This is a genomic window from Pelagicoccus sp. SDUM812005 (assembly GCF_031127875.1).
Taxonomy (GTDB): domain Bacteria; phylum Verrucomicrobiota; class Verrucomicrobiia; order Opitutales; family Opitutaceae; genus Pelagicoccus.
The window spans coordinates 1-57,671 of record NZ_JARXIA010000029.1 but is presented as its reverse complement, the minus strand read 5'-3'; the positions used below and the strand labels follow the sequence as shown (position 1 = coordinate 57,671).

Here is a 57,671-nt window from a genome sequence, read left to right as displayed (position 1 = left end):
AACAACAAGGGCGCGAACCGAAACTGGCCGGACGGAGTAGGGAACTTGGAGAAGGACAACCTCAAGCTGAAAGTCATCGGTCCGAAATGGCAGAGCTGCACGACCTTTGGCACTTCGTTCGGATATTTGGAGAACGATACCTACAAGTCGGTCGAGAGCGTAATCCACGAGATGATCGAGGTGATTAGCCGTAACGGAAATTTCCTGATTAACATTGGACCGCGGGCGGACGGAACGATTCCGGAACCTCAGGTGGAGCGCCTGCAGGCTATGGGCGATTGGCTCCGGACCAATGCCGACGCGATCTACGGCAGTCGCTATTGGAAAGAGAGCGAGCAGCTCGACGAGCGCTTGGCCTTTACGACCAATGGCAAGAAGCTCTACGCGATCAAGCTGGAGAAGCCGGAGGCTGAGTTTACGATAAAGGGAACGGCTGGCTGGAAGCCGCAGCAGGTCAAAGGCGTGCGCTTGCTAGGCTCCAAGGCCAAGGTGAAGTGGAAGATGACCGACGAGGGTCTGCGAATCACGCCGCCTTCGAAACTTGGAGAAAGCCAGTATGCCTGGTCCTTCGAAATCTTAACCGATGCCGAACAGCACCACCCCGCCGTGATCGAAACGGACGCGGAGAAGGCCCTGAAGGGAACGCGCAAGGTTCATTTGGACGGGAAGCTTTAGTAAGTTCCTAAGGCGTAGAAAGCGTATCGTTTGTATTATGTTGAAACCGCGACCTCTCTTATTGGGCATTTTGTTAGGCGGCGTCTTGGCTACAGGGCAGGCGGCCGATATATACGTCAGTCCCGATGGGGCGGACTCCTATAGCGGACAAAGTGGAGAGCCGCTCGCCTCCTTGGCGGCGGCCCAGCAAAAGGCGCGAAGCTATGCGGGGAAGGAAGCGGTAACGGTTCATTTGGCCGATGGTACCTACTACTTGTCGGAAACCTTGGTTTTTACTCCGGACGATTCCGGCTCTTCGCGCTATCCGGTCGTGTACAAGGCTCAGAATCGAGGCAAGGCGGTCCTGAGCGGGGGGCTTCGCCTGGAATTGCAATGGCGTCCGTATCGGGATGGCATCTTTCAGGCGGAGACGCCGGCGGGGCTGGAGATCGACCAGCTGTTCGTCGATGGCTCGAATCAGCGCATGGCCCGTTACCCGAACTATGACGCCAACAAGAAGACGGACGCCTATCAGGGCTACGCTGCGGACGCCTTTTCTAGGGAGCGGGCAGCGAATTGGAGCGAACCTGCGGGCGGCTATATTCATGCGATGCACCGATCCCGTTGGGGCGGTTACCATTATCAGATTACGGGGAAGGATGCCGAGGGCGAGGTGCGCTATGAAGGCGGTTGGCAGAACAATCGTCAAATGGGGATGCACGCGAGCCAGCGCATGGTGGAGAATATCTTCGAAGAGCTGGATGCGCCGGGGGAGTGGTTTCATGATGCCGATGCGGGCACCCTTTATTATATGCCTGAAGCTTCGACGGACTTATCCAAGGCGGTGGTCGAAGTCGTGCGCTTGCGGCACTTGGTGGAGATTTATGGGGATCTGAAGCAGCCCGTAGCTTCGATGACGATTCTAGATCCGGGCAACGAAATTGCCGGTTTGACTTTGGAAACGCCGGAAACGGCGAAGCCGGTACGCTGGATTCAGTTCAAGGGAATTCGCTTCGCCGGCGCGCGTCGCACCTTTATGGATACGCGAGAGCCTTTGCTGCAGAGCGATTGGGCGATTTATCGCGGCGGTGCGGTTCATTTGCGCGGGACGGAGCATATCCTTATTGAAGATTGCGATTTCGTGGAGCTAGGCGGGAATGCGGTCTTTGTGGATGCATACAACCGAAACGCTGTCATTCGCGGCAACTTGTTTAAGGACAACGGCGCCAGCGACGTGAATTTCGTGGGTTCGTTCGCTGCCGTGCGTTCGCCGCGCTTCGGTTATCTCACGATGCCGCATCCACTGGAAAGCGTGGATCGGGAGATCGGTCCGAAGACGGAGGAGTATCCGGCGGACTGTCTGGTGGAAGACAATCTCATGACGCGTTGCGGACGGGTTGAAAAGCAGAGTTCCGGAGTGAATATTTCGATGTCTTCCCGCATTACGGTGCGGCATAATACCATTTTCGATACGCCGCGGGCGGCCATTAATATTTGCGACGGCACTTGGGGTGGTCATTTGATCGAGTGGAACGATTGCTTTGAGACCGTGTTGGAGACCCACGATCATGGAGCTTTCAATTCCTGGGGCCGCGATCGCTATTGGCACCGGGCCGGTCCATCTGGGCCGAAGGACAAGGACGATGACGGGAAGCCTTTGATCAGCTATTGGATCGAGGAGGCCCCGTACGCGCCGTTCTGGGACGCCTATCAAACGACTACGCTGCGCCACAACCGCATGCAGTGCGATCATGGTTGGGATATCGATTTGGACGACGGGTCGACCAACTACGAAATCTATAATAACCTTTGCTTGTCCGGTGGCTTGAAGACCCGGGAAGGCTACAAGCGGATCGTACGCAATAATATTGTTCTGAGAGAAGGGTACACTTGCAACGTGCCGTACCCCAAGCCCACCCAGGACGTCTTCGAGTCCAATATAATGTGGGGAGGCGGGTATTCGGCTTCTAAGCCCCGACTTTGGGGCGGGGCGCGAAATAGGAATTTCATGCACAATCCTTCCAGCGAAGGCGCGGAGCCCTGGGTTGCTGGGCAAGCGAAAACGGGGGACGATGCGGATAGCCTATACGGGAACGCAGGCTTCATGGATCCCAGTGCGGGAGACTTTACGGTGGCCGATGATTCGCCGACTCTTTTGGTCGGCTTCAAGAATTTCCCGATGGAGGGATTCGGTGTGGTCTCCGAGCGGTTGAAGGCGTTGGCGGAAGAGCCGCCGCTACTTCTGCCGATCTATGTGGAGCCCAATACGGTTACCAAAGTGAAGCATGCCAAGGTGCTAGGCGCCCAGTTCAAGGCTTTGGATACGGAGGCGGAGCTGACCGCGACAGGCATGGATTCTCTCAGGGGAGTCTTGCTTCTCGCAGTGCCCAAGTTCTCTCCCATGGCTAATTACGGCTTTGAGAGCGACGATGTCGTGCTGGAAGTCGACGGGGCGAACGTCGATTCGAAGAGCTTTATTAAGGTGATGAACGGATTGAATCCAGGCCACCATCGAGCATCCGTCTGGCGGGGGCAGCAGTTGCATCGCTTTGAATTCGAAACCGGAAAATAGAAAATATGAAAATGAATTTGTTTCTATACGCAGCGATAACGCTGGCAGCGACGCTGGTATCAGCGGAGACGAAAACGCGTCCCAACGTCATCCTGGTCATGACCGATGACCAAGGGTACGGAGATCTGGGGTGTCATGGGAATCCGATTCTTAAGACGCCTGAATTGGATAAGCTGCACTCCGAATCGGTGCGGTTTACCGATTTCCATGTGAGCCCATTCTGCACGCCTACGCGGGCGGCCTTGATGACCGGGAACCATCCCGCCTATACCGGAGCGTTTCGCACCAGCTCGGGTCGGACCCTGATGCATCCGGACGAGAAGACCGTTGCGCACCTGTTTTCAGAAAATGGATACGCGACTGGGATGGTCGGCAAGTGGCATCTTGGCGATAACGCTCCTCACCGCCCGCAGGACCGCGGTTTTCAGGAGGTGCTTTGGCACCGCGCGGGCGGAGTCGGCCAAGCTCCGGATTACTGGGGCAACGACTATTTCGACGATACCTATGAACGCGCTTCGACTGATAACAAGAAGGGGACTTTCGAGAAATTCGAGGGGTACTGCACGGATGTCTGGTTTCGGGAGGGAATCCGCTTCATCGAACGAAACCGGGAACAGCCTTTCTTTCTCTACTTGGCTCTGAACGCTCCGCACGGCCCTTACCATGTTCCGCCGGAATGGGCGAAGCCTTACGAGGGGAATAAGGCAGTAGCGAATCCTAACTTTTACGGGATGATCGCCAATATCGATCATAACATGGGAATCCTGCGCGGGCGCTTGGAAGTGCTGGGACTGGCGGACGACACGATCTTGATTTTTATGACGGATAACGGAACCTCTGCCGGCGGGAAGTTCCGTGGCTTGGATTCCGAGCCTTTGGTGGGCTATAATGCAGGGATGCGCGGCAAGAAGTCGTCGGTCTTCGAGGGCGGACACAGAGTTCCCTTCTTCATCTATTGGCCGGAGGGCGGTTTGACCGGCGGAAAGGATGTGGACACCTTGGCTGCCCACATCGACGTGCTTCCGACCTTGGCGGAGTTGTGCGGTATCCAAGTACCGGATGCGTTCGATCTGGATGGCGTTTCCATTAAGCCGTTGCTCTACGGAGAGGATGACTCCTGGGAGCGGACTCACCATGTAATCCAGTATCATGGCGGCGCCTACGGTAAAGCCATGCCGCCGGGGCCTTTGGCTTACTCGGTCGTATTGAAGGATCGCTGGCGTTTGGTGAATTCCGACGGAGAGTATCTCTTCGACATGGAGTCGGATCCCGCGCAGCAGCGCAATCTGGCTGCGGAGCGACCGGAACAGGTGGAGAGCCTGCGCGCTTTATATTATCCGTTCTGGGAAAGAGTGTCGCCGCGAATGACGCCGGTGCGCATCGATATCGGCAACCCTGCGGAGAATCCGGTTTCGCTAAGCTCTCAGGATTGGCGTATGGAAAGCGGCAATCCGCCGTGGAATTTCGGTTCTATCAGGAAACTTCCCAAAGTGACGGGCCCCTGGATGGTCGATGTTAAGAGCTCGGGTCGCTATCGGATCACCCTGCGGCAATGGCCAGCCGAAGCGAATAAACCAGTAGTGGCGGTAAGGGCGAAGGTGAAGGTTTCAGGCAAGGAAATGGAGCTTCCGGTAAGCCCCGGCAGTAAGGGAGTTGTATTCGAATTAAACCTACCCTCAGGACCGACGGAACTGTGGACCTACCTCTACGACGAGAATGGCGAAGCGGGCGGGGCCTACTTTACGGAAGTGGAAGCACTTTAGCCTAAATTATTCATGACAATTCTGCTGCGCGACCACGAATCCCGCCCGGAAGTGGGGTTGCCTTGTTTCGCGACCGAAGCGGGTTTCAACCCAGCCTAGCCCGCGAACCAGCGTCAAACCCACTTCCGTACTGGGCTCGCGAACGCTCGCTACGAATCTCATGAATAATCCAGGCTAGCCCCTTATCGAAACGATTGATTTATCTATTAGTGTGTTATGAAGAAACCCAAGTCTCTCTTGTTGAGTGTTTTAATCGGTGCCGTCTTTTCTACGGGGCAGGCGGCCGATATCTACGTGAGTCCCGACGGGGCTGACTCCAATAGCGGACAGCGCGGCAAGCCTTTGGCTTCCTTGGCTGCTGCTCAGCAAAAGGCGCGGAGCTATGCGGGAGAAGAATCGGTGACGGTTCACGTGGCCGATGGGATCTACTACTTGCCGGAAACGTTGGTTTTCACTCCGGAGGATTCCGGAACCAAGATGTATCCGGTAACTTATCGAGCGGTGAACGAAGGGGGCGCTATCCTGAGTGGCGGTTCCGAGCTGGAGCTAAGCTGGAAGCCGTATCGAGATGGAATCTACCAGGCGGATACGCCTGCAGGTTTGCGAGTCGATCAACTGTTCGTAGACGGAGTTAACCAAAGGATGGCCCGGTATCCGAACTATGATCCGGTGAAGAAAGCCGAACCTTACCAAGGCTACGCAGCCGATGCGTTTTCGAAGGAACGGGCCGCTAATTGGGCGAACCCAGAAGGTGGATACATTCATGCGATGCATACCAAGCGCTGGGGCGGGTACCACTACCTGATTACTGGCAAGGACGAATCCGGAGAAGTGATCTACGAAGGCGGTTGGCAGAACAACCGAAAGATGGGGATGCATAAGGATTTTCGCATGGTGGAAAACATCTTCGAAGAGCTGGATGCTGAGGGAGAATGGTATCACAACTCTAGGAGCAATACGCTCTACTACAAGCCAGCGTCCGGCGTGGACTTGAAGTACGCGAAGTTTGAAGTGGTACGGCTTCGACATCTGGTAGAGTTCCAGGGTTCGGAGATGCATCCCGTCAAGCACATCACCCTGCAGGGTTTCGTGGTGCGGCATGCGGCCCGTACCTTCATGGATAGCAAGGAACCGCTCTTGCGTTCGGACTGGGCTATCTATCGTGGCGGTGCGTTCTTTCTAACGGGAACCGAGGATATCCAAATCCTCGATACGGAGTTCGACCAGGTGGGTGGAAACGCGATCTTCGTGAACAACTACAACCGAAACGTTTTGGTCAAGGGTTGCCACATCCATGATGCAGGCGCGAGCGGCGTGTGTTTCGTAGGCGATCCCAATGCGGTGCGAGACCCGCTTTTCGAGTATCACGAGACCAACGACTTGATGAAGGTTTCCCGGGAGCCCGGACCGAAGACGAACAATTATCCGGCGAACTCTGCAGTAGAGGATTGCTTGATCCATGGCATTGGTCGCGTGGAGCGTCAGCCTGCCGGAGTGCAGATCTCCATGGCGAAGGGCATTACGGTGCGGGACGTTTCCATTTACGACACGGCCCGGGCGGGCATCAATATTAGCGAGGGCACTTGGGGCGGTCACTTGATCGAGCGCTGCGACGTGTTCGATACGGTATTGGAAACGCATGACCACGGTTCTTTCAACTCGTGGGGTCGGGACCGTTTCTGGCACAAGGATCGCGACTATTCCCAGTCCGTGATCGACGAAGAGCCGAATTTTCCGTTTTTGGACGCGGGGGATACTACGGTGATACGCGACAGTCGCTGGCGTTGTGACCACGGTTGGGATATCGACCTCGACGACGGTTCTACAAACTACGAGATCTATAATAACTTGATGTTGAACAATGGCCTTAAGCTTCGCGAAGGCTTCCGTCGCTACGCTTGGAATAACATTACGGTAAACAATGGCCTGCATCCGCACGTTTGGTATCACGCCAGCGGCGACCAAGTTTTTTCCAATATATTTATGACTCCCCACAAGCCTGCTCGTATGGCGGAGGATTTCACGAAGGGCGGAACCCAGGTGGACCGCAACCTCTATGCTGCGAGCGAAGCGCAGGTGATGAAGGTGTCCAAGGTCCGAAACTGGGATAAGAATTCTATCTACGGGGACCCGATGTTCGTCGATCCGGCGGCTGGGGACTTCCGCGTGAAGGACGGTTCGCCCGCCTTGGCAATTGGCTTCAAGAATTTCCCAATGGATCAGTTCGGCGTGAAGAAGCCCTCCCTCAAGGCCATCGCTCGCACCCCGGTCATCCCGCAGATTCGGAAGTCCCAGGGTGAAATGGCAGGCGCCAGCACGGCTTGGATGGGGGCGGTCTTAACGGAACTCACCGGCGAGGAATTTTCCGCCTATGGGGTGAGCAAAGCCGATGGCGGCTTGGCCGTTTCGGGAATTGGTCCCATCGGTCCTGCGAAGAACGCGGGCTTGCGCAACGGCGACCTGATCCAGGCGGTCGACGGGCGCAAGACCAAGAACGTAAATCAGTTCAAGCGGGCTATCGCCGGTGCCAAGGGCGAGGTGGTGTTCAAGGTGGTGCGCAACCAGGAGTTGATAGAGTTGTCGATTAACTTATAGCGCGACGAGAAGGGCAACGCGATGCGTTGCCCTTTTTTTTGGTTCATCGCCAAAAGCATTGGGATAACAGTTTACCTGCAGGGCCGTCGCTGTGGGAGACGAAGCTTAAAGAGCGAAGGTTGCTTGCGACGTGCCGCAGATCCCTGCACTAATATCCTGCATTGCGGCGTGGCGCGAGCGCCAGCCCTACGCGCGAGAGCGTCTCCCCGCAAAAGGGTGATGAACTTTTTTTATAGATATCGAGGAATCTCCGAAACGAGTTCGAATGGAGGTTGCCGGTGAGCGGGGAACCGCTATGGTTGGCGACACGATTATGAAACGAATTTACGCCTTTTTGCTTTCTCTCCTTTTTTGCTTTGCGGCACTGCACCTGCAAGCCGATCCGGAAACCAAGAATGTTTTATTGCTCTCCGGGAAAAAGACCCATGGGTACGGGCACCACGAGTGCAATTCCGATATTTCCGTACTCGAGAATTTGCTACAGCGGCAGAGCAAGGCGCGCTTCGATACCCAGTTGTTTCTCGACGGGGCGTGGCCGGAGCCGTCGCAATTGGAGGAGGCGGATGCGATTGTTATCATATGCGATGGCGACGCGAATCACCTCTTGAAGGATCGCATGGATGAGTTTGACGCTCTCCAGGAAAGGAACAGCGATTTAGGTCTGCTTTTCGTGCATTATGCGACGGTGCCTTTCGGTCGGAAGGAGCCTGATTTCAAGGGAACCTACTTCAATAAATGGATCGGAGGTTTTTATGCGGGCGACAGCAAAAGCAAGACGCTTACCAAGTATAGCCATATCGAAGGCAAGCTTGCCGCGCATCCGGTCAACCGAGGCGTGGAGCCGTATCGAATCTTTGACGAAATCTATTATCGCATGGAGTTCGTAAAGGATATCGTACCGGTGGTCGTGGCCGAGCCTTTGGACGAGGTGCCGACGTTTCATAATCTGATCGAGCAAAAGCGCTTCGAGAAGGACCATTCGCTGGTAGCAAGCTTCGAGAGCGAGCGGGAGCGAACGATTTTCTGGAGCTACGAACGGGCAGGCGGCGGCAGGAGCCTGGGGACGACGCTCGGGCACATCCATCGGAACTTTTGGACGAACGAAGACATTCGCAAGCAGATGGTAAACAGCGTGGCTTGGATCTCGGGATTGGACGTCCCGGAGGAAGGCTTCGATGCGCTTGAGCTTACGGAAGAGCAGTTGAACTTGAACCACTCCGCGCCGAAGGCGAAGTAGGCATCGATGGTCGCGAAGAACAATGGGAGTTGCCCGAATCCGTATGGGGGCAACTCCGGTTGCATTCCAGTAGAGCGTTTTTCGTTTTGTGTGATGAGGGAAACGCGGCGTGCCCGGCGGTCCCGCCCTACCTTATGCGAATGATCAAACGATAAATGCTCTAGACTCCGGGGTCCGACTCGGCCGCTTGGTCGGCTGCTTGCAGGGTGATGGGCTTGTATCCACCTTTGGAACGGAAATAGAGCCCGATCAAGGCGAAGGCCACCAGCATGAGGAGGGGGAAGCTAAGGGCGGTGGTTCGGAGGGATTGGCGAGAGGCAGTGTTGATTGCTTCGCTGTATTCGCTGCCTAGGTTTGCAGTTTCCGCGGCCGCTTTCGCTTTTCCGCGGTCGATGGAATCGTAGGCCACGCCGAAGAAGGATGCTTCCGTCTTCGACGCTTCGTAGACGGAGGTCGATATTTCGCGTACGTTGTTGACGGTATGGTTGTCGCTGAACGCTCCCATGATAGGGGTGCCGATGATGCCGACCGACAGTAGTCCGATTGCGGATACGGTATTGAGGCTCAAGGCGCCGCCGCGTGGGTATTGTTCGGAAGCGAGGCCCAGCACTGTTGGCCAGTAGAAGGTTTGTCCCACGGCGTAGAGGATGAAGGCGAACCAGACCAGAGCTCCGGTGGATACGGACAGGGCCATCAGCCCGGCGAAGGAGAAGATGCTGCTGATCACGAGGATGGTAGGCGGCGAGAAGCGGGTGGTGAGATGGCCTGCCTGGAAGCGTAGGACCATCATGATGAATGCCGAAGCTACGATTGCCCAGCCGGCGGCGGCGCCCATGGTAGGCGTCATCAGTTCCTTGATCCACGCATCGGTTCCGAGTTCGGTGGTGGCGAGGGGGATCATCAGGACGCAGAGGATGAAGTAGAGCACCTTGCCCATGGATTTTGTGAAGATTCCGAAGACGGCGCCGATAAGGGCTCCGATTCCCAGGCTGATATAGATCAGGTTTTCTGGAGGCGGAACCTTGAGCAGGTAGTCGCAGATCACGCGGTAGATCTCGTAGGTGAGCAGGAAGGAGGCGATGAAGGCGCCGAGGAATCCGACTTCCTTGAGCATGTCGGCGTAGGGCACGTTCGCTTTTACCCGTTCGTCTACTGGAAACTTCGGTTTGATGAAGAGGTATCCATAAATCAAGGTCGGCACCAAGATCCAGAGGCCTTGGATGTGCCAGCCTAGGTCGGATAGGCCGGGAGTGAGCATTACGACTCCGCCCGCCACCAGTCCAGCCGGCCAGGCGGCGTGCAGGAAGTTCAGCATCTTGCTTTTCTGGTCGCTGTAGATGCTGGCGCAGACCGGGTTGATAACGGCTTCGATGATGCCGTGTCCGAGGCCGGCGCAGAAGGCGGCCCAGAAGAGGGCGTTGGGGCTGTCGGCGAGAAAGCTCAGGATTCCGGATACGGCTTGCAGGACGAAGGCGCAGTAGATGGAGGGCTTGTGTCCGACCTTGTCCACGATGAGACTGAAAAGAATCATGGTAACGGCGATCGGCCAGAGGGAGGCTCCGAAGATGCGTCCAACCTCGGCTCCGGTCAGGTTGAACTCGCTTTGCCACTGTCCGAGCACCATGACCCGGTAGGCGAATCCGACGCCGGCGGCTAAAAGGGCTAGGAAACTGGCCCAGAAGAGGACCTTTTTGTCGTGCTCGCTAATCATATCGTGTATTTAGGCATCCACTACGTGGGGTTCAGGGAAGCGGCGGCGTCGAGTCCCTTGGTAGGCGGGATTTTTCGCGGCCGCGGGGGCATGGGGGTAGCTACTGTCTGGACGGTGGCGGGGCAATGCGAATTGTCCAACCTACGTTTATCGGAAATCCACATGGAGGTATTGTCCGCTGGCTGTGGGAGAGCGGTTGAGGAGCGGGAAAGAAAAGCGAAACGTTGCCATTTTGTGACTCGCCATGTTGGGCTCTAGCCAAAAGGATTCGCGTCCCCCCACAAATGAAAGACTTGATTGAAAATGCTTGTTCGAAACTGGACGAAGTGAGGCGTTGCCTCTCCGAGGTCGTGGTTGGCCAAGAGGCCTTGGTTGACCGGCTGCTGCTGGCGTTCCTGTGCAATGGGCACGTGCTGATGGAAGGCGTGCCGGGCGTGGCCAAGACCTTGGTGGCGACCACCTTGGCGAAATCGCTGAAGGCGGACTTCAACCGCGTGCAGTTCACTCCGGACCTGTTGCCCAGCGACTTGGTTGGCAGTTTGGTCTATGATCCGAAGCAGCACGAGTTTTCGGCGGAGAAAGGGCCGGTATTCGCGAATATCGTGCTGGCCGACGAAATCAACCGCGCTCCGGCCAAGGTGCAGAGCGCTTTGCTGGAAGCGATGCAGGAGAAGCAAGTGACGCTGGGCAAGGAAACCTTTAAGCTGCCGTATCCGTTCTTGGTGCTGGCGACCCAGAATCCGATCGAGCAAGAGGGGACCTATGCGCTTCCCGAGGCCCAGGTGGACCGCTTCATGTTCAAGCTGAAGGTCGGGTATCCAAGTATGGAGGACGAGCACTTGGTGATGAAGCGTATGGCTCGAGCGGCGCCTAAGACTTCGGTCGAGCCGGTGATGTCGCTGCAGGAGATCGTGGAGATGCGCGGCCTGCTGGACGAGCTGTATATCGACGACAAGGTGGAACGCTATATTTTGAGATTGGTGGACGCGACTCGCAATCCGAGCCGTTACGGGCTGAAGCTCGACCGCTACTTGCGATTTGGGGCTTCGCCGCGGGCGACCATTAACCTCTCCTTGGCGGCACGCGGGGTGGCGATGCTCAAGCATCGGGATTTCGCCACTCCGGAAGACGTAAAGGAAATCGCTCACGACGTGCTGCGCCACCGCATGGCCATTTCCTACCGAGCGGAAGCGGAAGGGCTTAGCTCCGACGACTTGATCGATCGCATTTTAGCTGAAGTACCGATCGTCGAAGCATGACGCCCGATAGCGACAGTCGGCTCAACTTGCTGGAGCTGAAATGCCGTCGCCCGGTCGAGCACTTGCTCGCGGGCGAGTACCGCAGCGTGTTCAAGGGACGGGGGATCGAGTTCGAGGACGTGCGTCCTTACGCTCCGGGCGACGACGTGCGGGCTATGGACTGGAAGGTCACGGCTCGCACGGGCGTGCCGCACGTTAAGCGCTATGTCGAGGAGCGAGAGCAGTACTTTTTCTTGCTGGTGGACCTGTCGGCTTCCGCACTGAGCGATAGCGGAGGAACGAAGCGCAACACCTTGGTCGAACTCTGTTCCTTGCTGACCTTGGCGGCGCTTAAGAACAACGATCGCGTTGGACTTATCCTGTTTAGCGAGGAAGTGGAGCTCGTCGTGCCTCCCGGCAAAGGGCGACTGCATGGTATCCGAATCATGGATGCGGTGGCGACCTTTCAACCGAAGGGCAAGGGAACGAATTTGAGCGCTGCTCTGAACGCGTTGGGGCACTTGGCCCGCAAGCGCTCGGTGGCATTTCTGATGTCGGATTTTCTGGGAGACGGCTTCGAGGACGAGCTGCGCTCGGTTGCGTATTTACACGACTTGATTGCGGTTAGCTTGCTGGAGCCTCAGGAATTGAAGGTGCCGGATTGCGGTTTGGTACGTATCGAAGATGCGGAGACAGAGGAGGTTCGGGTGCTGGACTTTTCGAGCGGAGAGGCAGGCAGTTCCCGGTCGGAGGCGCTTCGGAGGCTGATGCTCGATTGCTCGGTAGATTTGGTGGAAATCGTGGCAGGGGAAGATTGCGTTGCAGCACTGTCCCAGTTTTTCCGTTCGCGGCAACGTCTGGTCGCAGATGAGACGGGAGGTTAGCGAATCGTAATGAATTGGCTGCTTCGAATCCTTTGCCTTGCGGCGCTGTTGTCGGCGGGTGTTCGCTCGAACTCCCAAGAGCTCGAGCGAGTGCGGATGGAATCCGAGAGGGAGGGAGCGCTGCACCCCGGCGACGTTTTCCAGCTGAGGCTTGGCCTGGAGATGCAAGCCTTCCAGCGCTGGGAACTGGAGCCGCCGCAGCATCCCCATCTCCGCTTGCTCTCCTCGCAGGCCTTTCCCGTGCAACGGGGAGCAGAAGGTGGCTACCTCGTGTATTGGGATTTGTCCTACCAAGCAATCGAGCCAGGGCGCGCCGCTCTCGAAGGTGGCTCTTTCTTTACGGGGCCCGAAGGTGCGAGACGAGAAGTGGCGATCGAGGCGAGGGAGGTCCAGGTCCTTGGTTTCGAGGAGCTCGCGGATGCGGATCGTCTGGAGCCGCTGCCGCAAACCGAGGATACGAAAGATGCGAAGAGCGGTTGGCTGATCGCAGGGCTTTTGGCAGGTTTCGTTGTCCTGGTGGGCTTGATTGTCGGATGGAAGGTGTATTCACGGAGATTGGGTAAACGGGAAACGCTTTCGGTGGATGCCGAGAGTGAGCTTGCTCTCTGTCTGAAGCAGGTTTTGGCGGAAGGGAGCCTGAGCAAGCGGAAGGCCGGAGTCTTGTATTCCGAATATGGAGACCAGTTCTCGGAGGAGTCGCGTGCGGCTCTTGAGCGTTATGCGTATTCAAAAAGCGAGGATACGTCCGAGCTTTTGGCCGCCATGCGGAAGGAGGTCGAGCGATGAGCTTTTTGTATCCGTGGGTCTTTCTCTTTTTGGCGCTAGCGGTTGTTCCCTTCCTGCGAGCAGGGGCCCGGCGCGGAGTGAAGGTGGCGTCGCTGCGGCAGTGGAGTTCCTTGGGGAAGGGCAGGGCCGGTTACCTTTGGATGCTGCGGGCCCTTGAGTTGGGCTTTTTCGTTTTGCTGCTTGGCGCTCTGGCGCGTCCACAACGCGTTTCGGAGGAGTTCGTAGACGAAGCGGAGGGGATCGCCATCGAGATGCTGGTAGACGTATCGAGCAGCATGGACCAGACTTTGATCGTGCCCGGCGAGGGAAAGCGATCGCGCATGGACGTTGCCAAGGTTTTGGTCGAGCAGTTCATCGCGGGCGATGGGGAGCTGCTGAATGGGCGGCCGAACGACTTGATTGGCTTGATCAGCTTTGCTCGCTATGCGGATACGCGCAGTCCCTTGACCTTCGGGCATAAGGCCTTGGTTCAGATTGTAAGGGATCTGGAAATACAAGACCGGCCCAATGAAGACGGCACGGCTTATGGCGATGCCCTGGCTTTGGCCTGCGCTCGATTGAAGCATTTGGACGAGTTGAAGGCAGCGAGTTCCTCTCGCAAATTGGCCGATATCGAGAGCCGGGTGGTGGTGTTGCTGACGGATGGCGAAAACAATTCCGGCAACCACTTGCCGCTGGAGGCAGCCGGTTTGGCCAAGGAATGGGGCTGCCGCATCTACGCGATCAGTCTCGGGGAGCCGGATGGCGGATTTGCGGGAGATCGCCTGCCGCATGAGTTGCCCTTGAGCAATGCGGAGCAGGTGCTTTCGCGGATCAGCGAGGAGACGGGCGGGCTGTTTCGGCGGGCCAGCGACTTTGAATCGTTGAAATCGGTGTACGCGGAGATCGACGAGCTGGAACGAACTACAATCGAGACTAAGAGTTTCGCTGTGGTGAGCGAAGTGTTCTGGTTTCCCCTGTCGCTGGCTTTGGTCTGCTTGATCCTGCGCCTGATCCTGTCGACAACGTGGTTGAGGGTCACGTCATGAGCGAATTCACGTTTCAATGGCCGGGTATGTTGGGGCTCCTCCTGGGAGTGCCGGCACTGTTTTGGCTGCTCCGCAGGGCGCGGATCAAGCGTCGCCTCGCGCGCCAGCAGTGGGGGCAAGCGGAGTCGCGACCTGTTGGAGAAAAGCGGGAGTTCCTGTGGATCGCGAGCTTTGCGATTCTCGTAATCGCTTTGGCTCGTCCCAGCTACGATCCGGTTCGTCATTCCATTTCGAATACAGGAAGGGATGTCGTTTTCGTTTTGGACGTTTCGCGGAGCATGTTGGCTCAGGACGCTTATCCGTCGCGGCTCGAGTCGGCGAAGCAGGGAATCGCGGATTGCCTCGATCGGTTCGAGAGCGAGCAGGTCGGCTTGGTGATCTATGCCGGTAGCGCCTCCATCTCCTGTCCCTTGACGGCGGACTATGACTTTGTTCGCTATATGCTTTCCCAAGTGCAGCCGCGCAGCGTCGAGTTCGGAGGGAGCTTTTTGCTATCGGCCGTCGAAAAGGTGACGGATCAAGTTCTCGCTGCGGAGCGGGCGGGCTTTCAGGACGTGGTGGTTTTGACGGATGGCGAGGACCATGCTCCTAGCTTGGACCAGGTGGTGGAGCGGGTGCGCGAGAGCGGCGTAGAGCTATTGGTGGTCGGGATCGGCGATCCTCAGCTTGGGGCGACGATCCCGGTCGAAAGCGAAGACGGAAGCCCGGCGTCGCTTCGCCACGAGGGAGAAACGGTTTACACCACCCAGGAGCAAGAGGCGCTGCAAGGCTTGGCGAAAGCGTGTCCAGGAGGTGAATACGTCAATGTCGGCACCGATCCGTACCAGTTGGGAGAGATCTACCAAGATTTTGCCCAAGGGAAAGCCAGTTCCGCCTTGGATGGAGATGCCGGTTATACCGTTTACCGGGAGGGAGCCTTTTTTCTCATGCCTTTGGCTTTCGTTTTAGTCGTTCTCGCTCACCCGACCTTTGGGAGGGGAGCGTTCCGCAATCTCGGTCTGGCCTTGCTTTTCGGGCTCGGGAGCGCGGGGAACGATTTGTCGGGGGAGGATCAGGAGTTCAGCTACGAGGCGGCCGCGGCGAGCTACGCGGAAGGACGCTACGAGGACGCGGCGATGGCCTTTGCGGGCTTGCTTCCCGCAGAGAGCAAGCTTCCGGCGCGGGCGGCGCTGTCCTTCAATCTTGGCTTGAGCCAGCTGAAGTATGCGGAAGGCCTGAGGGACGCGGCGCCGCGGGATGCGTTGGCGTACGCGTTGGAGGCTCGCGAGTCCTTTTTGCAAGCGGCTCGCGAGAATCCGCAGCTGTTGCGCGCGAAGCAGCGACTCGGGCAGCTGGTGGAGGTCATCGGAGAGCTGGAGGCAATCGTGGCCGAGGAAGCGGAAAAGGAGCGACAGGAAAACGATGCTCTCGAAGCGCTGCTGGAGCGGATCGAGGCGCTGTTGGTTGCCCAGCAGGAGTTGCGTTCCGCCAATGCGGCGGAAGACCCTTTGCGGGGGGCGGGAGCCCGGAGCCGCAAGGGAGCGTCAGCGGAGGCCGCTATGGAGCCGGCCAATGGGAAGCAGCGGTCGAGGGAACTTTCCGAAGCGCAGGGGGCCTCGCGGGAGGAGGGAGAGCGTATCCAAAAACTGATGCGCGAGCTCAATGCGCTGTTGCTCGAGCGAGCGAACTCCGACCCAACCGCGACCGCAGCGGAAACACTCTTGTCGCGACCGCTCGTGTTGATGCAACAAGCCATCGATGGACAGGAAACGGCGGAGGCGCTGTTTGCAGAGTGGAAGAACTGGCCGGAGGCAAGGGAGCGTCAAGTCACGGTGGAGCAGCGCTTGCAGGAGATTCTGGATCTTTTTGCTTCGTCCGAATCGGAAGAGGGCGAAGACGGGGATTGGGAGGACTACGAGGATTTCGAGATGGGCGAAGAAGGCGAAGGCATGCCTTCTTCCATGGGAATGGAAGGCGAGTTTCGGGCGGATGCCCATATGCAAGCCTTGCCGTTGCCGAACTATTCGCCGGAAGAAATCCTTTCCGAAGAAATGGGCAGCCAGCAGTTCCGGCAGGAGCAGCGAGCGAAGGCGAATGCCGGGGAGGTCGAGAAAGATTGGTGATGCGTATGTTTTGTATCCGAAAAAGTATCACACTGGTTTGGGCAATCGCTTGCATGAGCCTTTTGGCCGGCGAGGACTTGGAGGTCCAGTTCAAGGAAGCGAGTTGGTTTGTCGACGAACTGGGGACAGCGTTTGTCTTCCTGGAGAGCGAGGAGGAGCCCGTTTTGGAGCTGCCGGACGCGAGCGAGGAAGTTCGCTTTTACAGTAGTCAGGTCATCGAGTTGAAGGACGACGAGCGGGGCTCCCACCTTGCGGTGATCGAATTCGTACCGCGTCGAGTGGGAATCCGTACCTTCCCTTCGCTTCGTTTTCAGGTGGGCGAGTCGGTGTGGAAAACCCGTCCGAAACAGTTTCAAGCGAGTGAAACTGTGACTAGCGATCGGATGGAACTAGCGGTCGATGTGCAGCGTCGGCAGGTTTATGCGGGAGAACCGCTGCGGATCGATTTCGTTTGGAAAAGCGATTTGCCGGTGTCCCGCTTGCGAGCGTTTCGCTTGGTCCCCAGCTTTTTTAGCGATCCCAGCGTAAAGGTCTTCGTGCCGCGAAGCCAAGTGCCGCCAGAGGCTCAGTTTGGCTTGCCGGTGGGAGGCAGACGTGTGATTGCCCATCGAATACAGAATCAAGGGGAGTCGGAAGGTAGCCTTGGAGAGGTTCGGTTTTCGATTTGGGTACGCTTCGAAGCGGCAGGTCGCTATGAAATTCCGGAGATGGAGCTTGCCTGTTCGCTCTTGGAGGAGGGCGGTTATGGCGCCCACCAATACGCGTCCTATTTCAATAACAGCCTCTTCGAGCCGGTTGATCGCAGCAAGGCTTACCAAAAGCTGCGCGCTACTTCTGGAGCCCTGTCGCTGGAGGTGCTTCCGCTTCCGGAGAGCGGACGCAAGGAGTCGTTCAGCGGTTTGTTTTCGCCAGAATCGATCGAGGTTTCGGTATCGCCTACGGAGTTGGAGCTCGGCCAGTTGTTCGATATCGAAGTCTTCGTTCGATCGGAGGTTTGTTCGGAGATGCTGGAAATGTCGCCGCTTACCTTGCAGCGCAACTTACGCCATCGCTTCTGGGTGGCGGAAGAGATGGGGGAGCGCTGGCAGGCGGATGGACGGCTTTTCACGGTTCGGGGACGGCCTTTGGTTGGGAGCCTCGCCTACTTCCCCAGTTTGACCTTCCAGGTTTTCGACATTGAGAATGGGGAGTATCGGACGATAGAGACCGCTTCGATACCCATGGAAGTGCAGGCCAAGGACGGGGAGACGCACTTCCCGCTGACGGGCTTGCCCGGAGCGATGCGTCCGGTGGAGAAGTCCGCTGCAGGAATTTGGCATAACGAAAAAGGGAATACGATGAGTGATCTGACGCATGTAGTGGTTTCCGTCCTAGCGGACGGGTTTTGGTTTTTCCTTTTGCTGGGGCCCTTGCTCTTTTTTGTATTGAGGCCTTGGGTACGCGAAAGACGGCGTCGCCTAGTGGATGCCCTGTATGGAAAAAGGAGGGCTGCGGTCTTGGCTTTTCGGGCTCGGGTATCGCAGGAAGGTCCGACCGCCTTGCGGCGCTTGATTGCTGAATGCTTCGAGCGTTCGGGGCCTGCCTTGACGGCTAGCGAGATGGGCGAGCTTTTGCGGAAAGCTGGTTGCGAGCGGGAGCTCGTGGAGGAAGCGGTGACCTTGCTGAGGACGCCGGAGGACTTGATGTATTCGAAGCAAAGCAAGTCGGGCGCTGTCGCGGAAGCGAGCGGCGAACGCAGTCGAGCGGTGGGAGAGCGGATTTATCGTTCCTTGGTCAGGGTCGCCGGCGTGGGGCTGTTGCTGGTCGGCTTGGGGATGGGGCCGCAGTTGGACGCGGCGGATTGGTCCGAGGCGGAAGCCGTGTTTGAGGCGGCATTGCAGAAAGCCGGTTCCGGAGCGGCGTCCAGCGAGATCGAGGCCGCTTTCGTGGAGGCGGCGCTGGCGTTCGAGTCCTGCGCTCGGGAGGGGATTCGCCCGGGGGCCTCGTGGTACAATTCAGGCAACGCTTGGTTCGAAGCCGGGGAGATTGGCCGTTCGATCGTCGCCTACCGGAAAGCGCGCGCTTTTCAGCCCTGGGATGAACGGATCGAGCAAGCTCTGGCGTCGGCGCGGGCCTTGCGCTTGGACGAATTGTCGGCGGAAACGGATACGCGTTGGCCGACGCGCTGGATCCTCGCGTTCCTTTCCGTGCTTTGGTTGGCGAGCTGGGCATTGCTGCTCTGCTGGCAGCGCTACCGGGTTCGCGGCGTCTTCATGATGGCAGCCTTGGGGCTGGCTTTGTCCGGCGGACTCGCCCTAGGGGAGCTCAGGCATCGCTATGGGGGAGAGGATGAAGCCGTGCTGATCGCGGCGGAAGCCTACGGCCGCAAAGGACCGAGTTATGCGTACCAATCGGCCTTCAACGGTCCCTTGCACAGCGGCTTGGAGCTGCGGGTGAAGGAGGTCCGAGGCGATTGGTTGCGGGTGTCCTTCGGTGCGGGTGAGGAGTGCTGGCTGCCGCGGGCAAGCGTAGAAACGCTTTAGGGCTATTTGAAATAGCGTCGTTTTAGGACGTCGTAGACTTGCTGCATTTCGTCTTGGCTGAGGTCTCGTTCGTACATCAGGAGACGGGCGAGCTCTCCGTCGAAGGATTCCTTGCCCTGGTGGTTGATGGCATTGCGTTCGGTGCCGATCGCCATGCGGCTTGGCTCTACGTTGCCGACGGGAAAGTCGCTCGAGTTGGCGGGAGTCACAGGGTCGTTGACGAAAAGATCTAATTTGACTGTGCCTTGGCCGGAGCCTTGTCGACCCATGATGATGTGCCACTGGCCCACGGCGGGCGGCGGAGCGGCGACTTCGGGCGTATTGATTGCGTCGCGGACCTTTTCGCTGAGTCCATTGCGGGAGCCCATGTAGACGCGTCCGTCGGGGTAGAAGGAGCCCCAAAAGCCGGCGTATTGTCCGCCTTCCAGCTGAGGTTTAGCGGTGTTGCGAAGGTTTCCGAAGAAGGCGTTGGGATACTTGGAGTTCAGCTTGCCGGGACCGGCCTGTTCGTAGGGTTTTATGACGGCGAACCACGTGTAGCCGCTGCCGGTCATCATGCCGTGGAAGGCTTCGTCGTTGTCGTTGATCAATTCGTCCTCCCGGAAGACGAGGCTGTTGTGTCCCTTGATCTCGCTCGAACTTTTCACGAGGGTTGGACGACCGGTGCCCGGCTCTTCTTGGGTGATGATTGTTAGGGTCCGACCTTCTTCGGTGTTTTTGAAGTCGATGGCCCGAGGATTCGGAGCTTGGTTGGTCCAGATGGCAACCTTGTCGCCATCCTCGAGCGTGAGGCCTTTGTCGGCGTCGAGGTCCAAAACGAGTCCGTCTTGGATGAGGCTAGGAGCGCATCCTGAAAGCGAATACAGGGCTATTCCAGCGAGGAGGGCCTTCGCGCGTTTGTGGCTTTGTATCGTTTTGGCCATGACAGCTGGACCGTTATTTGAGGGTTCGGATATAGGCGAGCAGGTTGGCCACTTGTTCGTGGGGGAGATTGTCGATCAAGCCTTCGAGCATGGCGGATTGGGGGAGGACTTGCGGCGTTCCTTCGATCTCGGCTGCGGGAATGAACAAGGAAGCGCCGCCCATGAAGCGAAGGGTGACGCCGCGAGCGGTCTGTTTTTCGAGGAAGCCCTCGATCATGCTGCCGTCGGTCTTGCGAATGCGGCGGAGTCGATAGGCACCCTCCGCGGCGGCATTGGGGTCGAGGATGGCGGTGAGCAAGGCCTCGTTGTCGCGGTAGGCGGAACCGTCTAGGGACGGTGCCCAGCCGACTCCTTCGGAGCCGACGCTGTGGCAGGAAAGGCAGAGGCCTTTGAAGAGCGGCTCGCCCAGGCTGGCGTTACCGGCGCCCGATTCGGCTATCTCTAGGAAGGCATGGTAGGTTTTTTGGAAGGCTTCCGCCTTTTTCGTTTCGCGTTGAGCGATAAGGGAGGCGAAGCGGTCTTGTTTTTCGGTGTTCCTAGCGATGCGGCTCAGCTCTGGGGTGGCGATCTGCTCTGCGGAGAGGAGGTTCTTACCCAGTAGGTCCAGGACGACTTGGGAACCGGGCTTGGACATGGATAGGGCGCGGATGAACTCGTCGCGTTGACTGTTGCCGAGCGAGTCGAGGAAGGCCTTGAGGGCGGCGCGCGGCACGCTCTGTTGGGCTTTCACCAAGGTTTCGAAGGCGGCGAGTCGTGCGTTGAAGTTTAAGCTTCCGTTCGCGAAGGCGTTCTGGAGAGCGGAGTGAGCGCTTGCGGTCCCTGCGTATTGCAGAGCGGATACGGCTTTGGTTTTGAGAGTTTGGCTGGCATTGGACTCATGCAGGAGCTTGATGCTCGTTTTCTCGAATCCGGGTAGCCGGTATCCAATAATCGCTTGCAGACCAGTTTCCCAGAGGGCGGGATCGGAGGATTCGAGGAGCTGCGTCACGGCTGGAACGAGGAGCGGCTTGAGGGATCGGGAATCGACTTGTCCGAGGACCTCGTTCGCTAGGGATAGCAGATTGCTCGCGTGCTGCGGCTGGGAAAAGTAGGGGGCGACGGCCTTCTTGATGCTTGGATCGTCGAGGCTGTTGGCGACTTCGATGAAGGTGGATACGTCCCACGTCTTCTTGCTGATGGAGTCGTAGAGGGCGAGGAAGTACTTTTGGTGGTTTTCTTTGGACAAGGCTTGGATGGCCCAGAAACGATTTTCGGCGGGCTGCTTTGCGGCGAGCGGCGAGTCGAGGTAGCTTACGAGTTCCGCTTCGTATTGCTCGAGCGCCATGCGGGCGAGGTAGCGTTCGAATTTGCGTTCGTAGGGGCCGCCCATTTCGTCGCCCGGCAGCAGCGGACGGCAGAGGCTGACGACGATGTCTATGATTTCTTGGTTGGCTTTGCCGGCGTCGATTACGGTTCGCAGGGCTTGGGAGCGCACCATGGCGTTGGGGTCCTGGACGGCGCCGGTGAGGTAGCGAGCGAGCTGGGAGGCTGTTAGGTCGAAGCTGGCGAGGGAGCGGATGGCTTCGCGGCGCAGGTCTCCGTCTTCGGTGCCGACCAGGGCGTCCATGAGCTTCGTATCGAAATATTGGAGACTTTCGAGCGACCAGAGGGCGTGGATGCGGGTGATGGGATCTTGTTTGTCGTCTGCGGCGAGGGCAACCAGTTGCGGCGCGAGTTCGAGGGCTTTTCGGTCTGCGATCTGATGCCATGCGGCACGTTTTTCCCAGAGGGTGGGAGCCTTGAGGTGGGTCGCGAGTTGGGCGGTGGGCGCTTCGTAGAGGTTGGGGATGGGACGGGGCGTTTGGCTTTCGTGGCGTATGCGCCAAATGCGGCCGTGGGACTTGTCGCGATCCGGGTGGCTGCGGGAGACTTCGTTGTGGGATACGATCTTGTTGTACCAATCCGCTACGTAGAGGCAGCCATCCGGGCCAAACTCCAAGTTGACGGGACGGAACCAGTCGTCTTGGGACTCGAGAAAGTCCGGTAGGTGTTCAGCGGATACGCTACCATCGGGATTGCGTACGATGCGGACGCTGTTGATGGTATTGGTAATCGGATTGGCGAGGAAGGCGACGTCCTTCCATTCCGCCGGAAATCCGCTGTTTCCATCTTCGGAAAATTCCAGTCCCGAGATGCCGGTGCCTCCGACGCGAAAGTCGTGCAGCTGCGGGATCCAGGGCTGGTAGGGGCGGATTCGGTCGTCGCCGATTCCCTTGAGGCCGGTGCCCGGTTCCATGGGGACGACGGACCAGCTCATGTCGTTGGCTTCGGTGCCGTACCATTGGCCGTTGGCTCGCAGTTGGAATCCCCAAATGTTGTTGAGGCCGGCGGAGACGACGTTGAAGCGGGCTCCGTCCATGGACATGCGAACGATCTTGCTGTATTCGATAGGAGCGGTGGCCCCGCTTACCATGGATTTGACGAGCCCTTTGTTAAGGGCGCCATGGCTGAAGTGTATCCAATTTCCGGGGGCGCGCACTAGGAGGTGGGACATGGTGTGGGTATCCACGAAGCCGAATCCGGTGAGCAAGGTTGAGCGCTTATCGGCGGTTCCGTCGCCGTCGCTGTCCTCGAGGTAGATCAGTTCGGAGCCGTGGGCGACGTAGGCTCCGTCGCGGTAGGGCAGTATGCTCTGGGGGATGGCGAGCCCGTCGGCCCAGACGCGCGGCTGAGAGGGCGTAGGTGACCAGGGATCGTCTATGACCAGTATCTTGTCGTCTCCTTTCGTTTTGCCTTCGTAGAGATCGCGGATCCGTTTGAACTCCGGGTTCTTTTCCATGATGTCCGGATCTTCCATCAGCTTGCGGATTTCGCCGAAGGACTGTTCTGAGAAGGGATCGAGCGGATACATGCTGGCGGTTTGCGTCCAGAGGCGTCCCGCGTCGTCGAAGGCGAGGTCGATGGGGTTGACGATTCCGTCGCGCTCGCTGGCTACCAGTTCCACCACGAAGCCTTCGGGGACGATGAAACCCGCTTGTTCGTTTTCAGGCGTCCAAACGTCTGCCCGGTAGGAATGGGTTTTTTTAGCGTGAAGGATCCCGCCTGCCATCAAGGGGAGCGCGACTGCAAGTGCTGCGTAGTGTTTCATTGCCGGTGTGAAATTGGGAGTTCGGGGAGTTTGGCGATCGTGGCGACCGGGGCTAGCGGAATTGTTCGCGCTTGTTAAAGTTCGTCCAAGGTGACGTCGCTGATCTCGATCTTGGCGTTTCCGCCTTTGTGGAGCTGGATACCGATGTATCCTTTCGATGGGATGCTGGGATCTTCTTCGAGGTAATCCGCGACTTTGATGCCGTTGATGTAGGTTTGGTGTCGGTTTCCTTGGCAGCGGATGATGTAGCTGTTCCAGCCGAAGGGGTCGAGCAGCTTGGGAAGGACTGACAGGTCGCCTTTGACGAGGGCTTTCTTTCTGCGTTTTTCGTCGTAGATATCGCCCCAGTATTTGTTGCCGATATCCGCTTGGTAGCCGACCATGTGGGCTCCATGCAGAGAGGATCGGTATTGGATTCCGCTATTGATGAGGCCGGTCGCAGGGTCGCCGGTGAGGCGGAATAGGCAGCGGAACTCGAAATCTTCGTATGGGCGCTCGGTTCTCAGGAAGGTGTTGCGGGGGATGCGCTGCTGGCCGTCGCCTCCGGTGATGACGCCGTCGACCACGGACCAGTAATGGGCGTCGGCTTCGTTGGTCGCTTGCCAGCCCGCGAGCGTTTCGCCGTCGAAGAGGCTGACTGGCTCGCCTGCGAAAAGTGCGAGGGGCGAGAGAAGGGCGAGGAAGGCGAAGCGTAGTGGAACTAGCATGACGACGATGTTAAAGAGGAGTTGAAGGGTACTAGACGACGAAATCGAAGACGATGACTTCCTTGAGACGCGGTACTACGATGTCCTTGACCGCTTCGTGGATGGGGTGGGGCAGGTAGGCGTCGCGGGACTCGACGGAATCGAAGGTCATGAGGAAGCCATGGGTGAAACCTTCGTTTAGGCCTTCGTCGCTCTGGTAGGGGCCGTGCTCCATGTCTTGCAGTCCGGGAATCTTGCCGACCATGTCCTTCATGGCGGCGAAGCATTCGTCTATTTCGCTGGGGCTAACGTTGTCGTGGAATTTGAATACGCCGTAGTGTCTGACCATTGTATTTAGGATTTGGATATTGGGTTTGTAATTCGTTGGGATTTTCAGCGATGGCGCTCGATGAGCTCGAGCAGTTTTTCCGCGCAGGCTCGGGCGAAGCGTTGGCTGTTGATGGTTTCGTCCAAGTCGATGACTTCGACCTTGGCGTGGGCGTGGATGGCTTCGAACAAGGCTTGGTCCGCCTCGGGATCGTAGAAGGGCTGTCCCTGGCCGTTGATTTCGCTGACGGCCTGTAACGGGTTGAGTATGGCGACCGGGGCGGGATTGGCGTTGGCTTTGCGAGCGATGGTTTCTCCGATTGCGGCGCACTCTTGAGCGTTGGTACGCATGAGGGTGACCTGCGGATTGTGCTGGTAGAAGGTACGTTCCGCGAAGGTGTCGGGCACGGTTTCGCGGGCCCCGAAGTTGGCCATGTCCACGCAGCCCGGTGCGATGACGGCAGGGATGCGGGCTTTGCTCATGGCGTCCATGCGGCTTGGCCCTGCGGATAGGGTTGCCCCCACGATTTCGTCGGCCCATTCGGTGGTGGTTAGGTCGAGCACGCCGGTGACGAGGCCGCTTTCGATGAGGCTCTCCATGGCGCGGCCGCCGGAGCCGGTCGCGTGGAAGACGAGGACTTCGTAGCCGGCGTTTTCGAGGACGGCTTTCGCTTCGTTGATGCAGGTGGTGGTGTTGCCGAACATGCTGGCGACGATCAAGGGCTTGCCAGCGTCGGCGTCGACCTTGGCTTCGACCATGCCGCAGATGGCGCCGGCGGCTCGGGTGAAGAGGTTTCTGGAAAGGCGGTTCAATCCGCAGACGTCGACGATGCTGGGCATCATCACGATGTCCTTGCAGCCCATGTAGTGGGCGGTGTTGCCGCTGGCGAGGGTGGAGACCATGAGCTTGGGGAAGCCGATGGGAAGGGCTCGCATGGCTGCGGTGGCGATGGCGGTGCCGCCTCCGCCGCCGAGGGAAATGACGCCGTCGATCGTTCCCGCTTCCGCGAGCTGGGCGATAAAGAGCGGGGCGGCTTGGGACATGGCGATAACGCATTCGCCGCGATCGTGGCGTTGCAGGAGCGGAGCGAGGTCGAGTCCGGCAGCGGCGGCGACGTCGAAGCGCGAGTAGTCCGGCTTGAAGGGCGGTTCGCTTCCGGTGCCGACGTCGATGAGGAGGGGAGTGTGTCCCCGTTCGTGAACGCGATCGGCGAGGAATGCGTGTTCTTCGCCTTTCGAATCGAGCGTTCCGAGAATTGCGATGGTGGGCATGTTTTTTGGGGGGCGGGGGATCGCGGCGCTGCTTAGCGGCCACCTGTTTTCTTAACGGGGATAGACTTGAACTCCTTGGTGAGATTGACGAGCGAGGATTCGACCGCCATGCGCTCAAGGCTGGAGGCCCCTACGAAGCCGACCGCATCGGTGCGTTCGTTGATGTAGGCAGCGTCGGCGGGACTCAAGATGGGGCCGCCGTGGCTGAGGTATATGATGTCGTCCCGCACGGACTTGCCGGCATCGATGATAGCCTGAGTTTGAGCGGCGGCGTCTTCGAGGGAGACGGCAGCGTCGACGACGCCGATGGAGCCGCCGACCGTGCAGCCCACGTGGGCGATGATGACATCCGCTCCCGCTTCGGCCATGGCTTTCGCTTCTTCCGGCTTGGCGACGTAGACGATGGAGAACATGTCCATCCTGCGGGCGAGGGCGACGCAATCGATTTCCTTTTGCACGCTCATGCCTGTCTCTTCGAGGGTTTGGCGGTATTGGCCGTCGATGATGGTGTGCGTAGGGAAATTGTTGATACCGCTGAAACCCATGTCCTTAACCTTCAGCAGCCAATGCCACATGCGCCGGCGCGGGTCGGTGGCATGGACTCCGCAGATGACGGGGATCTCTTCCACAACTGGCAAAACTTCGAACTCGCCGATCTCCATGGCGATCGCATTGGCGTCGCCGTAGGACATGAGGCCGGCGGTGGAGCCATGGCCCGCCATGCGGAAGCGTCCGGAGTTGTAGATGATGAGAAGGTCGGCGCCTCCCTTTTCGATGAATTTGGCGCTGATCCCGGTGCCAGCTCCGGCGGCGATAATGGGTTCGCCTTTGCTGAGCGTGTCGTGCAAGCGCTCCAGTACCTCGGTTCTGGTGTAGGGGTTTCCGATTCCGGTCCATTGATTTGGCATAGGGGCGATCACAGGCTGCAAGCGGTGTCGGAGCAATTTCATTTGCTCAACAAGGATTTATTGGATTTCCACATCGCTACCAACTGGGGGAGCGAGAAGGAAGGGGGCAGGGCATGGAAGCCCTGGCAGCTGGGGGAGCGGATGCTTCCGCTTCTTTCCGCGTTGCTTGAATCGACTTGTGCATTCTGGAAAATGCACATTTTCTTTTCGTCATGTTTATGTGGCGAAAGGGGCGTGGACGTGGCTAGCGAAATTGAGAGAGGGGTGGAGGATATCCAGAATCTGGGGACGTCGCGTTACAGCGTGGTACGTTGCGACGACTCGGATCCGCGGGAGTGGTTGGCTGGAACTCCGGTTTGTTCTCTGCTGAAGCAGCGGCATATCGCCCATGTGGGGGTGCTGCGGGCGACGTATCCCTTCGAGATCAAGCGCAAGTTTCAATCGGGGTCCTTCATGATGGCCTGTTTGGAGGGAGAGGGAACGGTTTTGGTGGACGGGCAGTGGAAGCGTCTTCGCGCTGGGGAAGCCTGCTTGCTGCCGCCCTTCGTGCTCAACACCTTCAAGTGTATCGAGGGCGTCAGTTGGGAGTTTTGTTGGGTGCGCTATTTGGAGTCGCCGGAGACGAAGCCAATCGTGACGCATCATTCCCCAGTGTTGGGAAAGTACGATTGCTCCCCCTTGTTCGCGGCGATCCAGGGACTGTATTCAGAATGTCGTGGCATGAACAATCCGGCGGCTCTCGATCAGTGGATCGAGCTGGTGCAGCATTACGTGATGCGCTTTGCCCAGCCTCAGGACTACGACGACCGGCTGTGGCGAACTTGGCAGAAGGTGGACCAGAGCTTGTCGCGCAAGTGGACTCTCTCCGAGTTGGCGGGTATCGCCCATATGAGCGAAGAGCATTTGCGTCGCCTCTGTCGCCAGCACTACGGGCGCAGTCCGATGCAGCATTTGACCTTCCTGCGCATGCAGCGGGCCAAGCAATTGCTGAGCACCACCGACGAGAAGATCGAATCGGTGGCGCGGGCGGTCAGCTATGACAGCGTCTATACGTTTTCGTCCCTCTTCAAGCGGTGGGTCGGCTACAGTCCGTCGCAGTTTCGCTGAAGGATTGGTCCCGGAGGCCGTGGTTGAAGCGCGGTTGGGGCTGGACCCCGTTACTCGTCGGCGGAGAGGATTCCTGTTTTGAAGGCTTTGGCGATCGCGGCCGGGGCGTTCATGACGTTGAGCTTTTCGTAGATGTGCTTCACGTGGTAGGCGACGGTGGTGATGCTGATGTTGAGCTTGTCGGCGATTTCCTTCTTCACGAGTCCGTCCCCGAGCAAGGTGAGGATTTCGAGTTCCCGTTCCGAGAGGGAGCGTTCGGGCTTCTCGATGGTCGGAAGCGTTTTCAGCTTGTCGAGAATGAAGCGGGCGACGTTCGGATCTAGGGAGGCTCCGCCGTCGGCTACGGTTTGGATGGCCTCCTTGATTTGGGTCACGGTGGCGGACTTCAGCAGGTAGCCGGAGGCGCCTGAGGAGATGGCGGCATGGATGTCCGATTCGTTATCGGACTGGGTCAGGACCAGGATTTCGGACTTGGGAATGTATTTCTTGAACCAAGGGATGGATTCGAGGCCAGACATGCCCGGCAGGTGCAGGTCGAGCAGGATGACGTCGGGCACGCTTTCCGGGCGTAGCTCCTGGGCGTTGCGCAGGGCGATCTCGGCGGTACCGAATTGGCTGACGAGGTTCAGGTTGGTGGCTCGTTTTATGGCTCGCTCGATGACCTCGCGGTAAGCGGGATGATCTTCGACGAGCATGATGCGGATGGGGTCTTTCATTTAAATATGCGGAATCTTCTTCGTTTAACTTTTAGCGTGATTTTTGTTCCGCCGCTGGCGGGGCAGTCGGTGGAAACCTGAGCGTGCAAAAGGCGGGCTCTGCGTTTGAGGGAGGGCGGGACGCGATTGGGAATCGTATCAGGAATGCCGATACCGTCGTCCGTGATCGACAGTTGGACCGAGCGTTTGCTCGCCTTGAGGTGAGTGTGGACTCTTTTTGCTCCCGAGTGACGAATGATGTTGGTGAGCGATTCCTTGTAGAAGAGAAAGAGGTCGATGCGCTTGCGGGGCGACAGCGTCTCCAAGGTCTCTTCCCCCTCGATTTCGAAGCTGTGGTCGAGGTCGGCGAGGAGGCGGCGGCTGGTGCGGTCCATTTCGTCTAGGAGGTCTTCGCAAATGCCGCGGGCTTCCAGCATGTTGGTACAGTAGCGGGCCGCCATGCCGCTGCGCTCGGTGAAGACGCGGGTGCGTTCGAGCAGCTCGATGAGTTCTTCGCGGGAGTCGACGGATTCGATGGCGAGATCGCAGAGGAGGCCGATGGCGTGCAGATTGGCGCCGAGCTCGTCGTGAAGGTCGGCTGCGAAGCGCTGGCGCATACGGCTGGCCTGGCGCATGCGGAGGTTGCGGTCGAAGAGGATGGTGAAGGCGATCCCTACGGCGAGGGCGATGGCGAGCCAGCTGGTACGCTCCAGGATCTTCTTTTGCTTGCCGTAGCGTTGGTTGAGTTCTGCGACGACGAGGGGGCGTTCGGTCTCGAGGGCGTGGCGTCGCGAGAGCTCCACGAGCCAGTCCCGGATGGGCAGGACCTTGCCGTAGAGGTTGTTTCCGTCGGTCAGGGCGGCAAGGGAACGAATCGAATTGGAGGGGGTGGAAGGGGGGATGGAGCTCGCCTCCTTGTTTAGGGCGACGTTTACCCCCTCCGAGAAAAGTTCGATTTCAGCGAAGCCGACGCGAAACTTGTCGGACCCCGGCTCGAAGGCGGACGCTTTGTTTTCCGGCACCAGCCTGATGTAGCGGCAGAGCTGCACCGGAACGTTTCGCATGATGATGGGGCCGGTGTCGTTGATTCCTCTTTGCTTGTATTCGAGCAGGAGGCGGGCGTCGGAAAAGTCGGGATTTAGGGCGCCCTCGACTGTCAGCTGGTTGGGAATCCCCAGGTCGCCGGCGTAGGCTTGGGGAACGGTGTCGCTCTGGTCGACCGCGTGCAGGTGTATGCGATTAATTGGATACGGAGCTCCCAGGTCGATCACGAGGGTGGGCGAGGTACCGAGGGCGCTGACGTAGGCGAGGCTCTTTTCTCCGATGGCAGCGTCCATCAGGTAGGGCAGGAAGCCGTCGACCACGAAGGAGGAATCCCAGGCCCGGGCCAGGTCGTAAACCTTCGAGCTGGTTTTCAGGGGACGTTTGAGGGCCACGTTCTCCTGTCCGTTGAAGACGAGGATTTCCGCGAGCTGGAAGACGTAGAGCCCGTCGAAGGCCCGTTGGGAAAGCTCGGTTGCTTCGATCCGTATCCAAGATCCTGAGGCGCCCGGCGTTTCGACGTGCAAGGGGGCGATTCCGGGGTGGGATATGCTGAGCTTTTTCGAGTCGGCGATCAACGTGCCGTCGCTATCGCCTTCGTTACCGGCGTAGATTTTGAATTCAGCAGGGAAGGCGTCGGCGCGGAATCCCTCGTTGGTGTGTCGCCAGATTGTGGGTACGAGAACGATTTCGTCGATAGGCGTTTCCGCGCCGAGGTCGATTTCGATCCACTCTCTCGCATCGCTGGTCCGGTGCCCGTCGGAGCGGTGGCCTATGGCTCCGATGCCGCTGCGTAGGCTGTATTGGGAAATCTGCTTAAGCTCAGCGTCGATGGAGGCGAGCTTGGTTTCGAGCTGGGTGATGTTCAGTTCGCTAAGGTCTTCGGTACCAGCTGCTAGGGAAACGCTAGCGAGCGCGGCGGCGAGCAGCAGGAGGCATTTAGCGATGTTCCCTTGGGAGGGGTTCATAGTGTCGAAAAGGGGCAGGCGGGAAAGGAGGTTGTTCAAGGCGTAATGGATTGGCGGCTTTGTAAAAGATTGAAAGTACCCCTTAAACGGGGGGTAGGCAATATCAGGATCTAGGCGTAACGTGGGGAACCCCCTCTTTCGTACCCCTCCTTTCTCGGCCATCGGACCCCTGTCCCTGCCGTCCCGGATTGGCCTGCCTTGGCTTGTCTCTGAATCAAAGCAAACCTCAACTCCATATACCCCCCCTATGAAGAATCCCCATTCATATCTGATCCCCTTGCGGAAACTGGCGCTTTTTGCCAGCGTCCCCCTTGTGCCTGCCGTCATGCTGGCACAGGAAGACGAGGAGGAGATCTTCGAGCTATCGCCGTTCACGGTAGAGGGCGCTGAAGATCAAGGCTACTACTCCTCCCAGACCATGGCCGGCGGTCGCCTCCGGACCGAACTCAAGGACGTGGCCACTTCCGTGCAGGTAGTGACCGAGCAATTCATCGAAGACGTCGGCGCGACCAGCATCGACGAGATTCTCGCTTACACCACGGGCACCGAGGCGGCAGGTTCCATGAGCGACTACCTGCAAGTGGCCGGTGAAAACGGCGACTTGAACCAGTCCGAAACGCGACAGAACCCGGACGCGGCCCTGCGCGTGCGTGGCCTGGCGGCCCCGACGAGGACGACGAACTATTTCGAGTCGGCCATTCCGTTCAACAGCTACGTATCGAGTCGCGTGGACATCAACCGCGGGGCTAACTCCTTCCTCTTCGGCTTGGGCTCGCCCGGCGGGATCGTGAACACCTCCTTGCAGTCGGCGGTATTGTCCGACGACTCCATGAAGCTCAGCCATCGCGTTTCAACGGAAAATTTCGAGAGCAACTACTCGCAGCAGTTTTCGGTCAACATGAACAAGGTCCTCATCGAGGATAAGCTCGCGGTTCGTTTCGCCGCCTTGGAGGCAGAGGACGAATTCATGCAGAAGCCTGCCTACAAGGACGAGGCCCGTCGCTATTTCGCCGTAAAGTTCAAGCCGCTGGCGGAGCATAATATCAATATCAGCGCCAACTACGAGATCGGGCATACCAATGCGGTACCGGTTGACCGATTGGGGCCGCTCGAGACCTTGACCACCTTTGTCGACGATCCCTATGGGACGCAGTGGGGCAGCACGGTGGATGGCGAGGTGACGAATGCGGCAGGGCGCCGTATCAACGATCCCTTCAACAACTGGCGCGCCGGGCAATCGAGCACCTGGTTGGGGCTGGATGCGAACGGCGAGGATATCCCGCTCTCCTACTACCAGAACCAGCACCTGCATCGTACAGGCTGGATGGCGGTCTTCGACGGCTCGACCGGCCGCACGGACGGCTTGGCGGATTACGGAGTCGATACGGGGTGGCTCAATACGGTGGCGGAGCTCAACAATCCCTATTACAATCCCACGAACCACAACTACAGTCGCAACGAAAACGTGCTCGTGCGCAACCTGCACATGGGCAACATCGACACGGGGCTTTTCCCGGAGTACGAAGGCTACCGGGCCCAAGGGCTTCTGGACTACGAGATATTCGATTTTCGGAAGCATCTCTATTCCGGCTCGATCGACAACTATAGCACTGAGTTCGACCGAAAAATGGCCTTTATCGATGCGACGACCAAGGACGGGAGGTTCGGTATAGAGATCGCTTATAACAGGGAGAATTCGTCCCGCCACAGTTTCGTGGTCAACGGGTCGCCGAGCATCGATATCGATGTGAACTATACGAATCCGGCAGGGCCGGCCCAGGATCCGAACGACAATACGAGCTTGGGCGTGCCCAACCCGAATTTCGGACGCCTCTACTTTTTCGCGGAAGCCTCCTCCAACACGCGCAACGCGGACCAGCGCGAAGCGATGCGCGCTACGGCTTTCGCGAAGTATGACTTCGCCGACACCTTTGGCGAAGACAGCTTCCTCTCCAAGCTAGGCCGTCACAATCTCTCGGTGCTGCTCGACGAGTCCACGGTGGATACGCAGCGTTTCAACCAGAAGCCAATGACATTCGGAAACAACGCGAATTTCCACTTGGCGACGGATGCGACGATTTTCCAGCGCAACGCTTCGGCGATCTTCTATATATCGGATCCTTACCTGAACGCATTCGAGGATCCGAATTTCAGGGCCACGGATTTCTATACTACAGGCGCGCCTGCGGAAACGATTCTCGATTATCCGAGCGACTATGAAATTCCGCTGACTTATATCAGTAGAGGGAATCCGGAGACGGGCGAGGTGAGCGGAGCGCTCCAGCAAACCAAGCAAGGTTACTATACGCCTCAGTTCCTGGATCTGGGCGGGGTACTGACCCGAACCGAAGTTTCTTCCCAGGCCGCAAACTTGCAGAGCTACTACCTCGGTGGGCACCTCGTCGCTAACCTCGGCTATCGCGAGGACCAGGTGACGCAAATTCGCAACAACGAGCCGCCGCGCTACGGAACCGACGAAGGGGACGTGCCAGGCCCTGCGGAGTTGGACAACGTGGCCATCCTTTCGCCTGACATGTTTAGGCTGGAAGACGGGGAGGTCGAAGCGGCCCCCAAGACCAGCACCTTTGGATACGGACTCGTCTTGAAGGCGCCCAAGAAATGGTTGCCGGAATGGCTCGGGCTCACGGCCCACTACGGCGAGTCCTCCAACTTCAGCCCGAACGTGGGCAAGTTCGATTTCTGGGGCAATTCCGTCCCGGGCGCGAGCGGCGAAACCAAGGACTACGGCGTGACCATCAACCTCGCCGGCAACAAGCTGGTGGCCCGCATCAACCGGTACGAGGCTGCCATGATCAACGGTTCGTTCAACGACGTGAACGCGAACGCCGGAAGCTTCGTGAACCAGCAGGGCCGCTTCTACGGTCGCTACTGGGATGAGCTGATGGAGTACGACCGCGACTTGGACGGCCAGTTCGACGACCCGACCTTCGACGACGGGATCAACCCTGCGAACGGAGAACCGCAAGGGATCGCGGGCGATGGTATCGTGGATTCCAACAACCTTGCAGCGGGCGAATACCTTACCTTGCAGCAGTACCACGACATTTGGAATGCGTATGATAACTTCTGGTCCGACTTCGTGAAGGAAACGGAAGACTGGAAGCTGAGCGCCGGAGATGCCGACGCTGGCATCAGCCCCTCGTTTACGAGAAACGTAGTTGTGAACGGACTACTCGCCGACACGGCGGACCTCGCCGCGGAAGGTACCGAACTCACCTTGACGTGGAATCCCACGAAGCAACTCCGCTTGTCGGTGAGCGCCAGCCAGCAATCGGTTACCCGTACCAATGTCGCTCCCCGTTTCGAGCGCATGTTGGAGGAGTTCGTCCTCGCTATGTCCGCGGTGGAAAACGGAACGCGTTACCGCGGCAACGGCGCGAACGCCATGACGCTCAGCTTGAGGGATCCGTTTGCGGGAGGGACTTCCATCCGCACGCCCTTGGCTAGTGGCGCCCAAGGCCAGGCCCTTTTCAAGGCGAAGGCCCTGGAAGGCTCGACCAGTCCGGAATTGGCGGAGCACAGCTTCCGCGTCCTGGGCAACTACACCTTCCGCGACGGCTTCCTGAAGGGAGTTAAGATGGGTGCCGCTCACCGTTGGCGCGACCCAACTGCGATTGGATACGGCAGAACCACCATGACCTATTTGCCCGGCGAGCTCGACCTGGAAATGAACGTGGTAGATGTCGAGAATCCGTTTTATAACGAAGCGAAAGGCAGCACCGATATTTGGTTCGGTTATAACCGGAAGATCTTCGGGGACCGAGCGAAATGGAACGTGCAGTTGAACATCCGCAACCTTTTCGCCGATTCCGATCCTATCGTTGTACAACGTCAGCCTGACGGAACTCCGAATCGCGTTGCGATTCCGGCGGCTCGCCAGTTCGTGCTTTCGAACTCCATCAGTTTCTAGGATTCGAAATCTTGGTTCGAAAAATCGGGTCCTGGCGCGTTCAAAGCGTCGGGACCTTATATCCGCTAGCGGTCGGTAGCTAGGTTGCAGCTAGCGGGTTGAAAGTCACGCGAGGTCGGTTAAGTCCGCCTCGCGTGAGTCTTGTCGGGGTATCTCGACCGACCCCTCTAAAAGGAGGATGGGCAGATTCGGTCGCAGTTGATAGTGTAGATGGCTTGTCGAGGCCTGCCCCAGGTACAGTCGATTCGCGAAACCGCGAGCTCGCGTCTGCCCTGTGGCGTCGGCTACGCCGCCAGATCCCCGTTCCCCAAAAACTGAGTTATTTATGAAACTTGAAAAATTGTTCGCGCTCGCTGCAGCGGCCTTCGTGTCGGTGAGCTCTTTGAAGGGCGCTGAGGTTCCCGTACCGGATCGAATGCCGGACTTTTCTTGGGATACGGTTCCCCTCTATGTGCACATCCGGAAAGATACTGCCTACACCGACGAAGAGATCCGGTACTTGGCGAGCTTTCCGCTTATCACTTTCGAGAAGGCCAATGGGCATAAGGACTCGGGCTCGATCGAAGCCGGAACGCTGAAGGCCGCACGAGCGGTAAAGAAAATCAATCCGGACACCAAGATTTTGTATTATCGCAACGTGATCGTGCATTACGGTGGATACGCTGCCAACGAAGCGTTGAAGGACGTTTCCGGCGCCTTTCTGCTCGATCGCGAGGGGAACGACAAGCTGATCCGCGACCGCATCGAAGCTTACGACTTGTCGAGCGAGTCTTTGCGGGACTGGTGGATCGATAGCGCGGAAGCGGTTTGTTCGGATCCCTCCATCGACGGCATCTTCCTCGACGGGGTGGTCAAGATCGTAGAACCGGTTTTCCTGAAAAACGTAATCAGCCCGGAGAAGAAGGCAGCGGAACTGTCGGGTTACCTTACCATGATGGAGGATACGCGCCAGATGCTGGGGCCGAACAAGCTCATGCTGGCGAATATCTTGCGAGCGCGTTTTCCTGACTCGGGTCTCAGTTATATGGATACGCTGGATGGATCCTATATCGAAGGCTTCGAAGGCGCCGTGAACATGTCTCGCAAGGACTATGTAGCGAAGGGCATGGAAGCCTTCCAGAAAGCGGCCCAGCAGGGAAAGATTATTGCCTATACCTGCGGGATAGGCCGGAACTTGCAGGACGCGGATGAAGCTCCGCGAGCGAAGGGAGGAAACGCTTCTTCCGCGATCCGTGATGCCGAGAGCCGTTTCAACTACCAGTTGGCCCTGTTCCTCATTTGCGCCGAGAAGTACAGCTATTTCGACCTGAAGGATAGTTACGATGCTAAGAAAAGCAAAACCTGGATGACGCGTCCGGCAGACTACGACCGTGCTTTAGGGCCACCCTTGGGACCGGCTGTGAAATCTGGATACACCTATTCGCGAGAGTACAAGCATGCCTCGGTGCGGCTCGATATCGAAAACGAAACGGGCGAGGTCATTTGGAAGTAGCCCATAGCATCGGATGCGTTGGTTGTATAGATTAGGAAAATAGGGAAATGATTAGGGGAACATTGTTTTTGTTGGTCGCTGCTCTGGCTTTGCTGGGACAGCAGCGAGGCATTGCCAAAGAGCTCTACGTAGCCCCCCAAGCTGGGGCTATGGCCGACGGCAGCGTGGAGCGTCCGTACGGATCGCTTCCGGATGCGGTGGCGGCGGTGCGTGAATTGCGGGCGAACGGGTATTCCGAGCCCGTTAAGATTATCCTGCGAGAGGGTCGCCATCAACTGAACGAGACGTTGGTTTTAGGCCTCGGAGATGGTGCTCCGGCCCGTTCGCAAGAGCTGGCGCTTCCAAAGTACGGAGCGGGGGAATGGATCGACGCTCCATTTCTGAGCTTTACCGCGTACCCGGGCGAAGCGCCGGTGGTGAGCGCTGGGGTTCCGGTAGAAGACTGGGAGCGATTGAAGTCGGCTCCGCCTTCGCTGCCGCGCAAAGCGAGGGGCAAGGTATGGGTGGCTGATATGCCAGCGGGTATTGAGCGTTTCCATACGCTGTTCGATGCCAAGGGTCGCCTAAGCCGGGCTAGGGACAAAGGTTTCTACCCAAGCAAGACGGGCGACCGAACGACCCTCTACTTTCCGAAAGGCCATTTGAAGGATTGGGATAACCTTGAGGATGTCGAAATCCAGGTTAGGCCTTACCGCCCTTGGGTGATCAATATGCTTCCGCTTCGCTCCGTCGACGAAGAGCGCGGCATCGCGAGAACGGCAGTTTCGGCCACGTACGAAATGGGGAATCTGCCGGAGTGGGTTCACGATCCCTTCGGAGCAACGGTGTGGGTCGAGAACGTTCTCGAGTCCTTGGACGAGCCCGGCGAATGGGTGGTGAATACCAAGACGCGAAAGATCTATCTATGGCCTTCCGATCCAGCTGCCGATGGATCGCCGCGCGGCATACTGGCGCCGTCGACGAGCGAGCTCGTTCGCGTAGAGGGCGCCATCGACTACGAGGGGCCGTTGGACGAGGCCGTGAGAGGAATCGCTTTCGAGGGCTTGACCTTTACCCATGGGGATCGCCTGGCGTGGACGAGTGACGAAGCCCGATTGGGCTGGGGCTTGCAGCACGACTGGGACCTTTTCGACAGTCCCTCCGCGATGCTGAGGTTTCGCGGCGCTGAGGAGTGCCAGGTAATCGATTGCGATTTCTTGGATTCCGGAGGGACGGGGGTACGCTTGGACCTGCACGCCCAGCGAAACCGCATCGAGAATTGCGAATTTGCCCACCTCGGCGAGGCGGGAATCATCATGGCCGGTTACGGTCCCGGCACCAAGGATGCGAATCACCACAACGAGGTCGTTAACAACTACATACATCACTTCAGCGAAATTACCTGGCATTCTCCCGGAATCTGGGCGTGGCAGAGCGGCCACAACTACATGGCCCACAATCATGTTTCGCATAGTGGATACGCAGCGGTGTTAATCACCAATCGAGTGGAGCCGGACAGACGCTTAGATGGAGAAGGGGGAAGGACAGTTCGGCGCCACGAGATCCCAGCCGAGGTTGTCGAGAGCACTGAAGAAACCTATGAAAGCTGGAAGGCACGAGAGACGTACAACCACTCCAGGCATAACCTTTTCGAATACAACGAAATCACTCATTCCGTGCAAAAGCTATCGGATGGGAATGGCATCTACGTATCGGGAGCGGGTACGGGTAACATCGTGCGTTATAACTTTTTGCACGACAACTTGGAGCACACCCTTCCAGCGGCCATACGTTGCGATGACGACCAGCATGAGACGACGATCCATGGCAATGTATTGTATAACAACTACGGCTTCAGCGCGGGGATCGCTTCCAAGGGAGTGAACGATATTACGAACAATTTCATCGTAGCTCCTCGCACGAGTCCCAAGTCAGGCTATATCAGCTACGAGTGGGTTAGCGTGAAGGGTTCGAAGGTTTTCAACAATATCATCGTATCCCATCCCGATGGTGGCAAAGCGCATGGCGAAAGGCCAAAAGGAAGAGGGGAACCTTACGACGGACTCCCGAATTTGGAGGAAACGCAGATGGATTCCAACCTGTACTTCCACCCCAGCGATTCCGGGTGGATGGAAGAGCACCTGCGGCGTCTGCAGGCGGTTGGATTGGAAACGAAGAGCGTGTTCGGGGATCCCTTGTTCGTGGATCCGGAAGGACGCGACTTTCGCTTCCGGCCCGGTAGCCCGGCCGTGGCCCTAGGGATCGAACCGTTGGATGTTTCGAAGATGGGGCGGATCAAGGAGCCTTCCTTGCGTATCAGCGATGGAACTGAATTCGTGCCTCAGGACCATTATCCGAAATTCAGTTGGGACTCGACTCCCATGTATTATATGTTTGGCGACTCGAATCGCTTGCTGAGTCCCGAGGAAGTCGCGTTTATCGCGGAGCGGACGGATTTCTTAACCATAGAAAAATCGCACGGCCTCAAGCCTCTCGGCGCTGCAGAACTGGGAGCCAAGCATGAAGCTGCCGCTTTCAAGGAGGCGAAGCCTGGCATTAAGGCGCTCTTCTATTTCAATGCGGCCTGGGCGTGGCCGTTTACGTCCTACAGCAAGAATATTACGCCGGAACGGATCGACGCCCATCCAGAGCTCAAGAAGTTTCTCGTGGTGAATCCGGAAACGGGCAAGCTTCACCACCGCCGCAACGTCTACGGGTTCGATGTACTAAACCCTGAGTTTCGTAAGTGGTGGGTGGATACGGTGGCCAAAGGGGTTGAAGCATCCGGTTGCGATGGAGCCTTCATCGATCAGATGCATGCCTTTTTCTTTTTGCGCGAAGATCGGAAGGAAGAAGTCCATATCGCTCAAGGCGAATTGATATCGGAGCTGAAGAAGAGACTGGGGCCGGAAAAGATCGTGCTCGGCAATAATACCACCGATGAGATTGCCCGCTACGCCTATCCGGCAATCGATGCCAACATGTTCGAGCACTATAGCGAAGAGCTCCTTAGCAAGGAGAAGCTGCTCAAGGATTGGGACGATATGTTGCGTCTCGCAAAGGACGGGAAGATGTCGATCTTCCGCATCGGCGTCGAAAACGATCCGCATGTGGAAGGGAAGGAAAGCCTGTCAGGCGAGGCCCAGTCGAGAGAGCAAGCGATGGCTGCCTTGGCGAAGGATCGAATCGAGTACCACTTGGCCTGCTTCCTGATCGGGGCCCAGCCGTATTCGTATTTTCAATATGGTTGGGGATGGACGCTGAATTCTGGATCCCTGCACGACTTTCCTATGTTGAGGAAACGGCTTGGCCCTCCCAAGGGAGCGTACACCCGTGTCGCTCCCGACGCTTGGGAGTTCACCCGCGAATTCGAGTATGCGAGCGTGTGGGTGGATACGGAGAAGGGGGAGGCGAAGATCACCTGGCGTTGAATGAACGGTTACATGAAGGACTTTAAGACTATGAAACGAATTTTAAGTGGATTGATTATTGCGGCGGCCTTGGGAGCGAGTTGCTCAGCCGCTGTCGAGAAAGCGAGAAAGTCACCCCTGGTGAGCTCGTCGAAACCAAACATCGTTATGGTGATAACGGATGACCAAGGCTATGGCGACATGGGGAATCGGGGGAATCCGATCATTAAGACGCCGAACTTGGATCGGCTGCACGACGAGTCCGTACGATTTACCAACTACCACGTTTCCACCACCTGCGCTCCGAGCCGCGGTTCCTTGATGACGGGCCGTCACTGCAACCGACTCAACGTTTTTCATACGATTACCGGGCGTTCCCTGCTGTGGGAGGACGAACGGCTTCTCCCTCAAGTGCTAGCGGAAAATGGATACGTTAACGGCATGTTCGGGAAGTGGCATCTCGGGGATAACTATCCCTTCCGTCCGGAGGATCGGGGCTTTCACGAGGTCGTTCGCCACGGGGCAGGCGGCATCACGCAGGGGCCGGACTACTGGCGCAACGACTATTTCGACGATACCTATTGGCACAACGGCGAGCTGGAGGCTTACGAAGGGTATTGTACGGACGTATTCTTCGAAGAAGCCATGGAGTTTATCGAAGCGAACAAGGAGCAGCCGTTTTTCGCCTACATCTCCACCAATGCTCCGCACGCTCCCTACAACGTTCCGGAGGAGTACTACAATCTCTACAAGGACGTGCCGGAACTGCCGGATCGCTTCAAGCGCTTCTACGGGATGATCACCAACATCGACGATAACATGCAGCGCCTGGAAGAGAAGCTGGACGCCCTGGGCCTGCGCGAAAATACGATTCTCATTTTTACGACTGACAACGGTACCGCCGGCGGCAATCGCATTTACGATGGCGGCTTGCGCGGAAGCAAGGGCAGCGTTTATGAGGGCGGTCACCGCGTCCCCTTTTTCGTGCGTTGGCCGGCTGGCGGCGTCGAGGGGGGCTACGACGTAGATCGATTGGTTGCGCATTACGACGTATTGCCGACTTTCGTTGATCTGCTGGGACTGCAGTTCACTCCGGTCAAGCCGCTGGATGGCAAGAGCTTCGCTCGCTTGTTTCACGACGCAGAGGCCGAGTGGCCGAATCGCATCCTGTATATGGATACGCAGCGGAAGCAAAACCTGCTCAAGTACCAGACCTATACGGTGATGGACGAGCGCTGGCGCTTGGTGAACGGCAATGAGCTTTACGACGTTACGACCGACTTGGCCCAGACGCAGAACGTCATCGAGTCGCACCCCGAAGTAGCGGCTCGGCTGGCCGAGGGGTACGAAAGGTGGTGGCAGTCCTTCGAAAGCGAGCGCCTGAATGAACGCTACGCCTATATAAAGGTTGGTTCGCAGTACGAGAACCCCAGTCGCATCTCCGCCCACGATATGCTGACCGGCAAGCACCTACATGTTTGGCATCAGTATGGAGCTGCGAACGCTTCGCAAGGGACGGGGCGCTGGAAGGTCGAATTCGTGGAGGACGGAGAGTATCGGATCAGCTTGCGTCGCTTCCCGGTGGAGAGCGGTTTGCCGATCAACGCGACTTTTCCCGAGGAAGAGCGGCGACTGGAACTGGACCGCGTTTTTCCGGCAAGCGTGAAGGACGACTTTACTGCGGCTTACCTGTATGTTGCAGGCCTGTCGGGCGAACGGAAGATTCAGGAAGGGCAAGAGGCGGTGAGCTATACCGGTTTCGTGCCGGCCGGTCGCTACGACATGGAGGCCCAATTGATCGATGCGGCGGGTCGCGTTTATCCCGCCTACTATGTCGAGATCGAGAAGTTATAAACGAATTCAAAAAACGAACCAAAGATGACTAACTTAAAACTTTCGAGTATCGCGCTTTGTTGCGCGGCGTATCCTCTACTCTTGAATGCTCAGGAGACTCCCGCTGCGAGTTGGGAGGGGAACACGGTTGATTCCGTGGTGAAGATAACAGGGAGCGACGAGTTCGGATCGGCTGGAACTTCGGTCTATACTCCGGAGATTCGCGAGAATATGCGGGACCTGTACAAGCATAAGTTCGGCTTGTTCGTGCACTGGGGACCCTACGCTCAGCTCGAGGGAATTTGGAACGGCAAGGAAGTATCCGCGGAATGGATCATGCGGCGCGGGGAGATCCCCGTCGCCGACTACGAGCGGGAGGCGGCTGCCAAGTTCATGCCGCATCAGTTCGATGCGAGCGAGTGGGTAGACATCGCCGAGCAGGCGGGCATGGGCTTTATCGTGCTCACGGCCAAGCACCACGACGGCTTCGCCATGTACGATTCGGCGCATCCCTACGATATCGTAGATTTCGCCGGTTTCGGTCGCGACGTATTCAAGGAACTGTCGGAGGAGTGCGCGCAGCGGGGCATGGATCTAGGTTTCTACTACTCGCAAAGCCAAGATTGGCACGAAGAGGGTGGAGCTGGCAATAGCTGGGACTTTGGCAGCGTGCTCAAGCCGCAGGACAAGTTCGACGCCTACTTTGAGGAAAAGGCGATCCTGCAGGTGGATGAGCTAACCCGCAACTATGGCGATATCTTCATGGTCTGGTTCGATACGCCCTTGCAGATGGACGATGAAAAGTGCCAGGAGATGATGGATCTCGTCAGGAAGAACCAGCCGGGGGCCTTGGTAAACTCACGCCTTGGCAAGGGCTATGGACACTTCGACGTGTCGATCGACAACGGCAAGACGCCGAGTGTGAGCAAGGCCACTTGGTTGCCTGACTTGAAGGTACCCTGGCAGACTCATGAATCGGTGACCCAACGCGGCTGGGGGTACACGTCTTACGGAGGCGAGAACGACCGTTCGGACGAGTATACGGAATTTATATACAGCCTTTGTCGGATCGTGGCGTATGGTGGCGTCTATTTGCTGAACGTGGCTCCACGGCCCGATGGCACCATTCCGGAATCGCAGGTGAATAGCATTACCGCCATTGGGGATTGGCTGAAGGTGAACGGAGAAGCGATCTACGACGCGGATCCGAGTCCGCTCAAGTTTCCGCCCTATGCCATCACGAGCAAGCCAGGGAAGGTTTATCTGCACTTGGAGGAGCTAGAAAAGGGCAAAGTCGAGCTGGAGGGGCTTCTGTCGAAAGTGAAGAATGCGTATTGCCTCGCGGATACATCGAAGACGCCCTTGAAGTTCAAGCAGAAGAAGTCGCGCCTGAGCGTGAGGGTTCCAGAGTCGCTGCAGCAGCCTAGGGTGACCGTTGTGGTGCTGGAGATAGCGGACCAGGTGGCCCGTGTCGTGGACGAAACGATACAGCAAGCGAAGGATGGTTCGATCGATCTGCCGGTAGCGAAATGCGAATACGCGGTTAGGCGGATCAGTTACGACTACGAGGAGCAAGCGACCGCCAACTGGGGCGGGAAGACGAACCAAGGCTTGGTTTGGACCGTAAACGTTAAGGAGCCCGGCACCTTTCGGATCTTCACGGAAGACAACGGCGACGAAGACCTCAGCTTCGAGCTAAGCAGTCCGACCGAAACTGTGGTGGTACGCCCCGGCGGACCAGAAGGCGAAATGTCGAAGAAGCGGCAAGGGACGATCAAAGTCGATCAGGCCGGTGTGGTGCGTATCACCGCTTATCCCAAGGATACGATTTCTTGGTTCAATAACTTTCATCTCAAGGCCGTGCGTCTCGTCCCGGAAAAATAGCAAATCTGTGTGTGCTTTATGAAAAAAACTATTTCTATTAAAACCTGTATAATGGGTTCGCTTGCCTTTTTGGCAGCAGCGGCGGCTTCGGGGAAGGATGAGCGTTACCCAGAGTTTAGCTGGGATACGGTTCCCATTGCTTTCCACTTCGGCAAGAACGCTGGATTGATGACGCCGGCGGAAGCGGAGTTTGTCGCCTCTCGCTCGAACTTCATCTGCTTGGAAAAGGGTCATGCCGTTCGGACGCATGGCAGTACCGAAGCGGGGATCGAGGCCGAGGCGGTGCAGCTCAAGAAGCTGAACCCGAAGATGAAGGTGATCTTCTATTGGAACACCTTTTTGGATTACGCGATGTACGACGCGCATGACGAGTACGCCCAGCGCCCGGAGTGGTGGCTGCGGAAGGCTGATGGTGAGCTGGACTTCAAGAGCAAGGGGCTGATGCGCTACGATCTCTCGAATCCGGACTTTCGGGATTGGTGGACGGATGTAGCGGCCGAAGCGATCAACCAAGGAAATACGGACGGGGTTTTCATGGACGCGTTTCCGCAGGTCGAAAACAAGGGGAACATCGAGCTGTGGGGACAAGAGAAATACGACGCGATCCAGCAGGGATTGAAGGACATCATTCGCGAGACCCGCGAGAAGCTCGGGGACGACAAGCTTATCGTGTACAACGGAATCCGCTCCACTCCGAACTGGAGCATGGGCACGGTGGAAACCGAATACACGGATGCGGCCATGATCGAGCATTTCGGCTATTTCAACAGTCGCTCAAAGGAGCTGATGCTGCAGGACATCCTGGAAATGGAACGCGCCGGGAAGGCGGGGGAGATCGTCGTTATGAAGGCCTGGCCCGGCTTCGCTTGGATCGATAAGGAAATGATGCAGAAGCCGCTGAAGGAAAAGCGGAAGTTGGCCAAGGATAACCTACTTTTCCCCTTGGCCTGCTTTTTGGCCGGCGCCCAGGAGAACTGCTACTTCATCTACAATTGGGGTTACCGCATGGAGATGGGCTGCCTGGAGTGGTATCCGGAGTTCGACAAGCCGCTCGGCAAGCCTCTGGGCGAAATGTCGCGCGATGGTTGGAAGCTGAGCCGGGACTATGAGCACGCCTCGGTATGGGTAGACCTCGAAAGCAAGGAAGCTAAAATCGATTGGCGTTAGAACGTGTTAAGAAATATGGATACAGTTAAAAAGATGATCTTGAAGAAATTAGCAATTTTAGGAGCAGCGGGCACCGTGTTCGCGGCTGGTTTGGGGGCGAAGAGCGTTACCGTAGAGGAGTCGGAGTTTAGCAAGTCGCACATCCCGGGCAAATTCATCTTGCCGTCTGATGGCGAGTCCTGGACTTGGGGGATGGCCCCGATCTACGACGAGAAGGGGAAGCTGCACGTATTCAATTCGGTCATACCGAACAAGGGAAACTGGATTAAGAATAGCAAGATCGTACACTGGACGGCTGACTCTCCGGAGGGACCGTATACGCTCGAGGGCGATCTGTTCGCTTGCGAGGAAACATCCTATCATAATCCTCAGATTTCGAAGGTCGGCGATACTTATGTGCTGGTTTACCTGCTGAACAAGCACACCGACGCCAATGGCTCGATGCAGGAAGTCGGGATTGCGACGGCGAAGTCGCTCAACGGGCCTTGGACCGAGAGTCCGCATAACCCGATCATTCCAGCGGCAGGAAAAATGGGTGGCTACGACATTCGGCACGCTTCGAACCCTACTTTCGTCGCGACTCCAGAAGGCGAATACAGGATCTACTACAAGTCGATGACGACCAAGCACAACTATCGCGAGATTTCCTTGGCAGTGAGCGACAAGATCGAGGGACCCTATGTCAACTACGAAGGAAACCCATTGATCAGCTATGCGGACAAGGAACTGGATATCGAGGATCCCTATGCGTTTTACTATAATGGCTATTATTACATGATCGTGGAAGATCGACGCGATGTTCGAGGAATGCTCGAGGGAAATTGGTATCCGGGGAAGGAAGTTAAAAATGGCGGAAATCGTCCCGGTTTGATCTACAAGTCGAAAGACGGAATCGACTGGGGAATCCCGGAGATTGGATACCAGACGAATACCGCTTACTTCGGACGAAAGCTAGCTCGCACGGAGCGCCCTCATATCCTCTGGAAGGACGGACATCCCGAATACCTTTTCCTAGCCTGCCATGACAAGGATCCGACGGCAGGGTTCTTCGTCAAGATCGACAACTGGAGAGGCGAGTAGATGGGACTCGTCTGCTCGAGGCAGTTTTAGTTTTAGGGCCCTCTGGCAAGGAGGGTGCCTTGTCCTTGTATTCCCACCGTTAATACGTTCCGAGGATTACGAATTACTTAATATGAACCGAATTTTAACTACAATTATCGTGTTGCTCGGACTTCTCTCGGCAGGTTTTGCGGCAGAGGAAACGCCTGCTACGAAGGGTGTGTCGAAGCCGAACGTCATCATCTTCTATGTCGACGACCTTGGCTGGCAGGACTTGGAGCTCAACGACCTCGATGACCCCTGTCCCTACGAGACGCCAAACGTCAAGCGCCTGGCGGCATCGGGGATGAACTTCACCCAAGGCTATGCTCCGGCGCCGACCTGCTCTCCTTCGCGGGCAGGGATCATCACCGGTCAGCATCCGGCAAAGCTGGGCCTAACCCACGTACATCTCGGGTCGATGCAAAACGGGGCCAAAAGCCAACGTTTGGTGGCTCCTTATCTGGAGTCCCATCTCGATCTGGACGCTTTGACCTTGGCGGATGCCTTGAAGCGAAACGGGTACCGGACGGGCCATTCCGGCAAATGGCATGTGGGCTTGACCGCGTCCAACTACGGTTTCGAGGTTGTGGACCAAGACCGAGGGGTACACCGTGGGATGGAGGACCGGACCAAGGACTTTGCGACTGCGGACGACAAGCGCTACCCGTTGAGCGAGGAAAAGTATCCACCTTTTAGCGACAAGTTCCCCGACGGCATTTCCTATCCTTACGACCAAGTTACCGAATCGGCGCTATCCTTTATGAAGGAAAGCGGCGAGCAGCCCTTCTTTCTCAATCTGTGCCATTGGATGGTTCACTGGCCGGTACTGACTCGCAATGGCGAGTTGCTGGAATATTATTGCGACAAACTAGGGCAGCCGTTTCCGCCCGAGCCGGGCGACATGACCTTGCCGGGCCAGCAGAATCCCTATTTTGCAGCCATGGTGACGACCGTGGATTGGAGCTTGGGGCGGGTCGTCGACTTCCTGGAACGAACGGACGACCCGCGCCATCCTGGAAAGAAGCTGATCGATACGACCTATATCTTTTTTACTTCCGACAATGGCGGGGCCGAGGTTCGGGGACCGGAAATCATCTCGGATAACTACCCTTTGAAAAAAGGGAAGAAGTATGCTGAAGAGGGCGGCATTCGCGTTCCGTTGGTGGTCGCGGGACCAGGCATACCTGCGGGATCCGAATTCGATGGATTGGTGAACCAGCTCGATTTTTTCCCGACCTTGCTCGACCTGACGAACTCAAGCATCGATGCCGAGGAGCGAGAGGAGCTTAGCGGTTTGGACATCTCGCCGGTGTTGCACGGAAGGAGCGCGTCTATCGTCGATGCGGCAGGGCAGGAGCGGGACCACCTCTTTTGGCATTTTCCGCACAATGGCGATGCCTCTATGAAGTCAGCGATCCGCAGTGGCGACTTCAAGCTGTACAAGCGCTACGCGACGAATGACTACGAACTGTATCGACTTTATAAGGACGGAGATCGCCATGACCTGGAGGAGCGGTTCGATTTGGCGAAGAAGCCGGAATTCCGATCGCTTGTCGAACGACTGGCGGCGCAGCTCGATCGTTCCTTGCAAGCGAATCGAGCGGAGCTGCCGTACTTGAACCCTTATTACGCTTATCGTGCGGACGATGCGGTGTCGATCGAAGGGCTGCGCTTCGATGCGTCGTCCCGCAAGGCGAGCTTGACGGCGCGGAAATCCGGTCCTGCGATCGAGCGAGCTTACGTTGTTTTCCAGGGCGCCCCAGGGGCAGCGAAGGTGAAGCATCGGGCTGTTGAAGGCCCCGCCCTGCTGTTTGGGATGAGGGAAGCAGCGCGAGTTGCTCCCGACGGCTACAGTGTAAGCGCCTTGGTTCCTGAAGGCGTGCCTGCTGTTGGTTTTATTCTAATCGATACCAATGGTTACCAGACCTATAGCGATATCGAAGCCGGGAGATAGTCTCCTAAAGAACAAGCCCCAAAAACAGATGAAGAAAGAGAATGCATTGAAATCGAATCCCAGCCGAAGAGACGTTCTTAAGTCTGGATTGGCCCTCGCGGGAGCATCCGCCTTGGCTCCCTTTTCCTTTATGGGGTGCGGGGGCGGAAAGAAAGCTGCGAGGGTTCCGTCGTACTTGAGTGGATACGAAGACTTGTACGTGACCGATCCGCGACAGGCGGCCTTGAAGTGTTTCGCGGATTCGAAATTCGGCCTCTTCCTGCACTACGGTTTATACAGCCTGAAAGAAGGATTCCACCAGGGGCAGCATTCTAGGCCGGCGGAGTGGGTGATGCTGCGCGGTAAAATACCGGTGGCAGAGTACGCAGAGTTGGCGGATGCATTTGCGGCGGAGAAGTTCGATGCTGACTATATTACGGATATGGCTCTTGGGGCGGGCATGAAGTACGTCAATATCACGACGCGTCACCACGACAGCTTTTGCCTTTTCGAGTCTAAGTACACGGACTTCCACAGCGTGAACAGCGCCGCGAAGCGCGACCTGGTGGGAGAGCTTTCGGAACAGTGCCAGAAAAAGGGTCTGGGGCTTCACCTTTATTATTCCCACGGTCGGGATTGGCGGCATCCGCATGCTCCGAACAACGAAGAGTGGACGGCGGCCTCGTCGGCTCGGCCTGACTACGAGGAGAGGGAACCCTTCTACAAATACGGCGAAGAGCACGACTTGCAGCTTTATGTGGAGTTTATGAAGAATCAGGTGACCGAGTTGCTAACGAACTATGGTCCGATTGCTTCGATCTGGCTGGACGGCATTCGCACGCCTAAGACGCTGCCGGAGCGTCTGCACGAGTTTAGGACTCAGGAGCTTTACGACCATATCCATTCCTTGCAGCCGCAGGTTTTGGTCGCTTACAAGCAAGGTTTGCTCGGCACGGAGGACTTTATCGCCCCGGAGCGGCATTGGAAGGGGGAGTCGTCGGTTCCGCTTGAGATTTGCGACACTTTGCAGCCGTATTCGTGGGGCTATGACAGAAGCGCCCACGAAGGCCACAAGACGCCGGATCAGGTCATGGCCCTGCTCGACGCGGCTTGGGCCCGTGGAGGAAACCTGCTCCTCAATACGGGGCCCTTGCCAGATGGATCGATCCACCCCGATGACGCGCGCACCTTGTCGGAAGTTGGAAAACGACTCGGGCTCGCGTCTGCGGGTTGATTCGGATTATTGTCCTGACTTGGCCTGAACGCGGTAGCGGAAATAGGCCTGGGTCGTGCTGGAGTCGAAATTCGGATACAGAACCGAGACTGACTTCGAACCGTCCTGGTTCTCGGTTATGGTGACGGAGAGGGCGGCATCGTCGATGTCGATCTGTGTCCAGGTCTCCAAGTCCGTGCTGGTCTCGATGAGCCAGTCGTAGTTGGTGAGATCGTCAGCGCTTTGCTCGAAGACGAGGAAGAGCTTAAGCGAACCGTCCGTCTGATGCTCTACGTTGAAGCTGGCGGAGCGTAGGACGGGAGTGACTACCTTCGCTTCCACGGTGATTACGATCGTGGAGGTGGGGCCGTCGCCGATGGCATTGGATGCGTAGGCGTCTACGTTGAAGGTGCCGACTTCCGTGGGCGTACCGGTGATCCTCTTGGTGGAGCTGCTATAGCTCAACCCGGCCGGTAGGGAGTCCGTGGATACGGTAAAGGACGTGGGGGAGTTCGAGGCCGACAGCTGGTAGGCGTCGATTTCGGTGTCCTCTTCCGCGGAGATCGCGAGGCTGCTGCTGATTTGCGGTACGGCCCCGATGACGATCGTCAGTTTGAATACGGCGCTGGTGCCGTGCTCGTTGGTCGCGGTGAGGTCGACGGTGTAGACGTTTTCGATACTTGTCTTACCGTTGATGAAACCGGTTTCCGTATTGATGGTCATGCCTGGAGGCAGTCCGCTGGCAGAGTAGCTGGTAGGGCTTTCGCTGGCGGTGATCTGGTAGGACAGGAGCTCGTCGGCGTCGCCCGATAGGCTGGAGGCGCTGGAGATGACGGGCACGGCGCCGGCGGGATCGATGGTGAGGGTGAGGGTGGTTTCGGCTCCGGTGCCCGAGGCGTTGTTGGCGCTGAGGGCGATGGTGAAAGTTCCCGCTTCGGTGGGAGTGCCGGACAGGGATTCGGAGGAGAAGGTGACCCCGGCTGGCAGGTCGCCGCTCACATTGAAGCTCTGCGGCGAGTTGTTGGCCGTGATGACGTAGTTGAAGGCTTCCCCGACGGTGCCGCTCGCGGTGGTGGCGCTCGTGATTTCCGGCGTGCCCGAGGCTGCCACGATGGTGATCGATATATCGAAGTTATCGGTGGTCAGATCCGGTCGGGTGAGGGTGATGCGACCTTGGTCGTACACTCCTACGGTGGTCGGTACGCCGCTGATGAGAGCGGTGGTCGAGTTGATGCTCAATCCGTCCGGCAGGTTGACGGCTGCCCAAGTGGAGCCTTCTTCCGGGGCCGGAGAGATGGCCCATTGGTAGGAGTAAGCGGCGTCGACTTCTCCCTCGGTGAGGACCGTTTGGGAGTAGCCTAGCTTTGCTAAAAGCACTACGGCAGCGAAACTGCAGAGAGCGCGTAGGGTCGCGAATGGGGTAGTTCTTCCTATGTTCATCTGTGGGAATTCCTTCGGGTTATTGAGTCAATGGACGCGGAGATGAATCACTCTGATCCTGGTACGATGATGGTGATTTCAGTCTTCGGGCTGATCTTGAGCACGAGGATGGCGGGGGTGCCTTCTCCGTTGTCGTTGCTGCCCACTACCACGATGTCGAAGGTTCCGGACGCTGTTGGAGTGCCAGAGATTACGCCGGTGGTAGGATTGAGGGTGAGGCCGGCCGGGAGGCCGCTGACGGCGAAGGAGCTAGGCTCGTTCGACGCTTCGAGTTGGAATTCGAAGGCGGTGCCGACCTTGCCTTCCGCGCTGCGCACGTTGGTGACCTTCGGCGTATTGGCTGCTGGATACACGGTGATCTCCAGTGGTCCGGGATCCGATTCGCCTGCATCGTTTATTGCGAAGAGCGAAGCGTAGTAGACGCCCGGCTTGGTAGGCGTACCTGTGAGGGAGCCGGTTTCGGTGTCAGCCACGAGCCAAGAGATGGCGTGGTCGGCATCGTAGGAGGTCGGCGAATTGGTCGCGAGGATCTGGTAGGCGAAGCTCTTGCCGACCTGCGCTCCTACTCTGAATACGCTGGTGACGACGGGAGCGGTCGGGGCCGGCTTGACCTTGATGCTGAGGAAGCGTGGGGCACCTTCGCCGGTTTCGTTGGTCGCAACGAGGGTGGCGATGTAGGTGCCGGCTTCTTCAGGTACGCCGGAGATGATGCCGGTCGCGGTGTTGATGCCCAGTCCACTTGGCAGTCCAACGGCGTCGAACTCGGCGCTCGGCGGTAGCGGGCGCTCGTCCGGCATGTTGGTTGCGTCGATGGTGTAGCTCATTTCCTCGCCCACGGTGCCGCTAATGCGGAGGGAAGAGGTGATGACCGGAGCCTCGAGGGAGGGATCGATCTTGATCGTGAAGGGCTGCGGAGCGCTGGTGCCGGCGTCGTTCGATACGGAGAGGTAGACGCTGGTGATGATCGGTTCGACGGGCGATCCGGAGATGAGGCCGGTGGTCGGGTCGAAGTCGAGTCCGCGTGGCAGGGTACCTTCCACTTGGTAGCTAGAGATGTCCTCGCTGGACGCTAGGATTTGGTATTCGAAGTCGTCGCCGACCTTGCCGATGGCGTGCGTAGCGCTGGTCACGCGAGGCATTTCGGCGCCGGGGATGATGAAGAGCAAGAGCTTGGCTGGGTCTCCCTTGCCGGCGTCGTTGGAGGCGAGCAGGGTGACCTGGAATTCTCCCGCTGCTTCAGGTGTTCCGGAAATCAAGCCGGTGTCGCTTGCGATCGAGAGTCCTGCAGGCAGGTCTGGGCTGCTGTAGGCAGTCGGCTCGTTGGTAGCGAAGACTTGGAATTCGAATTCGACTCCTACCTTGCCGATGGCGTGGCCGCCGGTGAGGATGAACGGAGCTTCGGCTGCAGGCAGGATCTCGAGCAGCACGGCCCGTGGCAGGCTTTGGCCGGCCGCGTTGGAGGCTGTGATGACGACCACGATCGGTTCGGTGGTCGGAGCCGTGGGCGTGCCGGAGATGAAGCCGGTGGTGGCGTTGAGGGAAAGTCCGTCAGGGAGGTTTTCCGCTGCGTAGCTTGTTGGGTTCGCCTTGGCCTTGATCTGGTAGACGAAAGGTTCGCCTACCTTAGCGAATGCGGTGCCGCTGGAGGTGATGACCGGCATCTCCTGGGAAGCCCGTATTGCGAAGATGAATACAAGACCGTTTCCATGGCCGCTCGCATTGGAGGCGGACAGGATGACCTCGGTGAAGCCGGCCTTGGTCGGCGTGCCGGAGATCAAGCCGGTGGATTCGTCGAGGGTGAGCCCTGCGGGCAGATCACCGGAGAGCGTGTAGGCGGTCGGGGCGTTGTTGGCCACGATTTGGTAGGAGAATTCCTTGCCGACTTCACCCTTGGCCCATGGGGCGCTGGTGACGACCGGGGCTTCGAGTCCGGGGATGATGTCCAGGATGAGCAGGCGAGGCTGTCCCCATCCGGATGCGTTGCGGGCGCTGACGATCAGGTCGTAGAAGCCTGCGGACTGCGGCGTGCCGCTGATCGCTCCGGTGGCGGTATCGATGCTCAAACCTGCAGGGAGGTTGGCGGCAGCGAATTCAACCGGGTTGTTGGAAGCGGCGAGTGCGAAGTTGAGTGGCTGGCCGCTGGTGCCCTTGGCGAAGGAGCCGCTGGTGATGACTGGGGCATCGAGGGCTGCTACGACCTTGAAGTAGACGCTAGCGACGGTGGAACCGCCGGCGCCGGAGACGAGAATGTCTACGAAGCCATTGATGGTCTCGGTCGGCGTGCCGGTGATTTCGCCGGTGTCTGGATTCAGCGTCAAGCCTGCGGGCAGGGCGTTGGGAGAGTTATCGTCGATCGCGAAGGCGCTCGCGTTTCCGGATACGGGAGGGTGGAAGTAGAAGGCGCGGCCCACTTTTCCGCCGACGTTGCTCGGACCGGTGTAGACCGGAGCGAGAGCGGCACGCTTGATGTAGATGGCGACTTGGAGGCCGCCGCGACCCCACTCGTTGGACGCTTCGAGGTTTACGTTGAAGTATCCGAAGTGGATTGGGGTGCCGCTGATCAAGCCGGTGTCCGGATCGATGCTGAGGCCGGCCGGGAGTCCGCCTGCATGGTAGAAGCTGGGATCTTCCGTGGCGTTGACCTGGAGGGAGAAGGGATCGCCGACTTGGCCTTCATTGTAATACGGAGCGGATACAATCGGGAGGCGTGGCTTTTCTTCGATGGCGAGGTAGAGGGTGCGGGCATTGCCCTTGCCAGCGGAGTTTTCGGCGCTGATCGAAACTTGGAATTCACCCGACTCGCTGGTGGTGCCACGTATGGTGCCTGTGTATTCGTCGAGGGAGAGCCCGGTGGGGAGACCTTCGGCGTAGAATTTGAAGGGGCCGTCCGTGGCGTGGATTTGGTAGTGGAAGGGAGAGTCCTGATGGCCGAGCCAGAATTCCGGGCTGATGATTTCAGGAGTGCGCTGGCCTTCCGCGACACCGATGTTGATGGCGAGGGAAGGCAGGTCGCCGTCGTCCACGGTTACCCATACGAAGGTGAAGCCTGGGTAGGTAGGCGTGCCGCTGATACGGCCGGTTTTGGCGTCGATGGTGAAGCCTTCCGGCAGCTGCGTTTGGAAGCCGGCTGGATCGGCGGTGACTTCGAACTTGGACCCGCGGATGAAGCTAGGAAGCGGGAAGTCTACCTTTTGGTTCACGGTGCCGTTGATATGCAGAGGAATATCGTGAGGTCCGTCGATCGGTCCGCCGTCGTGGTTGAGGCCGAGGACGTCGATGTTGAGCAAGCCGTAGCCAGTGCCGGTTTCGTTGGTGGCGGATACGAGGAGGGTGAAGAAGCCGCCGAACTCGAATTTGCCTTCGAGGAGCATGCTGTCTTGGTCGAAGCTGAGCACGCCGGGTACGTCGAAGAAGTCGACTTCTACCTTGGTCGGTTCGTTGCTGGCCTTGATCTCGAACTTGAAGTGCTCGCCTGGGATGGTGGTGAAGAACTCGTCGCTGGTGATGACGGGGGAGCCTTCTACGCCGCTTACGATAACGGGTGCGAAGTGGGTGCGGATGCTGCCGAATTCGTCGACTTGTATCCAAAGCGGGTAGATGCCGGATGCGGTTGGCATGCCTGAGAGGATGCCCAGCTCAGCGTCGAAGGCAACTCCGGGAGGGAGTTCCGAGGGTTCACCGTCGGGGCCATCGACCATCGCGAAGGAGATGCCGTCGCCGGAGATGGGGGCCTCGAAGTAGAGGCGTTCTCCGACCTTGCCGAGGATCGGTTCGACGTGTCCGTCGTCCGGCTCGTCGTAGCCGGGGCCGCTTGGGAAGTTCGGATCGTCGGGGAGATTGTCCCTATTGTATATTTCGAATACGATTTGTTCGCGACGGGTGAAGCCGAACTCGGTGATTTCCATGTAGAGGTTGCTGACGCCTTCCTGTTCGGGAATGCCACGCACGATGGCGTAGGTCTCAATGTATTGGAGGCCAGCTGGGATTTCGGAGGTGGAACCGTCTTCGCCGTCCACGAATGCGATCACGCTGTTTTGCGGATTGGCTGGGAGCGGGAAGTCGAAGGGTTCGCCCACGATGCCGAAGGCGTGGATGGGCTCGTAGTAGTTGTCGCCTGGGTTTTGTCCGGTGCCGTCGTCGAAGACGTCGATATCGACCACGTGCACGCCGATGCCTGCATCGTTGCTGGCGCTGATGAGTAGGGTGTAGAAGCCGGGGTCCTTGATAACGCCGCGCAGGGACTTGCTTTCGCTATCGTAGCTGACGCCGTCGGGTCCGCTTTCGATTTTGATGGTGGCGGGACCATTGGCGATGGGGAGGCGAAGCTCGAAGGATTCGCCGGGGCGGCTGCGCAGGAAGTCGGGCGCGATGAACTGAGGCGCGGCGGCGCTGTCGGCTACGAAGAACCAGAGCGTGAAGCGTTCTTCTTTGTCGTCCTGCGTAATTGAAATCTTGGTACGGAATAGTCCGGCTTCGGTTGGCGTGCCGGAGATGACGGCGTTTCGCTCGGAGTCGAAGCCGATGCCGGCTGGGAATGCTTCGCCGTCGACCAAGGCGAAAGTGGCAGTCGCGAATTCGGCGGGAGCTTCCAGGAGGAAGGGGACGCCGAGTCGGGCGAAGAAGGGCTCTGGATCTTCGCGATCGCCTTCCGGCTGGTCGGGATTGTGGTGCGGATCGTCCGGATTCTGAGGCTCTTCATGATCCTCCTCGTAAGAATCGAGGTAATGGATACCGTAGGCTTTACCTTCTTCGTTGCTAGCTACGACTAGGAGGTCGAAGTCTTCGAAGTAGTCGATCTTGCCGCTCACGATTCCGGTGCTGGAGTCGAGCTGGAGCTCGGCGGGAAGGTCGAGGATTTCGTAGTGGGTGGGAGATCCGCTGGCGTTGATCTGGAAGGAAAAGTCCTGGCCAGGCGTGTATTCGCTTTCTGAATAAAAGGCGAGACGAGGCGCGTCGCCGTTGTCGCTGACGAGGAAGGCGATGAGCTTTTCCTTCAGGTATCCTGGCCCTTCGACGAGAACGAGGACTTCGAAGAGGCCGGCTTCAGTTGGGGAACCGGTGATGGCGTTCGTTTCAGCGTTGAAGCTCAAGCCGGTCGGTAGGCCGAAGGTTTCGCCGTCGCGCTCGCTGGGGAGCTCGGCAGTTTCGTCTTCGCCAAGCGGGAACTTGAAGGCGAAACGGGCGCCGACTTCGCCGAAGAGCACGATGTCATCCTCTTCGCCGTGGTCGTAGTAAGGGTCGCCGGGATCGCCGGGGCCGCCTGGGTTATGGTGGCCGAGGTATTGGATGTCGAAGAAGACTTGTACCTCTTCGGACTTGTCACCTGATGTGACGGTGAAGGAGGAAGGGAAAAAACCGGGCTCCTGTGGGAATCCAACCAGCATGCCGTTGGCAGCGTCGAGTTGGATGCCTAGTGGCAGGTACGCCACGTTACCGTCGGCGTAGGTGGTGAGGTTGATCTGTTCCGAGCTTGGGTCGAAAGGAAGCGGGAAGGAGATGAATTCGCCGACCCAACCGAAGATTTTCATTTCCGAGGGTTGGCCATTGCCGCCGGTGCCGGGGCCCCAGTCGCCGAAGATATCGAAGAATACTGGGAAGATGATGGCTTCGCCGTCGCGTTGTCCACGCAGTCTCGTTTCGAAGAATCCAGGGTGTACTGGAATGCCGAATACAAAGTTGGTATCGGCATCGAAGGAGATGCCTTCCGGTAGGGTGTCGAAGCTTAGGTCGGAAATGTCGTCGCCGAAGCCGAGGTGGAATTCGAGATCGAAACCGACGTCGCCCGCGATATTGATCGGGTGCTCGTGGTGTTCTTCCGGCGGATTCGGGTTGTTCGGGTCGCCGGGGAAATTCGTTTCGGTGTAGACTTCGAAGATAACGGGCTTTTCGCCAGCGACTCCGCCTTCTTCGTAAGTGATAAGGGAATCTAGGAAGCCTTCAGTCCCGGGCGTGCCGACGACCGCTTCCAAAGTGGAGTCGTAGGACAAGCCGCTTGGGAATGGGGTGAAGGTTTTTAGTACGATATCTTCAGGGATATCGAGCGGGAAGTGTAGTTCGTATCCCACTACTGCTCGTATGAATAGCGGCTTGTCGTCGTCGGGGTGCGGTTGGTTTGTACCTTGGTCAGGAGCGATGTCGAAGACGTAGCGTGCCTCTTTCATTCCCTCTGTTGTGGAAAGGAGCAGCACGAAGTCAAAGAGGCCGGGTTGCGTAGGAACGCCTGAGAATGAGGACTCTGCCGCGATCAGGTCAACACCTGCAGGAAGTTGGTAGGAAGTGCCGTCGTCGCGGGCTCCGTAGTCGTAGCCGGTGCTTCCGAGATTGTAGTCGAGCTGGAAATTCAGTGGGGTGCCGACTTGTCCGAATACGGTGATGGGAGCGTGAGGATCGTGGGAGCCGTCGCCAGGACCTGGGTGAGTGGGGTCTCCTAGATTCTGGTCTGTGCCGTCGCCAGGACCTGGGTCAGTGGGGTCTCCTGGATTTTGGTCCGGACCGTCTGGGCTATTGGGGTCGTGGGGTTGGTTGGGATTGTTGGGGTCGCCGGGAAAATCCGCTTCCGCGAAGATTTCGAATTTGATCGGGTGGGTTCCCGCTTGTCCGCCTTCCGTCATCTGTATGTTGGCGTCGATCATGCCGGCGGTCGTCGGCGTGCCGATAATCGCGGGTTCGGTCGTATCTAGGGAAAGGCCGGCTGGGAGTGGGGAGATGCTGTGCAGCTGGACATCGTCGGGTACTTGGATGGGAAAATGTAGGGAAAATCCAACGACCCCGCGAACGAGCATTCCGTGTTCGTCATGGGATCCGTCAGGGTTGTGGGATCCGTCTGGATTGTGGGTGCCGTCGGGGTTGTTCGATCCGTCAGGGTTGTGCGTGCCGTCAGGGTTGTGGGTGCCGTCGGGGTTGTTCGATCCGTCAGGATTGTGCGGGGCATCGCCTCCAACGATGTCGAAAACGTAATGCTCGGTGTAGCTGTCTTCGGAGTCGGTGATCAGTAGTTCGAAGTCGAATACGCCGGCTGCCTCTGGTGTGCCGACGAAGGAGGACTCTTGTACGTTAAGCTGGATTCCGGCTGGGAGCTGGTGGCTGGTGCCGTCGGGACGGGGGCCGAAGTCGACGTCGACTTCGTTCGCGTTGAAGTTCAGCTGCCAGTTGAGGTGTTCGCCCACTTTTCCGGGGATGAGCATCGGTTCGTGATGATGCGGCTCCTCAGGGTTGGGGTTGTTGGGATCGCCCGGGAAATCCTCAGCCGTATAAACTTCGAAACGAGCGGGCATCGATTGCGCCTGCCCGTTTTCGGTGAAGGTGATTTGGGTTTCGAGCACGCCCGCAGCGGTCGGAGTTCCAGTTAGGAAGCCTTGAGTCGCGTCGTAGCTGAGGCCTGCTGGCAGGGCTTGGAACTGCGCGTCGCTTACTCCGCTGGGGATCTGCAGGTCGTAGTTGAGTTCCGCTCCGACGATGGCTCTTACTAGAAGGTCGTTATGAGGGTCCTCGCCGTTGGGGTCTTGGGCGAATGCTGTGACGCTACTGGCGAGCAGGAAGATCGTTGCGAGCAGGGCTTGCCAGAGCGAGGAGGTTGGGAGGCGAGAATCTGTTTTGGTCATACGTCAAACTAGGATTTGCGGAGCACGGAGAAGTTGAGGAAATGCTTGATCCGGTAGGAATGCTCTGCGGTTGCAGCGTTGAAGAAGGTTTTCGAGGTAGGTTTACCTTGAGTGGGGTGACTTCGGTCAGATGCCCTATATCCTTAGAGGAACTCGACCCTTACGGGGGTCTTTACGCTCAGTTTACGCTTGGCAGGGGGATCCTATGGGAGGAAAGGGGGGCTTACCCTAATCACGACGAAGCCAGGCGAGCTCAGACTAAAATCGCGAATGCTCCTTGGTTTTGACGCTGGACGTTCTCATGTAAGCGTAAAATGAGGATCAGGCGACGCCTGGCATCGCTGCTCTCTAGTCGCTGCGCTTCTCTCGTCGAACCTGCCGATCGGTTCTCGTCCTCGAAAGGTTAGGACGCAAAAAAAGGCCGCTTGATGCGGCCTTTTTTTAAATGGTGCTCAGAAGAGGACTCGAACCTCCACGGCTTGCGCCATACGCCCCTCAAGCGTACGTGTCTACCAATTCCACCACCTGAGCAAGATGATTG

General features: G+C 57.9%; 32 protein-coding genes and 1 tRNA gene (1 of these 33 running past the window's edge). 21 read left to right on the top strand and 12 right to left on the bottom strand.

Annotation, left to right across the window (positions count from 1 at the left end; genetic code table 11):
- The 5 genes from QEH57_RS23070 to QEH57_RS23050 all read left to right on the top strand — a co-directional run.
- Window positions 1-675, top strand: the 3' portion of a protein-coding gene (locus QEH57_RS23070; protein ID WP_309009163.1) for an alpha-L-fucosidase. 915 nt of this gene lie to the left of the window's left edge; the window shows 675 of its 1,590 coding nt (coding positions 916-1,590); the start codon falls outside the window, past its left edge; the stop codon is at window positions 673-675.
- A 61-nt stretch (window positions 676-736) separates the two neighbouring features.
- Window positions 737-3,226 (top strand): hypothetical protein, encoded by a 2,490-nt coding sequence (locus QEH57_RS23065; protein WP_309009162.1) that lies wholly within the window; start codon window positions 737-739, stop codon window positions 3,224-3,226.
- Between the two features lie 11 nt (window positions 3,227-3,237).
- Window positions 3,238-4,989 (top strand): arylsulfatase, encoded by a 1,752-nt coding sequence (locus QEH57_RS23060; RefSeq protein ID WP_309009161.1) that lies wholly within the window; start codon window positions 3,238-3,240, stop codon window positions 4,987-4,989.
- Between the two features lie 240 nt (window positions 4,990-5,229).
- Window positions 5,230-7,584: a PDZ domain-containing protein gene (locus QEH57_RS23055; protein ID WP_309009160.1), complete on the top strand. Its 2,355-nt coding sequence runs from the start codon at window positions 5,230-5,232 to the stop codon at window positions 7,582-7,584.
- A 313-nt stretch (window positions 7,585-7,897) separates the two neighbouring features.
- Entirely contained in the window at window positions 7,898-8,821 is a 924-nt protein-coding gene (locus QEH57_RS23050) for a ThuA domain-containing protein (RefSeq protein WP_309009159.1), read from the top strand.
- Between the two features lie 160 nt (window positions 8,822-8,981).
- On the opposite strand, the gene QEH57_RS23045 is transcribed toward QEH57_RS23050, so the two are convergent.
- Entirely contained in the window at window positions 8,982-10,532 is a 1,551-nt protein-coding gene (locus QEH57_RS23045; RefSeq protein ID WP_309009158.1) for an MFS transporter, read from the bottom strand.
- Window positions 10,533-10,816: 284 nt separating this feature from the next.
- Here QEH57_RS23045 and QEH57_RS23040 point away from each other — a divergent pair, with 284 nt between their 5' ends.
- From QEH57_RS23040 to QEH57_RS23015, 6 genes are read left to right on the top strand one after another with little or no spacing between them, the layout of a single operon-like run.
- A complete protein-coding gene (locus QEH57_RS23040) occupies window positions 10,817-11,791 on the top strand; it encodes a MoxR family ATPase (protein WP_309009157.1) in 975 nt (324 codons plus the stop codon).
- Entirely contained in the window at window positions 11,788-12,654 is an 867-nt protein-coding gene (locus QEH57_RS23035; protein ID WP_309009156.1) for a DUF58 domain-containing protein, read from the top strand. The genes QEH57_RS23040 and QEH57_RS23035 overlap by 4 nt, the downstream gene beginning before the upstream one ends.
- Window positions 12,655-12,663: 9 nt before the next feature.
- Window positions 12,664-13,440, top strand: a complete 777-nt coding sequence (locus tag QEH57_RS23030; protein WP_309009155.1) for a hypothetical protein — start codon at window positions 12,664-12,666, stop codon at window positions 13,438-13,440.
- Entirely contained in the window at window positions 13,437-14,468 is a 1,032-nt protein-coding gene (locus tag QEH57_RS23025) for a VWA domain-containing protein (protein ID WP_309009154.1), read from the top strand. The genes QEH57_RS23030 and QEH57_RS23025 overlap by 4 nt, the downstream gene beginning before the upstream one ends.
- Window positions 14,465-16,570 carry a VWA domain-containing protein gene (locus tag QEH57_RS23020; RefSeq protein WP_309009153.1) on the top strand — a complete coding sequence of 702 codons (2,106 nt, stop codon included), beginning with the start codon at window positions 14,465-14,467 and terminating at the stop codon, window positions 16,568-16,570. Before QEH57_RS23025 ends, QEH57_RS23020 begins: the two co-directional genes overlap by 4 nt.
- 53 nt (window positions 16,571-16,623) lie before the next feature.
- Window positions 16,624-19,092, top strand: coding sequence for a hypothetical protein (locus QEH57_RS23015; RefSeq protein ID WP_309009152.1), 2,469 nt, complete (start codon window positions 16,624-16,626; stop codon window positions 19,090-19,092).
- 2 nt (window positions 19,093-19,094) lie between these two features.
- Here QEH57_RS23015 and QEH57_RS23010 read toward each other — a convergent pair whose 3' ends face one another.
- The 6 genes from QEH57_RS23010 to QEH57_RS22985 all read right to left on the bottom strand — a co-directional run bounded on the left by QEH57_RS23010 (window position 19,095) and on the right by QEH57_RS22985 (window position 26,335).
- The gene (locus QEH57_RS23010; protein ID WP_309009151.1) at window positions 19,095-20,015 is read right to left on the bottom strand and encodes a hypothetical protein; all 921 of its coding nucleotides are present in this window, start codon (window positions 20,013-20,015) and stop codon (window positions 19,095-19,097) included.
- 13 nt (window positions 20,016-20,028) lie between these two features.
- Window positions 20,029-23,142: a PVC-type heme-binding CxxCH protein gene (locus QEH57_RS23005; protein WP_309009150.1), complete on the bottom strand. Its 3,114-nt coding sequence runs from the start codon at window positions 23,140-23,142 to the stop codon at window positions 20,029-20,031.
- Window positions 23,143-23,216: 74 nt separating this feature from the next.
- Window positions 23,217-23,849 carry a DUF1080 domain-containing protein gene (locus QEH57_RS23000; RefSeq protein WP_309009149.1) on the bottom strand — a complete coding sequence of 211 codons (633 nt, stop codon included), beginning with the start codon at window positions 23,847-23,849 and terminating at the stop codon, window positions 23,217-23,219.
- A 31-nt stretch (window positions 23,850-23,880) separates the two neighbouring features.
- Window positions 23,881-24,177, bottom strand: a complete 297-nt coding sequence (locus QEH57_RS22995; protein ID WP_309009148.1) for a Dabb family protein — start codon at window positions 24,175-24,177, stop codon at window positions 23,881-23,883.
- Window positions 24,178-24,221: 44 nt separating this feature from the next.
- Window positions 24,222-25,427, bottom strand: a complete 1,206-nt coding sequence (locus tag QEH57_RS22990) for a Tm-1-like ATP-binding domain-containing protein (RefSeq protein WP_309009147.1) — start codon at window positions 25,425-25,427, stop codon at window positions 24,222-24,224.
- 32 nt (window positions 25,428-25,459) lie between these two features.
- Window positions 25,460-26,335 carry a phosphoenolpyruvate hydrolase family protein gene (locus QEH57_RS22985; protein ID WP_343224834.1) on the bottom strand — a complete coding sequence of 292 codons (876 nt, stop codon included), beginning with the start codon at window positions 26,333-26,335 and terminating at the stop codon, window positions 25,460-25,462.
- 240 nt (window positions 26,336-26,575) lie between these two features.
- On the opposite strand from QEH57_RS22985, the gene QEH57_RS22980 reads away from it, so the two are divergent.
- Entirely contained in the window at window positions 26,576-27,442 is an 867-nt protein-coding gene (locus QEH57_RS22980) for an AraC family transcriptional regulator (protein ID WP_309009145.1), read from the top strand.
- A gap of 50 nt (window positions 27,443-27,492) precedes the next feature.
- Here QEH57_RS22980 and QEH57_RS22975 read toward each other — a convergent pair whose 3' ends face one another.
- A complete protein-coding gene (locus QEH57_RS22975; protein WP_309009144.1) occupies window positions 27,493-28,158 on the bottom strand; it encodes a response regulator transcription factor in 666 nt (221 codons plus the stop codon).
- Window positions 28,155-30,146 carry a hypothetical protein gene (locus tag QEH57_RS22970; protein ID WP_309009143.1) on the bottom strand — a complete coding sequence of 664 codons (1,992 nt, stop codon included), beginning with the start codon at window positions 30,144-30,146 and terminating at the stop codon, window positions 28,155-28,157. Before QEH57_RS22970 ends, QEH57_RS22975 begins: the two co-directional genes overlap by 4 nt.
- 247 nt (window positions 30,147-30,393) lie before the next feature.
- Between QEH57_RS22970 and QEH57_RS22965 the strand changes: the two genes are divergently transcribed.
- The 9 genes from QEH57_RS22965 to QEH57_RS22925 all read left to right on the top strand — a co-directional run bounded on the left by QEH57_RS22965 (window position 30,394) and on the right by QEH57_RS22925 (window position 48,110).
- Window positions 30,394-34,077, top strand: coding sequence for a TonB-dependent receptor plug domain-containing protein (locus QEH57_RS22965; RefSeq protein WP_309009142.1), 3,684 nt, complete (start codon window positions 30,394-30,396; stop codon window positions 34,075-34,077).
- A gap of 325 nt (window positions 34,078-34,402) precedes the next feature.
- Window positions 34,403-35,569, top strand: a complete 1,167-nt coding sequence (locus tag QEH57_RS22960; RefSeq protein ID WP_309009141.1) for a putative glycoside hydrolase — start codon at window positions 34,403-34,405, stop codon at window positions 35,567-35,569.
- A 47-nt stretch (window positions 35,570-35,616) separates the two neighbouring features.
- Window positions 35,617-38,979, top strand: a complete 3,363-nt coding sequence (locus tag QEH57_RS22955; protein ID WP_309009140.1) for a putative glycoside hydrolase — start codon at window positions 35,617-35,619, stop codon at window positions 38,977-38,979.
- A gap of 147 nt (window positions 38,980-39,126) precedes the next feature.
- Window positions 39,127-40,812: an arylsulfatase gene (locus QEH57_RS22950; protein ID WP_309009139.1), complete on the top strand. Its 1,686-nt coding sequence runs from the start codon at window positions 39,127-39,129 to the stop codon at window positions 40,810-40,812.
- Window positions 40,813-40,836: 24 nt separating this feature from the next.
- A complete protein-coding gene (locus QEH57_RS22945; protein WP_309009138.1) occupies window positions 40,837-42,675 on the top strand; it encodes an alpha-L-fucosidase in 1,839 nt (612 codons plus the stop codon).
- A gap of 51 nt (window positions 42,676-42,726) precedes the next feature.
- Window positions 42,727-43,842 (top strand): putative glycoside hydrolase, encoded by a 1,116-nt coding sequence (locus tag QEH57_RS22940; protein ID WP_309009137.1) that lies wholly within the window; start codon window positions 42,727-42,729, stop codon window positions 43,840-43,842.
- A gap of 15 nt (window positions 43,843-43,857) precedes the next feature.
- Window positions 43,858-44,922: a glycoside hydrolase family protein gene (locus QEH57_RS22935; RefSeq protein ID WP_309009136.1), complete on the top strand. Its 1,065-nt coding sequence runs from the start codon at window positions 43,858-43,860 to the stop codon at window positions 44,920-44,922.
- Between the two features lie 112 nt (window positions 44,923-45,034).
- Window positions 45,035-46,897 carry a sulfatase gene (locus QEH57_RS22930; RefSeq protein ID WP_309009135.1) on the top strand — a complete coding sequence of 621 codons (1,863 nt, stop codon included), beginning with the start codon at window positions 45,035-45,037 and terminating at the stop codon, window positions 46,895-46,897.
- A 28-nt stretch (window positions 46,898-46,925) separates the two neighbouring features.
- Entirely contained in the window at window positions 46,926-48,110 is a 1,185-nt protein-coding gene (locus QEH57_RS22925) for an alpha-L-fucosidase (protein WP_309009134.1), read from the top strand.
- A gap of 6 nt (window positions 48,111-48,116) precedes the next feature.
- Here the strand turns inward: QEH57_RS22925 and QEH57_RS22920 are convergent, their stop codons facing one another.
- The 3 genes from QEH57_RS22920 to QEH57_RS22910 form a co-directional block, all read right to left on the bottom strand.
- Window positions 48,117-49,529, bottom strand: a complete 1,413-nt coding sequence (locus tag QEH57_RS22920; RefSeq protein WP_309009133.1) for a putative Ig domain-containing protein — start codon at window positions 49,527-49,529, stop codon at window positions 48,117-48,119.
- Between the two features lie 47 nt (window positions 49,530-49,576).
- Window positions 49,577-57,130 carry a putative Ig domain-containing protein gene (locus tag QEH57_RS22915; RefSeq protein ID WP_309009132.1) on the bottom strand — a complete coding sequence of 2,518 codons (7,554 nt, stop codon included), beginning with the start codon at window positions 57,128-57,130 and terminating at the stop codon, window positions 49,577-49,579.
- 446 nt (window positions 57,131-57,576) lie between these two features.
- Window positions 57,577-57,661: transfer RNA gene (locus QEH57_RS22910), tRNA-Leu, on the bottom strand.
- Window positions 57,662-57,671: the final 10 nt, after the last annotated feature.

Bases quoted from the DNA above. Each gene is read 5' to 3' on its own strand.
- QEH57_RS23060 (WP_309009161.1), top strand. From the start codon at position 3,238: ATGAATTTGTTTCTATACGCAGCGATAACGCTGGCAGCGACGCTGGTA.
- QEH57_RS22960 (WP_309009141.1), top strand. From the start codon at position 34,403: ATGAAACTTGAAAAATTGTTCGCGCTCGCTGCAGCGGCCTTCGTGTCG.
- QEH57_RS23015 (WP_309009152.1), top strand. From the start codon at position 16,624: ATGAGCCTTTTGGCCGGCGAGGACTTGGAGGTCCAGTTCAAGGAAGCG.
- QEH57_RS23005 (WP_309009150.1), bottom strand. From the start codon at position 23,142: ATGAAACACTACGCAGCACTTGCAGTCGCGCTCCCCTTGATGGCAGGC.
- QEH57_RS22975 (WP_309009144.1), bottom strand. From the start codon at position 28,158: ATGAAAGACCCCATCCGCATCATGCTCGTCGAAGATCATCCCGCTTAC.
- QEH57_RS22925 (WP_309009134.1), top strand. From the start codon at position 46,926: ATGAAGAAAGAGAATGCATTGAAATCGAATCCCAGCCGAAGAGACGTT.
- QEH57_RS22990 (WP_309009147.1), bottom strand. From the start codon at position 25,427: ATGCCCACCATCGCAATTCTCGGAACGCTCGATTCGAAAGGCGAAGAA.
- QEH57_RS23030 (WP_309009155.1), top strand. From the start codon at position 12,664: ATGAATTGGCTGCTTCGAATCCTTTGCCTTGCGGCGCTGTTGTCGGCG.
- QEH57_RS23035 (WP_309009156.1), top strand. From the start codon at position 11,788: ATGACGCCCGATAGCGACAGTCGGCTCAACTTGCTGGAGCTGAAATGC.
- QEH57_RS22945 (WP_309009138.1), top strand. From the start codon at position 40,837: ATGACTAACTTAAAACTTTCGAGTATCGCGCTTTGTTGCGCGGCGTAT.
- QEH57_RS23010 (WP_309009151.1), bottom strand. From the start codon at position 20,015: ATGGCCAAAACGATACAAAGCCACAAACGCGCGAAGGCCCTCCTCGCT.
- QEH57_RS22950 (WP_309009139.1), top strand. From the start codon at position 39,127: ATGGTGATAACGGATGACCAAGGCTATGGCGACATGGGGAATCGGGGG.
- QEH57_RS23045 (WP_309009158.1), bottom strand. From the start codon at position 10,532: ATGATTAGCGAGCACGACAAAAAGGTCCTCTTCTGGGCCAGTTTCCTA.
- QEH57_RS23040 (WP_309009157.1), top strand. From the start codon at position 10,817: ATGAAAGACTTGATTGAAAATGCTTGTTCGAAACTGGACGAAGTGAGG.
- QEH57_RS23000 (WP_309009149.1), bottom strand. From the start codon at position 23,849: ATGCTAGTTCCACTACGCTTCGCCTTCCTCGCCCTTCTCTCGCCCCTC.
- QEH57_RS22995 (WP_309009148.1), bottom strand. From the start codon at position 24,177: ATGGTCAGACACTACGGCGTATTCAAATTCCACGACAACGTTAGCCCC.
- QEH57_RS22965 (WP_309009142.1), top strand. From the start codon at position 30,394: ATGAAGAATCCCCATTCATATCTGATCCCCTTGCGGAAACTGGCGCTT.
- QEH57_RS22920 (WP_309009133.1), bottom strand. From the start codon at position 49,529: ATGAACATAGGAAGAACTACCCCATTCGCGACCCTACGCGCTCTCTGC.
- QEH57_RS22915 (WP_309009132.1), bottom strand. From the start codon at position 57,130: ATGACCAAAACAGATTCTCGCCTCCCAACCTCCTCGCTCTGGCAAGCC.
- QEH57_RS23050 (WP_309009159.1), top strand. From the start codon at position 7,898: ATGAAACGAATTTACGCCTTTTTGCTTTCTCTCCTTTTTTGCTTTGCG.
- QEH57_RS22935 (WP_309009136.1), top strand. From the start codon at position 43,858: ATGGATACAGTTAAAAAGATGATCTTGAAGAAATTAGCAATTTTAGGA.
- QEH57_RS22930 (WP_309009135.1), top strand. From the start codon at position 45,035: ATGAACCGAATTTTAACTACAATTATCGTGTTGCTCGGACTTCTCTCG.
- QEH57_RS23020 (WP_309009153.1), top strand. From the start codon at position 14,465: ATGAGCGAATTCACGTTTCAATGGCCGGGTATGTTGGGGCTCCTCCTG.
- QEH57_RS22940 (WP_309009137.1), top strand. From the start codon at position 42,727: ATGGGTTCGCTTGCCTTTTTGGCAGCAGCGGCGGCTTCGGGGAAGGAT.
- QEH57_RS22955 (WP_309009140.1), top strand. From the start codon at position 35,617: ATGATTAGGGGAACATTGTTTTTGTTGGTCGCTGCTCTGGCTTTGCTG.
- QEH57_RS22970 (WP_309009143.1), bottom strand. From the start codon at position 30,146: ATGAACCCCTCCCAAGGGAACATCGCTAAATGCCTCCTGCTGCTCGCC.
- QEH57_RS23025 (WP_309009154.1), top strand. From the start codon at position 13,437: ATGAGCTTTTTGTATCCGTGGGTCTTTCTCTTTTTGGCGCTAGCGGTT.
- QEH57_RS22985 (WP_343224834.1), bottom strand. From the start codon at position 26,335: ATGCCAAATCAATGGACCGGAATCGGAAACCCCTACACCAGAACCGAG.